This is a genomic window from Micromonospora sp. NPDC023956, from assembly GCF_040639195.1.
In the GTDB taxonomy this organism is placed as follows: domain Bacteria; phylum Actinomycetota; class Actinomycetes; order Mycobacteriales; family Micromonosporaceae; genus Micromonospora.
Genome location: NZ_JBEZZN010000014.1, coordinates 57,672 through 115,342, shown reverse-complemented (window position 1 = coordinate 115,342; position 57,671 = coordinate 57,672). Strand labels below are relative to the sequence as shown.

Annotated in this window: 49 protein-coding genes and 2 pseudogenes (2 of these 51 cut by a window edge); 24 read left to right on the top strand and 27 right to left on the bottom strand. The window is 72.7% G+C overall.

Going from position 1 to position 57,671, the window contains the following annotated elements:
- Positions 1-377, bottom strand: partial view of a deoxyribose-phosphate aldolase gene (gene deoC, locus AB0F58_RS24170; protein WP_357147035.1) — the beginning only. It extends 583 nt beyond the left edge of the window; the window shows 377 of its 960 coding nt (coding positions 1-377); it begins with the start codon at positions 375-377; the stop codon falls past the left edge of the window.
- A gap of 154 nt (positions 378-531) precedes the next feature.
- Here deoC and upp point away from each other — a divergent pair, with 154 nt between their 5' ends.
- On the top strand, positions 532-1,164 hold the full coding sequence (upp, locus tag AB0F58_RS24165) for a uracil phosphoribosyltransferase (RefSeq protein WP_357147033.1): 633 nt from the start codon (positions 532-534) through the stop codon (positions 1,162-1,164).
- A gap of 92 nt (positions 1,165-1,256) precedes the next feature.
- Positions 1,257-1,937, top strand: a complete 681-nt coding sequence (locus AB0F58_RS24160; RefSeq protein ID WP_357147030.1) for a GPP34 family phosphoprotein — start codon at positions 1,257-1,259, stop codon at positions 1,935-1,937.
- A gap of 88 nt (positions 1,938-2,025) precedes the next feature.
- On the opposite strand, the gene AB0F58_RS24155 is transcribed toward AB0F58_RS24160, so the two are convergent.
- Together AB0F58_RS24155 and AB0F58_RS24150 are read right to left on the bottom strand one after the other, a co-directional pair.
- On the bottom strand, positions 2,026-3,699 hold the full coding sequence (locus AB0F58_RS24155) for a phospho-sugar mutase (protein WP_357147028.1): 1,674 nt from the start codon (positions 3,697-3,699) through the stop codon (positions 2,026-2,028).
- Positions 3,700-3,746: 47 nt separating this feature from the next.
- Complete coding sequence (locus AB0F58_RS24150) at positions 3,747-5,942, bottom strand: protein kinase (protein ID WP_357147025.1); 2,196 nt, start codon at positions 5,940-5,942, stop codon at positions 3,747-3,749.
- Positions 5,943-6,148: 206 nt separating this feature from the next.
- Here AB0F58_RS24150 and AB0F58_RS24145 point away from each other — a divergent pair, with 206 nt between their 5' ends.
- Positions 6,149-7,732, top strand: a complete 1,584-nt coding sequence (locus AB0F58_RS24145; RefSeq protein ID WP_357147022.1) for a methylmalonyl-CoA mutase family protein — start codon at positions 6,149-6,151, stop codon at positions 7,730-7,732.
- A gap of 457 nt (positions 7,733-8,189) precedes the next feature.
- Positions 8,190-9,449, top strand: a complete 1,260-nt coding sequence (locus AB0F58_RS24140) for an amidohydrolase (protein WP_357147020.1) — start codon at positions 8,190-8,192, stop codon at positions 9,447-9,449.
- 298 nt (positions 9,450-9,747) lie between these two features.
- On the opposite strand, the pseudogene AB0F58_RS24135 reads toward AB0F58_RS24140, so the two are convergent.
- Positions 9,748-10,611: pseudogene (locus AB0F58_RS24135) on the bottom strand (DUF4349 domain-containing protein); the annotation flags it as partial.
- 150 nt (positions 10,612-10,761) lie between these two features.
- Between AB0F58_RS24135 and AB0F58_RS24130 the strand changes: the two are divergent.
- Genes AB0F58_RS24130 through AB0F58_RS24120 form a run of 3 tightly spaced genes read left to right on the top strand, consistent with a single transcriptional unit; the run spans position 10,762 to position 13,253 of the window.
- Positions 10,762-11,394, top strand: coding sequence for an MBL fold metallo-hydrolase (locus AB0F58_RS24130; protein ID WP_357147017.1), 633 nt, complete (start codon positions 10,762-10,764; stop codon positions 11,392-11,394).
- A gap of 4 nt (positions 11,395-11,398) precedes the next feature.
- Positions 11,399-12,445 carry a hypothetical protein gene (locus tag AB0F58_RS24125; protein ID WP_357147014.1) on the top strand — a complete coding sequence of 349 codons (1,047 nt, stop codon included), beginning with the start codon at positions 11,399-11,401 and terminating at the stop codon, positions 12,443-12,445.
- Between the two features lie 43 nt (positions 12,446-12,488).
- Positions 12,489-13,253 carry a hypothetical protein gene (locus AB0F58_RS24120; RefSeq protein ID WP_357147011.1) on the top strand — a complete coding sequence of 255 codons (765 nt, stop codon included), beginning with the start codon at positions 12,489-12,491 and terminating at the stop codon, positions 13,251-13,253.
- 202 nt (positions 13,254-13,455) lie between these two features.
- Here the strand turns inward: AB0F58_RS24120 and AB0F58_RS24115 are convergent, their stop codons facing one another.
- Positions 13,456-13,911 (bottom strand): gamma-glutamylcyclotransferase, encoded by a 456-nt coding sequence (locus AB0F58_RS24115; RefSeq protein WP_357147009.1) that lies wholly within the window; start codon positions 13,909-13,911, stop codon positions 13,456-13,458.
- Positions 13,912-14,018: 107 nt separating this feature from the next.
- Here AB0F58_RS24115 and AB0F58_RS24110 point away from each other — a divergent pair, with 107 nt between their 5' ends.
- Positions 14,019-15,422: an NAD(P)H-quinone dehydrogenase gene (locus AB0F58_RS24110; protein ID WP_357147006.1), complete on the top strand. Its 1,404-nt coding sequence runs from the start codon at positions 14,019-14,021 to the stop codon at positions 15,420-15,422.
- 18 nt (positions 15,423-15,440) lie between these two features.
- On the opposite strand, the gene AB0F58_RS24105 is transcribed toward AB0F58_RS24110, so the two are convergent.
- Both AB0F58_RS24105 and AB0F58_RS24100 read right to left on the bottom strand, forming a co-directional pair.
- Positions 15,441-16,277 carry an NAD(P)H-binding protein gene (locus AB0F58_RS24105; RefSeq protein WP_357147003.1) on the bottom strand — a complete coding sequence of 279 codons (837 nt, stop codon included), beginning with the start codon at positions 16,275-16,277 and terminating at the stop codon, positions 15,441-15,443.
- A 58-nt stretch (positions 16,278-16,335) separates the two neighbouring features.
- Entirely contained in the window at positions 16,336-16,950 is a 615-nt protein-coding gene (locus AB0F58_RS24100) for a DedA family protein (RefSeq protein WP_357147000.1), read from the bottom strand.
- Positions 16,951-17,579: 629 nt separating this feature from the next.
- On the opposite strand from AB0F58_RS24100, the gene thrS reads away from it, so the two are divergent.
- On the top strand, positions 17,580-18,782 hold the full coding sequence (gene thrS / locus AB0F58_RS24095; RefSeq protein WP_357147118.1) for a threonine--tRNA ligase: 1,203 nt from the start codon (positions 17,580-17,582) through the stop codon (positions 18,780-18,782).
- Positions 18,783-18,824: 42 nt separating this feature from the next.
- Here the strand turns inward: thrS and AB0F58_RS24090 are convergent, their stop codons facing one another.
- The 5 genes from AB0F58_RS24090 to AB0F58_RS24070 all read right to left on the bottom strand — a co-directional run bounded on the left by AB0F58_RS24090 (position 18,825) and on the right by AB0F58_RS24070 (position 25,330).
- Entirely contained in the window at positions 18,825-20,873 is a 2,049-nt protein-coding gene (locus AB0F58_RS24090) for an ABC transporter ATP-binding protein (protein ID WP_357147115.1), read from the bottom strand.
- A 38-nt stretch (positions 20,874-20,911) separates the two neighbouring features.
- Positions 20,912-22,642, bottom strand: coding sequence for an ABC transporter ATP-binding protein (locus tag AB0F58_RS24085; protein WP_357146997.1), 1,731 nt, complete (start codon positions 22,640-22,642; stop codon positions 20,912-20,914).
- Positions 22,636-23,127: a MarR family transcriptional regulator gene (locus AB0F58_RS24080; protein ID WP_357146995.1), complete on the bottom strand. Its 492-nt coding sequence runs from the start codon at positions 23,125-23,127 to the stop codon at positions 22,636-22,638. The genes AB0F58_RS24085 and AB0F58_RS24080 overlap by 7 nt, the downstream gene beginning before the upstream one ends.
- Positions 23,128-23,187: 60 nt before the next feature.
- Entirely contained in the window at positions 23,188-24,627 is a 1,440-nt protein-coding gene (locus AB0F58_RS24075) for a GuaB1 family IMP dehydrogenase-related protein (RefSeq protein ID WP_357146992.1), read from the bottom strand.
- Between the two features lie 106 nt (positions 24,628-24,733).
- Complete coding sequence (locus AB0F58_RS24070) at positions 24,734-25,330, bottom strand: LysE/ArgO family amino acid transporter (RefSeq protein ID WP_357147113.1); 597 nt, start codon at positions 25,328-25,330, stop codon at positions 24,734-24,736.
- A gap of 79 nt (positions 25,331-25,409) precedes the next feature.
- On the opposite strand from AB0F58_RS24070, the gene AB0F58_RS24065 reads away from it, so the two are divergent.
- Entirely contained in the window at positions 25,410-26,306 is an 897-nt protein-coding gene (locus AB0F58_RS24065; protein ID WP_357146989.1) for a LysR family transcriptional regulator ArgP, read from the top strand.
- Positions 26,307-26,407: 101 nt separating this feature from the next.
- Here the strand turns inward: AB0F58_RS24065 and AB0F58_RS24060 are convergent, their stop codons facing one another.
- Positions 26,408-28,159, bottom strand: coding sequence for a biotin carboxylase N-terminal domain-containing protein (locus tag AB0F58_RS24060; RefSeq protein WP_357146986.1), 1,752 nt, complete (start codon positions 28,157-28,159; stop codon positions 26,408-26,410).
- Positions 28,160-28,360: 201 nt separating this feature from the next.
- On the opposite strand from AB0F58_RS24060, the gene AB0F58_RS24055 reads away from it, so the two are divergent.
- Both AB0F58_RS24055 and AB0F58_RS24050 read left to right on the top strand, forming a co-directional pair.
- Complete coding sequence (locus AB0F58_RS24055; protein ID WP_357146984.1) at positions 28,361-29,320, top strand: ATP-binding cassette domain-containing protein; 960 nt, start codon at positions 28,361-28,363, stop codon at positions 29,318-29,320.
- 24 nt (positions 29,321-29,344) lie between these two features.
- Positions 29,345-30,100: an ABC transporter permease gene (locus AB0F58_RS24050; protein ID WP_357146981.1), complete on the top strand. Its 756-nt coding sequence runs from the start codon at positions 29,345-29,347 to the stop codon at positions 30,098-30,100.
- Positions 30,101-30,190: 90 nt separating this feature from the next.
- Here AB0F58_RS24050 and AB0F58_RS24045 read toward each other — a convergent pair whose 3' ends face one another.
- The 5 genes from AB0F58_RS24045 to AB0F58_RS24025 form a co-directional block, all read right to left on the bottom strand.
- Positions 30,191-30,844 carry an O-methyltransferase gene (locus AB0F58_RS24045; RefSeq protein ID WP_357146979.1) on the bottom strand — a complete coding sequence of 218 codons (654 nt, stop codon included), beginning with the start codon at positions 30,842-30,844 and terminating at the stop codon, positions 30,191-30,193.
- Between the two features lie 52 nt (positions 30,845-30,896).
- A complete protein-coding gene (locus AB0F58_RS24040; RefSeq protein ID WP_357146976.1) occupies positions 30,897-31,550 on the bottom strand; it encodes a Maf family protein in 654 nt (217 codons plus the stop codon).
- A gap of 62 nt (positions 31,551-31,612) precedes the next feature.
- Positions 31,613-32,623 (bottom strand): S8 family serine peptidase, encoded by a 1,011-nt coding sequence (locus tag AB0F58_RS24035; protein WP_357147110.1) that lies wholly within the window; start codon positions 32,621-32,623, stop codon positions 31,613-31,615.
- 1,471 nt (positions 32,624-34,094) lie between these two features.
- Entirely contained in the window at positions 34,095-34,559 is a 465-nt protein-coding gene (locus AB0F58_RS24030) for a hypothetical protein (RefSeq protein WP_357146973.1), read from the bottom strand.
- A 121-nt stretch (positions 34,560-34,680) separates the two neighbouring features.
- Positions 34,681-34,893 carry an acyl-CoA carboxylase subunit epsilon gene (locus AB0F58_RS24025; protein WP_357146970.1) on the bottom strand — a complete coding sequence of 71 codons (213 nt, stop codon included), beginning with the start codon at positions 34,891-34,893 and terminating at the stop codon, positions 34,681-34,683.
- A gap of 92 nt (positions 34,894-34,985) precedes the next feature.
- On the opposite strand from AB0F58_RS24025, the gene AB0F58_RS24020 reads away from it, so the two are divergent.
- The 3 genes from AB0F58_RS24020 (at position 34,986) to AB0F58_RS24010 (ending at position 38,102) form a co-directional block, all read left to right on the top strand.
- Positions 34,986-36,932, top strand: a complete 1,947-nt coding sequence (locus AB0F58_RS24020) for a protein kinase (RefSeq protein ID WP_357146967.1) — start codon at positions 34,986-34,988, stop codon at positions 36,930-36,932.
- 104 nt (positions 36,933-37,036) lie between these two features.
- Positions 37,037-37,282 carry a hypothetical protein gene (locus AB0F58_RS24015; protein WP_357146964.1) on the top strand — a complete coding sequence of 82 codons (246 nt, stop codon included), beginning with the start codon at positions 37,037-37,039 and terminating at the stop codon, positions 37,280-37,282.
- 76 nt (positions 37,283-37,358) lie between these two features.
- Entirely contained in the window at positions 37,359-38,102 is a 744-nt protein-coding gene (locus AB0F58_RS24010) for a M50 family metallopeptidase (RefSeq protein ID WP_357146962.1), read from the top strand.
- Positions 38,103-38,150: 48 nt separating this feature from the next.
- Here the strand turns inward: AB0F58_RS24010 and AB0F58_RS24005 are convergent, their stop codons facing one another.
- Positions 38,151-38,630, bottom strand: a complete 480-nt coding sequence (locus tag AB0F58_RS24005) for a GNAT family N-acetyltransferase (RefSeq protein WP_357146959.1) — start codon at positions 38,628-38,630, stop codon at positions 38,151-38,153.
- Positions 38,631-38,736: 106 nt separating this feature from the next.
- Here AB0F58_RS24005 and AB0F58_RS24000 point away from each other — a divergent pair, with 106 nt between their 5' ends.
- Entirely contained in the window at positions 38,737-39,237 is a 501-nt protein-coding gene (locus AB0F58_RS24000) for a SigE family RNA polymerase sigma factor (RefSeq protein ID WP_357146956.1), read from the top strand.
- Positions 39,230-40,114, top strand: a complete 885-nt coding sequence (locus AB0F58_RS23995) for a hypothetical protein (RefSeq protein WP_357146953.1) — start codon at positions 39,230-39,232, stop codon at positions 40,112-40,114. Before AB0F58_RS24000 ends, AB0F58_RS23995 begins: the two co-directional genes overlap by 8 nt.
- A gap of 69 nt (positions 40,115-40,183) precedes the next feature.
- On the opposite strand, the gene AB0F58_RS23990 is transcribed toward AB0F58_RS23995, so the two are convergent.
- Positions 40,184-41,767: an acyl-CoA carboxylase subunit beta gene (locus AB0F58_RS23990; protein ID WP_357146950.1), complete on the bottom strand. Its 1,584-nt coding sequence runs from the start codon at positions 41,765-41,767 to the stop codon at positions 40,184-40,186.
- Between the two features lie 150 nt (positions 41,768-41,917).
- Here AB0F58_RS23990 and AB0F58_RS23985 point away from each other — a divergent pair, with 150 nt between their 5' ends.
- Both AB0F58_RS23985 and AB0F58_RS23980 read left to right on the top strand, forming a co-directional pair.
- Positions 41,918-42,793 carry a biotin--[acetyl-CoA-carboxylase] ligase gene (locus AB0F58_RS23985; protein WP_357146947.1) on the top strand — a complete coding sequence of 292 codons (876 nt, stop codon included), beginning with the start codon at positions 41,918-41,920 and terminating at the stop codon, positions 42,791-42,793.
- 173 nt (positions 42,794-42,966) lie between these two features.
- Positions 42,967-43,539 (top strand): PH domain-containing protein, encoded by a 573-nt coding sequence (locus AB0F58_RS23980; protein WP_357146945.1) that lies wholly within the window; start codon positions 42,967-42,969, stop codon positions 43,537-43,539.
- A gap of 34 nt (positions 43,540-43,573) precedes the next feature.
- Here the strand turns inward: AB0F58_RS23980 and AB0F58_RS23975 are convergent, their stop codons facing one another.
- The 4 genes and pseudogenes from AB0F58_RS23975 to AB0F58_RS23960 form a co-directional block, all read right to left on the bottom strand.
- Complete coding sequence (locus tag AB0F58_RS23975; RefSeq protein WP_357146942.1) at positions 43,574-44,170, bottom strand: signal peptidase II; 597 nt, start codon at positions 44,168-44,170, stop codon at positions 43,574-43,576.
- Between the two features lie 223 nt (positions 44,171-44,393).
- Positions 44,394-45,569 carry a MaoC/PaaZ C-terminal domain-containing protein gene (locus AB0F58_RS23970; RefSeq protein ID WP_357146940.1) on the bottom strand — a complete coding sequence of 392 codons (1,176 nt, stop codon included), beginning with the start codon at positions 45,567-45,569 and terminating at the stop codon, positions 44,394-44,396.
- A 254-nt stretch (positions 45,570-45,823) separates the two neighbouring features.
- Positions 45,824-46,390 (bottom strand): annotated as a pseudogene (locus AB0F58_RS23965) (GtrA family protein); the annotation flags it as partial.
- Between the two features lie 63 nt (positions 46,391-46,453).
- Positions 46,454-47,041 (bottom strand): GtrA family protein, encoded by a 588-nt coding sequence (locus tag AB0F58_RS23960; RefSeq protein WP_357146937.1) that lies wholly within the window; start codon positions 47,039-47,041, stop codon positions 46,454-46,456.
- Between the two features lie 374 nt (positions 47,042-47,415).
- On the opposite strand from AB0F58_RS23960, the gene AB0F58_RS23955 reads away from it, so the two are divergent.
- From AB0F58_RS23955 to AB0F58_RS23935, 5 genes are all read left to right on the top strand, one after another.
- The gene (locus AB0F58_RS23955) at positions 47,416-49,257 is read left to right on the top strand and encodes a phosphoenolpyruvate carboxykinase (GTP) (protein ID WP_357146935.1); all 1,842 of its coding nucleotides are present in this window, start codon (positions 47,416-47,418) and stop codon (positions 49,255-49,257) included.
- Between the two features lie 153 nt (positions 49,258-49,410).
- On the top strand, positions 49,411-50,271 hold the full coding sequence (locus tag AB0F58_RS23950) for a hypothetical protein (RefSeq protein ID WP_357146932.1): 861 nt from the start codon (positions 49,411-49,413) through the stop codon (positions 50,269-50,271).
- Positions 50,272-50,325: 54 nt separating this feature from the next.
- The gene (locus AB0F58_RS23945) at positions 50,326-51,453 is read left to right on the top strand and encodes a geranylgeranyl reductase family protein (protein ID WP_357146930.1); all 1,128 of its coding nucleotides are present in this window, start codon (positions 50,326-50,328) and stop codon (positions 51,451-51,453) included.
- 46 nt (positions 51,454-51,499) lie between these two features.
- Positions 51,500-52,270, top strand: a complete 771-nt coding sequence (locus tag AB0F58_RS23940) for an isoprenyl transferase (protein WP_357146927.1) — start codon at positions 51,500-51,502, stop codon at positions 52,268-52,270.
- 246 nt (positions 52,271-52,516) lie between these two features.
- Positions 52,517-55,975: a ricin-type beta-trefoil lectin domain protein gene (locus tag AB0F58_RS23935; protein ID WP_357146924.1), complete on the top strand. Its 3,459-nt coding sequence runs from the start codon at positions 52,517-52,519 to the stop codon at positions 55,973-55,975.
- A 105-nt stretch (positions 55,976-56,080) separates the two neighbouring features.
- Here AB0F58_RS23935 and otsB read toward each other — a convergent pair whose 3' ends face one another.
- From otsB to AB0F58_RS23920, 3 genes are all read right to left on the bottom strand, one after another.
- On the bottom strand, positions 56,081-56,905 hold the full coding sequence (gene otsB, locus AB0F58_RS23930) for a trehalose-phosphatase (protein WP_357146922.1): 825 nt from the start codon (positions 56,903-56,905) through the stop codon (positions 56,081-56,083).
- Positions 56,906-56,979: 74 nt separating this feature from the next.
- Positions 56,980-57,333, bottom strand: a complete 354-nt coding sequence (locus AB0F58_RS23925) for a hypothetical protein (RefSeq protein WP_357146920.1) — start codon at positions 57,331-57,333, stop codon at positions 56,980-56,982.
- A 159-nt stretch (positions 57,334-57,492) separates the two neighbouring features.
- On the bottom strand, positions 57,493-57,671 hold the 3' end of the coding sequence (locus AB0F58_RS23920) for an XRE family transcriptional regulator (RefSeq protein WP_357146917.1). 262 nt of this gene lie beyond the right edge of the window; the window shows 179 of its 441 coding nt (coding positions 263-441); its start codon lies beyond the right edge, outside the window — the gene reads right to left on this strand; the stop codon is at positions 57,493-57,495.

Genomic DNA, 57,671 nt, shown 5'->3' with positions numbered 1-57,671 from the left:
ACGCTGGCCAGGTGCACGTCGCTGCCGCGCAGCACCTCGGCCACGTACGGGACCATCGCCGGGTAGACGCAGACCGCGCCGACGTGCGGGCAGGACGGGTCGGCCGGGTCGGGACGCAGCGCCTTGGCGGCCAGCGCCCGCACCTTGCCCGGGGTGTCCGCCCCCTCGAGGGTGGTCAGGTCGACCATCCGGATGGCCAGGTCGATCGCCTGGGCCTTGGCCGTGGTCTTGATGGAGCGGGTGCCGAGCTGGGCCGCCCGCTGCTCCGCGCCGACCTGGTCCACGCCCGGTAGGCCGTGCAGGAAGGTCCGCAGAGCGGTCTCGGATCGTCCCAGCTCGGAGAGGTCCGATTGGGCCGACGTCGCTGTCGCCGTCATGCCGGGAAGTCTACGCACCCGGGACATCGGTGATCCTCATCACGCACCCGGGCTCGGCCGGACCGCCGGAGCGGGCGGGGCAGGGCGGCGAAAGCGCTGGTCGGCTCCGCCGGGCCGGTGCCCGCCCGAGGGGCGTTCGGTAGGTTGGACGACCGTGGACGTACACGTGATCGACCATCCGCTCGCCCAGTCGCGACTCACCGCGATGCGCGACGCCCGCACCGACTCCGCCGGGTTCCGGGCGGCCCTGCACGAACTCACCACCATGCTGGTGTACGAGGCCGCGCGCTCCTTCCCGGTGGAGAAGTACCCGGTGAGCACGCCGGTCACCGACACCGAGGGCACCCGGCTGGCCAACCCGCCGTTGCTGGTGCCGGTACTCCGGGCCGGTCTGGGGATGGCCGACGCCGCGCTCGGCCTGTTGCCGGAGTCCTCGATGGGCTTCGTCGGTCTGGCCCGCGACGAGGAGACGTACGAGCCCCGCGCGTACATGGAGTCGCTCCCGCGTGACCTGGCCGGGCTGCCCGTCCTGGTGCTCGACCCGATGCTCGCCACCGGGGGCTCGCTGGAGCACTGCTGCCGGCTGCTCGCCGACCGGGGCTGCACCGACATCACCGTGCTCTGCGTGCTGGCCGCGCCGGCCGGCATCGAGCGGCTGGAGCGGTCCGGCCTGCCGCTGCGTCTGGTCACCGCCTCCATCGACGAGGGGCTGAACGACAAGATGTTCATCGTGCCCGGTCTCGGCGACGCCGGCGACCGGCAGTTCGGCGGCATGCCCCGCTTCTGACCAGCGGTTCCGTCGCCCGGTGTGGACATCCGGGCGACGGCTCGCGCCAGACGGGTGCGGGAGGCGGTGTGCACCCGCTACCGTCTCCGGCCATGACTGGTGTTGCGCTTGCCGAAGAGCTGCTGCTCCTCGCCTACGACGACGAAACCGGCAAGGCGACGATGCCGCGGATCAGCCTGGACCTCGGCATGGCCGCCGCGGTCCTGGTGGAACTCGCCCTCGCCGGCCGGATCGCCTACTCCACCGGGACCCTGGTGGCGACCGACCCGTCGCCGACCGGTGAGCCGATCATCGACGACGTGCTCGCCCGGATCGCCGCCGACGACAGCCCCCGCAGCCCCTCCTCCTGGGTGCAGCGGCTGCGCCACGGTCTGCGTGACCGGATCCTCGGTGATCTCTGCGGACGCGGTGTCGTGCGGGACGTCGACGAGACCGAGCTGGGCTTCATCCACATCCACCGCTACCCGATGGTCGACCCGTCGGTGGAGCAGGACACCCGCCGTCGACTCACCGAGGCGCTCACCGGCGGTCCGGTGCCGGACGAGCGGACCGCCGCCCTGGCCACCCTGGTCTGCGCGGTGCGGATGGAGTCCGTCCTCGGGCTGACCGGGGACGCCGCCGCCGACGCCCACCGCCGGCTGGAGGAGATCGCCGGTGGAGCCGGCTTCTCCGGCACCGTCGGCCTGGACGACTCCGTCGTCCGTCCCTCGGTGGCACTGGTCATCGCCGCCCTCGGTCAGGCGGTCGACCAGGCGCTCGGCAAGCGCGCCTGACCCGGGCCGACCGTCCGGTCCGGCCGCCCTGCTCCGACCCGCTCGCCCGACCCGGCGGGATCGGGCGACCGGCCACCGCCGGCCGGGCCTACAGGCCGAGCGCGGCGGCGACCTCGGTGCGCAGGGCGGCGACGGCCGTCCCGGCCCGCTCCCGGGCCGCGGCGACGTCGCCGTCCGCGACCGGCTCCACGACCTCCAGGTACGCCTTGAGCTTCGGCTCGGTGCCGGAGGGCCGGATCACCACCCGGACGGTGTCGGTCCGCAGGATCACCACGTCGGCCCCGGGGAGCAGGTCCTGGGTTTCGGTGACCGGCCGGCCGAGCAGCGTGGTCGGGGTGGCGGCCCGGACCCGGGCCATCGCGTCGGCGATCAGCCGCAGGTCGGTCACCCGGACGGAGTACTGGTCGGTGTGGTGCACGCCGAACTCGGCGGCCAACTCGTCGAGCCGGTCGGTGAGGGTGCGACCCCGGGCCTTCAGGTCGGCGGCCAGTTCGGCGACGGTCAGCGCGGCGGTGATGCCGTCCTTGTCCCGGACGTGCTCCGGTGCGACGCAGTAGCCGAGCGCCTCCTCGTACCCGAAGACCAGCGGCTCGCTGCCGTCGCCGGCCCGGACGATCCACTTGAACCCGGTCAGCGTCTCGCCGTACGGCAGGTCGCGCGCGGCGCACATGGCCCGCAGCAGCGCGGACGACACGATGGTTGTGGCGTACAGGCCACGGACGCCCCGCCGCATGAGGTGGTCGGCGAGGAGCACGCCGACCTCGTCGCCGCGCAGCATCCGCCACCCGCCGGCCACCGGGTCGGGGACGACCACGGCGCACCGGTCGGCGTCCGGGTCGTTGGCGATGGCGAGGTCCGCCCGGATCGACCCGGCGAGCGCGACCAGCCGGTCCACCGCGCCCGGCTCCTCCGGGTTGGGGAAGGAGACGGTCGGGAAGGAGCCGTCCGGCTCGGCCTGCTCGGGCACCACGCCGGGCATGCCGAACCCGGCCCGGCTGAAGGTGGCGGTGAGCACCGCCGCGCCCACCCCGTGCAGGGGCGTGTACGCGACCTTCAGGCCCCGGGGACCGTCCGGCTCGACCACCTCCACCGCCCGCCTGACGTACGCGACGACGAGGTCGTCACCGAGCACCTCGCCGGGCGGCCCGAGCGGCACCTCGGCGAGCGGGCCGACCGCGCGGATCGCCGCCTCGATGCCCCGGTCGGCGGGGGGCACGATCTGCGCGCCCGCGCCGGTCCCGCCACCGAGCTGCGCCCCGAGGTAGACCTTGTAGCCGTTGTCCTCGGGCGGGTTGTGGCTGGCGGTCACCATCACTCCGGCCGCCGCCTCGAGATGGCGCACCGCGTACGCGAGCACGGGGGTGGGCAGCGGCCGGGGCAGGAGCATCGCCGCGCGACCCGCCCCGGTGGCGACCTCGGCGGTGCGCTCGGCGAACTCCTTCGAGCCGCGTCGGGCGTCGTACCCGATCACCAACGGACCGGTGGCGCCCTCGGCGGCGAGCCAGGCGACCAGCCCGGCCGCTGCCTGGGTGACCACCGCGAGGTTCATGCCGTTCGGACCGGCCCGCAGCGGGCCACGCAGGCCGGCGGTGCCGAAGGTCAGCGGCCCGGCGAACCGGTCGGCCAGCTCCGGGGCGCTCTCCGGGAGCTGGTCGAGCACGCCCTGGAGTTCCTCCCGGCTGACCGGGTCGGGGTCGTCGTCGAGCCAGCGCCGGGCGCGCTCGCGAAGGTCGTCGATGGTGTCAGTGGGGTCCGCCGCCATGCCTCTTGATAGCACGGCGGCGGATCACCACGTCCCGGCGGCCCGACTCAGCCGGCGTCGCTGAGTCGGAACGACTTCACCATCTCGTCGAAGATCGGCTTGCTCTCCGCGAAGCGGGAGTCGTTGGAGGTGAGGTAGAAGGAGTACGCCTTGCCGTCGTGCACGACGCCGCGCCACACCCCGTGCCGCATGCCGTCGCCCTCACCGCAGGTGTACTCGAGCTGGGCGGCCGGCTTGCCGGCCAGCTCCTGCTCGTCCAGGGCGAGCTGCTGGTACGGCTTGGCGCAGGAGTCCCGGGTGCGCAGGCCGTTCGCGGCGACCTCCGCCCACCGGGTCGAGGTGGTGCGGAACGGCTCGGTGATGATGCGGACCCGTCGGCCGCTGTCCTCCGGATCGGTGTAGTCGGTGTAGCTGCCGCCGCTGGTCCGCTTCCAGCCCTTGGGCACCAGCATGGTGATCCCGCGGGCGGAGTGTTCCTGCATCTCCAGGGCGGGCGCGGCCGGCGCGGAGGCACTCGGCTGGGCCTGCGGGGTGGTCGGCGACTCCTGGTCGTCGCCACCGAACAGGAAGACCAGGCCGATCAGCAGCACCACGGCCAACCCACCGGCGGCGGCGAGCTGCACCTTGCGCGGCCAGCGGCGGACCTGCTCCAGCACCCGTCCGGCGCCACCACCCCGGCCGGCGTCGCCGGCGGGGCCGGAGGTCGGCCCCGCGGGCGTCGCCACGGCCCACGGCTGGCCGGTGCCCGGCACCGACCACTGGTTGCCGGCCGGGGCGCCGTAGGTGGCCCCGTACGGCGAGCCCAGGCGCTGGGTGGTCGCCGCGCCGCCGGCGGGAACCTGCTGGGTGGCATCCGCCGCCCGGCCGTAGGTCACCGGGCGGGGCGTCTCCGTCTGCCGGCCGAGGGCGATCGTCGGATCGGCCCCGAAGCCGCCCTTGGCTCCGGGAGCCCGCCCGAGGTTGACCGTGGGGGCGGTGTCCTCCCGGACCGCCGGCGACGGGCTGTCGGTGCTCGCCGCAGCGGCGTCGGTGCGGGCGCCGTAGGTGGTGCCCGGACGCTCGACGCGGGCACTGGGTGGGGGCATCGCGCCGGTCGGGGTGTGCAGCGGGCCGGCGAGCGCGTCCGCGCTGGTGTCGTCCAGCGCGGCGGCCGGCCTCGGGGTGATCGCCTTCGGCTCCTCGCCCCGCCGCAGCGCGGCGAGCCGGTCGGTCAGCGACTCCCCGGGCGCGAGCATCGCCCGGCCGCCGATCTGGCCGGTCGGCTTCGGCTCCTCGGCCTCGACCGGCACCGGGGGCGGGGTGGCGGGCCGCTGCACCGGCACCACCGCGTACGGGTCGGTGACCGAGTTGACCGCCGCCGCGTTGCTCGCCAGCGGGCCGGCGAGCAGCTCCCGCAGCATCGCCCGGGAGGTGTGCACGTCGAAGCGGCGGGCCGGGTCCTTCTCCAGCAGGCCCATCAGCACCCGGGTCAGCGGCCCGCTGCGGACCGGCGTGGCCGGCTCGTCCTCGACCACCGAGTGCATCGTCTCGATCGGGTCGCCCTTGTCGAAGGGGGGCCGTCCCTCGACCGCGGTGTAGAGCGTCACGCCCAGCGAGAACAGGTCACTCGGCGGACCGAAGTCCTGCCCCATGGCCCGCTCGGGGGAGATGAAGTGCGGTGAGCCGAGCACCATCCCCGGGGTGGTGAGCTGGACGTCGGTGGGCATCCGGGCGACGCCGAAGTCGGTGAGCACGCAGCGACCGTCGGTGCAGATCAGCACGTTGGCCGGCTTCACGTCCCGGTGCAGCACGCTCATCGCGTGCGCCACCTCCAGCGCCCCGAGCAGCGCGATCCCGATCTTGGCGACCGCGCGGGCGGCGAGCGGCCCGTCCTCGATGACCATGTCGGCCAGGCTGCGGGCGTCGAGCAGCTCCATCACGATCCACGGCCGGCCGCCCTCGGTGACCACGTCGTAGACCTGCACCACGGCCGGGTGCTGGATGGCCGCCGCGGCACGTGCCTCCCGGAGGGTGCGTTCGTACATCGCGTCGCGGTCGCTGGGCGCCAGGCCCGGCGGGAGGACGACCTCCTTGACCGCCACGTCACGTCGGAGAAGTGTGTCTGCGGCCCGCCAGACCGTGCCCATGCCGCCATTGCCCACCGGGGAACGCAGCTCGTAGCGACCACCGATGGTGGTGCCGGGGGCTGCACGCCCGTTGGGGGGACTGGCCGGTCCGCCGCTCCACGTCGGGATCTGAGTCACAGAAAAGCCACCGGAGTAATTCGAGGGGGCTGGGACACAACCCCCCTATCTTGCGGGTCCGACACCCGATGCGAAAGCCGACGCGGCGGGCGTTCTTTCAGTGACGACCATACGTGCTGGTCACGGCGTCGTCCGTTTGGCCTCGTCCGGCAAGGTGTGCGCTATGCCTCACCCCCGGCTCGAGCTGCGCGTCCTACCATCCGGGGATGAGCGAACGGCGGTCGAGCGAGTCGGGTTTCCCGATCAAGGACGTCTACACGGCGGCGGACCTTCCCGAGGACCTGGCCGCCCGCCTCGGCGGGCCGGGTGAGTTCCCGTACACCCGGGGCGTGTATCCGACGATGTACACGTCGCGCCCGTGGACGATGCGGCAGTACGCCGGCTTCGGCACCGCCGCCGAGTCCAACGCCCGCTACCACCAGCTCCTGCGGGCCGGCACGATGGGCCTCTCGGTCGCCTTCGACCTGCCCACCCAGATGGGCTACGACTCCGACGACCCCATCGCGCACGGTGAGGTCGGCAAGGTGGGCGTGGCGATCGACTCGATCGAGGACATGCGGACGCTCTTCGACGGCATCCCGCTGGACAAGGTCTCCACCTCGATGACGATCAACGCGCCGGGCTCGGTGCTGCTCCTGCTCTACCAGCTCGTCGCGGAGGAGAACGGGGTCGCCGGGGCGGCGCTCAACGGCACCATCCAGAACGACATCCTCAAGGAGTACATCGCCCGGGGCACGTACATCTTCCCGCCGAAGCCCTCGCTCCGGCTGGTGGCCGACACCTTCGCGTACTGCCGCAGCGAGGTGCCGAAGTGGAACACCATCTCCATCTCCGGCTACCACATGGCCGAGGCCGGCGCGACGCCCGTGCAGGAGATCGCGTTCACGCTGGCCAACGGGGTGGAGTACGTGCGTGCCGCGCTCGCCGCCGGGCTGGCCGTGGACGACTTCGCCCCCCGGCTGTCGTTCTTCTTCGTGGCCCGGACGACCCTGCTGGAGGAGGTCGCCAAGTTCCGGGCCGCCCGACGGATCTGGGCCCGGCTGATGCGGGACAACTTCGGGGCCACCAACCCGAAGTCGTTGATGCTGCGCTTCCACACCCAGACCGCCGGGGTCCAGCTCACCGCCCAGCAGCCCGAGGTGAACCTGGTCCGGGTGGCGGTCCAGGGGCTCGGCGCGGTGCTCGGCGGCACCCAGTCGCTGCACACCAACAGCTTCGACGAGGCGATCGCGCTGCCCACCGAGAAGGCCGCCCGGCTCGCCCTGCGCACCCAGCAGGTGCTGGCGTACGAGACCGACCTGACCGCCACCGTCGACCCCTTCGCCGGGTCGTACGTGGTGGAGGCGATGACCGACGAGATCGAGGCGGCGGTCGACGAGCTGATGGCCCGGGTCGCCGATCACGGCTCGGTGGTGGACGCGATCGAGACCGGCTTCCAGAAGCGCGAGATCGAGCAGTCCGCGTACCGGATGGCCCAGGAGATCGACTCCGGGGAGCGGGTGGTGGTCGGTCTCAACCGGTTCGCCATCGACGAGGAGGAGCCGTACGAGCCGCTGCGGGTGGACCCGACGATCGAGGCGGCCCAGGCCGAGCGGCTGGCGACGCTGCGGCGCTCGCGGGACGCGTCCGCGGTCGAGCGGGCCCTCGCCGAGCTGCGCGCCGCCGCCGAGGGCAAGGAGAACGTGCTCTATCCGATGCGCGAGGCGCTGCGGGCGCGGGCCACGGTCGGCGAGGTCTGCGGGACGCTGCGCGAGGTGTGGGGGACGTACCGGCCCACCGACCGGTTCTGACCCCGCGCGGCGGGACGGGTGACTGTCCCGGACGGGCCGGGTAATCCTCGTCCGGCCACCGGAACGGACAGGTTGTGCGGTGGGTCGTCGTACGGTGGTGGGACCGTCGGGATCCGCCTCCCGTCCGAACTTCCCGGATGCCGGGACGCCCCGGTGTCGGGTCCCTGTCGGAGTCGTCCGCCCTCCGGGCGCACGAATGCGACAATCCGGGACAGATGAGCTTGTGCCGACGTGATGTGGTTGGTTCGCAGGCGGTCACGCGGTGTAGGAGGGTATGGGGCGGATGGAGGCTTCCGACGGCGATCTACCTGCTGTCCCGCAGGTCCGTGAGCGCTCCCACCAGGGTTTTCGTGACGCTCTGCGCTCTGACGATCACCAGAACGAAGTTGCGCAGCGTCACCGTCGAAGGTCTAGGCTGTCCGAGTCCCATCCCATCCACAGTGATCGAGAAATCGACGTGACGAGTGCGTTGACGCTGCCCAACGGCAGCCATCTGGCGTCGTCCTGGCACGAGGCACCGCCGGGATCCCAGCCCCTGCCGTTCGAGCTCGACCATCTGCTGGCGCTCCGGACACCCGGCCTCATCGCCACCCGTCGGCACCTCCACTCACATCCGGAACTCTCCGGCGAGGAGTTCGAGACGGCCGCGCTGATCGCCCGGGAACTCTCCCTGGCCGGGCTGCAACCCCGCATGCTGGCCAAGGGCAACGGGGTGATCTGCGACATCGACGGCCGCCCGGACGGTCCGGTGGTCGCGCTGCGCGCCGACATCGACGCGCTGCCGCTGACCGACGTGAAGGACGTGCCGTACCGCTCCACGGTCGACGGGGTCTGCCACGCCTGCGGACACGACGTGCACACCACCGTCCTGCTCGGGGTCGGCATGCTCCTCGCCCAACTCGCCGACCTCGGCGAACTGCCCGGCCGGGTCCGGCTGATCTTCCAGCCGGCCGAGGAGATCCTGCCCTGCGGCTCGCTGGAGGTCATCGAGGCCGGTGGGCTGGAGGACGTGACCCGGATCTTCGCCCTGCACTGCGACCCCAACCTGCCGGTCGGCAAGATCGGCCTTCGGGTCGGTCCGATCACCGCCGCCGCCGACAACGTCACCGTCCGGCTGAGCGGGCCGGGCGGTCACACCGCCCGGCCCCACCTCACCGTCGACATGGTCGACGCCCTCGGCCGGCTGGTCACCGAGGTTCCGGCGCTGGTCAGCCGGCGGGTGCCGGCCAACAGTGGCCTGCTGCTGGTGTTCGGGCAGGCCTCGGCCGGCACCCGCTACAACATCATCCCGTCCGAGGCGGTCGCCTCCGGCACCCTGCGGGCCATGACCCGGGAGGCCTGGGAGGAGGCGCCGAAGATCGTGGGCCAGGTGGTCCGGGACGTCCTCGCCCCCACCGGCGCCACCGTCGACCTGGAGTACCTGCGGGGCCGCCCGCCGGTGAGCAACGACGCGCGGGCGATCCAGGTGCTCACCGCCGCCACGGTCACCGCGCTCGGTGCCGACGCGGTCGCCGAGACCCCGCAGAGCATGGGCGGCGAGGACTTCTCCTGGTACCTGGAGTACGTCCCCGGCGCGCTGGCCCGGCTCGGGGTCGGCCGGTCCGGGCCCAGCCTCGACCTGCACCGTCCCTCGTTCGACGTGGACGAGCACGCGATCGCGGTCGGCGTCCGGCTCATGGTGCAGACCGCGCTCACGGCGCTGGCGGAGACTCGCTGACCCCACCCGACGACGGCGGCGTACCGCCTCCGGCCGGCGGCGTACCGCTCCCGGCCGAGGGTGGGGCGGACGTCGCCGGCCGCGTCCCGGAACCGGGGGCACCCGGCGCGTCGACGCGGGCGTCGCCCCCGAACTGGGCGGCGTCGGGGCGCGCCGACCGCTGAGCGGGTGCCGCCGGCCGCGACACCCCACCGATCCCGGCGGGCACCGGAGCAGGTGCCGTCGGGTGCGCGGGAGCGGGTGCCATCGGGTGCGCCGGAGCGCCGGGGAGGACGACCTGCCTGGCCCGCTGCCGACGCCGTCGGCGCACCAGCCGCCAGACCAGCACCACCGGTACGGCGAGCACGACCAGCCACGGCAACAGCGCGCCGAGCACGGTGACCAGGACGGTCACCGAGTCCAGGAAGGTCCGCCAACCGTCGGCGAGCCCGGCCAGGAAACCGGTTTCGTTCTCGTCGCCGCTGCGGACCTTCTCGGTCACCAGCGAGACGTTGATCGTGGAGAGCGCGGTGAGGTCGGCCAGCCGCCGCTTCTTCGCCTCCAGCGAGGCGAGGTCGGCCTCCCGCCGACCCAGTTCGTTCTCCAGCGAGACGAGGTCGCTGATCGAGGAGGCGCGGGCCAGCAGCCGGCGGGCGCTCTCCACGCGGGCCCGCTGCGTGACGATCCGGGCATCGAGGTCGACCGTCTGCTCGGTGACGTCCTCGGTCCGGATCTCCCGCCACTGCTGCTCGCCCAGCTTGGCGATCCCGTCGACCACCCCGGTGAACCGCTCCGCCGGCACCCGCAGCTCCAACTGGGCGCGGGCGTCCTCGTCGACCCCGCGTCGCTCGTCCCCGCCGACGAAGCCGCCGGCCGCGGTGACCAGTGCGACGGTGTCCTGGGCGGCCCGGTCCACGTCCTCGACCTGCACCCGCACCGATCCGGTGTAGACGATCGCCCGCTGGTCCACCCGCAGGTCCACGCCCCCGGCCCCGCCGGGCGCGGTGTCCGACCCGGCGTCGCCCCGGCCCGCCTCCGGCGCGGCGGGTGCCGGCGCCCCTCCGCCGGCGTTGTCCGAGGCGGCCCGCTCGCTGGTGTCGCTGCCGGCGGAGCATCCGCCGACCGCGACCAGTGCCGCCAGGCCGAGGGTCACCAGCGGCACGGCCCACCGCCGTCGTCCCATATCCACCATGTCTTCTCCGATCTCCTGACCCCGGTCGTCGCATCCGCTGACCCGGTTCGCCGAGGCGATCGATCAGACGAGGCGCGGTGCCGCCTCCGTTCCGGCAAACTGCGCTGAAGAGATCACGATTTGGTTGTCGAGGAGTCACGAATGCGCCTGACCAAGTACGGCCACTCCTGCGTGCGGGTCGAGCACGACGGAGGAGTTCTCGTCATCGACCCGGGGACGTTCAGCGAGAGCGCCGAGGCGCTCGACGGGGTGGACGCGGTGCTGGTCACCCACCAGCACCCGGACCACGTGGACGTGCCGGCGCTGACCCGTCAGCTGGACCGGCGCCCCTTCACCCTGTACGGGCCGGCATCGCTGGCCACCACCGTGGACGGGTTGCCCGACGTGCTGACCCCGGTGGAACCGGGGCAGTCGTTCACCGCCGCCGGTATCCCGGTCCGCGCCCACGGCGGGCGGCACGCGGTGATCCACCCGGACATCCCGGTGGTCGACAACCTCGGTTACCTGGTCGGCGAGACGGTCTACCACCCCGGCGACGCCCTGGTGGCCCCGGACGACGTGACCATCGAACTCCTCTTCCTGCCGATCCACGCACCCTGGGCGAAGTTCTCCGAGTCCCTGGACTTCCTCCGGGCGGTCGCTCCGCGCCGGGCGTACGCCCTGCACGACGGGCTGCTCAACGACAACGGTCTCGCCGTGCTGGAGGCGAACTTCCGGCGGCTCTCCCCGGTCGACTACCAGCGGTTGACGCCGGGTACCCGGATCGACGCCTGAGTCGATGCCCGGCCCCTCCCACGACCTGATCGAGCGCCTCTACGGCACGTCACCGGACCAATTCGTGGCCACCCGGGACGCCGCCGTGGCCGAGGCCCGCCGGGCCGGCGACCCGGCGACCGCCCGGGAGATCGCGAAACTGCGCCGGCCCACCGTCGCGGCCTGGTTGGTCAACCTGCTCGCGATCCGTCGTCCCGAGCTGGTGGCCGGCCTGGTGGAGCTGGCCGAGGCGCTCCGGGCGGCCCAGCGGGATCTGCGCGGGCCCCGGCTGCGGGAACTCTCCGCCCAGCGGCGCGCGGTGGTCGCCGCCCTGGTCGCCGAGGCCCGGACGCTGGCCGCCGGCACCGAGGGCGCACCGTCGGCCAACCGGCTGCCCCTGGCCGAGGTCGAGGCGACCCTCAACGCCGCGCTCGCCGACCCGCAGGTGGCCGCCCAGGTCCGCGCGGGCCGGCTGCTCAGGGCCGCCAGCTATGCCGGGTTCGGCGAGGTGCCCCGGCCGCAGCTCCGGCTGGTCACCGGCGGGGCCGGGGAACCCTCGGGCGACGGTCGTCCGGACCGGGGCCCGACGGCGGAGCGGAGCCACCGGGGCGGCCGGACCCGGGAGGACGACCGGCCGGCACGCGCCGGGCAGGACGACCGGTCCGCGTCGACCCCGGACACGGACCGGGCCGTCCGGGCCAGGGCGGCCGAACGGGCGGACCGGGCCGAACGGGCCGAACGCGCGGAACGGGCGAAGCGGCGACGGGCGCTGGAACGGGAGCTGGCGAAGGCACGTACCGTCCAGGAACGGGCCGAGGCGGAGCTGACCGGCGCGACGGCGGCCGAACGCGACGCCGCCGACACGCTGGCCTCGGTCGAGGCCGAGCTGGTCGAGGTGGAGCGCCGACGGGCCGACGCCGAGCAGGAGGTGAGCCGGCGCAGGCTGGCCCGGCGAGCCGCCGAACGGGGCGTCACCGCCGCCCGGCGGCACGCCGGCGAGGTCGAGGGGGCGTGGGAGGGGCTGATCGCCCAGGAGGGGACTGCCGGGACGGGCGACGACACGGCACACTAAACCGGATGGACGTACGGCTGGCGACCCGTGATGGACGGGCCGGATGACACCGGAACAGGCCGCCGCGGCGGGCAGATCGATCGTGGTGGACCTGGGCGAGGCGTACGCCCGGTGCCCCGTCACCCGCCGCCGGGCGCGACTGCTCGGCATCTCCGGCTGGGCCTTCTACGTCGTCGCCCGGGGCGGCGCGCTCGGTGACGTCGGCTCGGCGACCGCCGCCGCCTGCCTGGGCTTCATCGCCCCGGACGCGGTCGCCGAGGGCTGGGACGCCGCGGCCCGGGTGGTCGCCCCGCGCGAGGTGGCCGCGGCCGGTCTCGCCGAGTGCTGCCGTTGGGGCCGTGAACACCTGGACGAGGCCCCGAGGGCGGCCCGTCTCGCCGACCTGCTGCACCGGGCGGTGGCCGCCGCCGAGGCGCACGGCCTGCCGCTCTTCGCGGCCTGGCGGGCGATGCCGGTGCCGGACGACGCGCCGGGCGCGCGCGCCGCGGTGGGGCTGCACCTGCTGCGGGAGTTGTACCTCGACGCGTACCTGCTCACCGTCCGGGTCAGCGGGATGACGCCGCTGGAGGCGGTGCTCGCCGGATCGGAGGGGGAGGCGGGGGCGATGGCCGGCGGCTGGCCCCGGCCGTACCCGCCGGTGGGTCCGCTGGTGCGACGGCGACTCTGGGCGGAGGCCGCGACCGACCGGCTGGTCTCCTCCGCCCTCCGGGCGCTGAACCCGGCGGAACGGGTCGAACTGGTCGACCTGCTCACCGCCACCCACCGGCGGGTACGCCCCGCCGACGGACGCCCGTCCACCGGTCACTGACGCCCCGGCCGACCGGCGCCGTGTCGCCGGCCCGGGGGCGTCGGGACGTTCCGAAAGACCCACCTCGCCGAGACGGAGTTGATCACCAGGCGTCGGTTCCCGCACCCTGCGGGTGGTTTTCCCGGTGTGCCGGCCGACCCGGGGTGGGGCCGGTCGGTCGGGCCGGTGACGGCCGGCGCAGACTGGAGGGGTGTCAGACGTGCTACGCGGACGCGGTGCCGGTGGGACGGGACCGCAGCTCCTTGACGTAGTCGTCGGGCGCACCCGCCTTCTCGGCGGCGGTGGCGATCTCCGACAGGTACCACGCGGTGGGCAGCCCGCCCTCGTACCCGGCGAAGACGTAGATCCAGGCGGTCACGTCGCCCTCCAGGGTCGAGATCCGGACATGCAACTTCCGGTAGGTGTCGGCGGTCACCCCCTCGATCTCGTCGAGATGGGCGGCGTCGTACGGGTGGATGTCGTAGAGCGCCACGAACACCCGGTCGCCGGGGGACTCGACGACGGTGCTGACCGCGCCCTCCCAGCCGATGACGCCCTCACCGGCGAAGGTGAGTCGCCAGCCCTCCAGCCAGCCGACGCCGACCATGGGCGAGTGCGGGCAGTAGGCGCGCATCCGGGCGGGGTCCAGGTTTGAGCCGTAGGCGGCGTAATGACGCACAGCGATGACGATAGCCCGGCGGACGGGTGGGGGAGAATACGAACAGTGCGTGTCGGGCAGTCTGAGGTGAGGAAAACCATCATGGGAAGCGACGGAGGGCGAGCACTGTGAGCCGGATCGTGATCATCGGCGGTGGACCGGCGGGGTACGAAGCGGCGCTGGTCGCCGCCCAGCTCGACGCCGACGTCACCGTGGTGGAGGCCGAGGGGGCCGGCGGTGCCTGCGTGCTCTGGGACTGCGTCCCCTCGAAGACCTTCATCGCCAGTTCGGAGGTGGTCACCGGCTACCGGGACACCGAGGAGTTCGGCGTGGACTCCGACGGCCTGGAGGCGGTCACCGTCGACGCGCGGGCCGTGCACGAGCGGGTCAAGCGGCTGGCGCTGGCCCAGTCCTCCGACATCCACGCCAAGCTGGTCAAGGCGGGCGTGAACGTCGTCACCGGCCGGGCCCGGCTCGGTGAGGACACGCTCGGGCACACCCACCGGGTGGTGGTCACCCCGGCCGACGGCGACCCGGAGTACTCGATCGCCGCGTCGACCGTGCTGATCGCCACCGGGGCCACTCCGCGCCAGCTCCCCACCGCCCTGCCCGACGGCGAGCGCATCCTCACCTGGCGGCAGGTGTACGACCTGCCCGAGCTGCCCGAGCACCTGGTCGTGATCGGTTCCGGCGTGACCGGTGCCGAGTTCGCCAGCGCGTACCTGGCGATGGGCGTCGAGGTCACCCTGGTCTCCAGCCGGGACCGGGTCATGCCGCACGAGGACGCCGACGCGGCCATGGCCATCGAGCGGGTGTTCCGTTCCCGGGGCATGACCATCCTCAACAACTCCCGGGCCGACGCGGTCCGCCGGACCGACGACGGGGTCGAGGTCCAGCTCTCCGACGGGCGCGTGGTGGCCGGCTCGCACGCGCTGATCGCGGTCGGCTCGGTGCCGAACACCGCCGGCCTCGGCCTGGCCGAGTACGGCGTCCAGCTCGCCCAGGGCGGCTACGTCACCGTCGACCGGGTCTCCCGCACCACCGTGCCCGGCATCTACGCCGCCGGCGACTGCACCGGGCTGCTCCCGCTGGCCAGCGTCGCCGCCATGCAGGGGCGGATCGCGATGTGGCACGCGCTCGGTGAGGCGGTCCGGCCGCTGCGGCTGCGGACCGTCTCGGCGAACGTCTTCACCGACCCGGAGCTGGCCACCGTCGGGGTGTCGCAGGACGAGGTGGCCGCCGGAAAGGTGCCGGCCCGCCAGGTCATGCTGCCGCTGTCCGGCAACCCACGGGCCAAGATGGCCGGTCTGGAGGACGGGTTCGTCAAGCTCTTCTGCCGGCCCGCCAGCGGCCAGGTGGTCGGCGGGGTGGTCGTCGCGCCGAAGGCCAGCGAGCTGATCCTGCCGATCACCATGGCGGTGGAGAACAACCTCACCGTCAACGAGTTGGCGCAGACCTTCACCATCTACCCGTCGCTGTCCGGCTCGATCGCCGAGGCGGCCCGGCAGCTGATGCTGCACGAGCTGGAGTGACGCCGGTACGGCCGGCGGTCAGCGGAACCGGTCGCGGTGGTCGACGGCCCACTCGGCGTACGAGCGGGCCGGCCGACCGGTGATCTCCCGGACGGTGTCGGTGACCGTTTCGGGCCGGGCGGCGAACCCGGCCCACCCGTCCAGGACGGCCAGGGCGTAGACCGGATCGGAGAGCGCCTCGGTGAGGATCGTCAGGGCGGCCGGCCGGGGCAGCTCGGTCCAGCTCAGCTCCCGGCCGATCGCCCGGCCGATCGCCTCGACCTGCTCCCGCTGGGTCGACGTGGCCGGCCCGGTCAGCACGTACCGGGCTCCGCCGTGGCCGTCCCGGGTCAGGGCGAGCACCGCCACCTCGGCCAGGTCCCGCTCGTGCACCAGGGACCGGGCGGCCTCGCCGTACGGCCAGCGCACCACGTCACCGGACCGGATCTGATCAGCCCACATCAGGGTGTTGGCGGCGAAACCGGTCGGTCGCAGGATGGTCCAGACCGCCCCGGACGTCTCCACCGCCTCTTCGACGATCGCCCAGGCCGAGCCCGCGCCGGACTCGACGGCCTGCGCCGACAGGTACACGATGCGGGGCACCCGGTCGGCGAGCAGCTTCACCAGCGTGGGCACGGTCGCGGCGGTCACCGCCGGGTCGGCGGACGGCCAGACCAGGAAGACCGCCTCCACCCCGTCGAGGTGCGGGGTCAGCGAGGCGGGATCGGTCAGGTCGGCCGCTACCACCTCGACGCCGGTCGGCAGCCCGGCCGCGCCGGGGTCGCGGGTCACCGCGCGTACCCCGACACCCCGTTCGACCAGCTCGGTCAGGACCGCTCGGCCGACTGTCCCGGTCGCGCCGGTCACCAGAATCATCCGTCCACCCCCGTGCCTGGCGGGGCGACCGCCGCCCCGCCAGCAACACGCTAGGACCTCAACCCGAGTTGACGTCAACGGTGGTGTCGGCGGTCGGCCCCGCGGTGCGGGCCTGACGGGCGGCGACCCGGTTCAACGCCCAGCCGGCCGCCGCGAACCCGGCTGCCGCCCCGGCCGCGATCAGCGCCAACAGCCAGCCCGACCGGGCCAGCGCCGCGCCGCCGAGGTGGCCGACGAGCCCGCCGTACCCGGCCCAGCCCAGCGCGGCGACCGCCTCGTAGCAGAGGAAGAGCCGGTACGGGTAGCGGCTGCGGCCGGCGGAGAAACAGGCGGCCATCCGCCCGCCGGGCACGAACCGGCAGAGCAGGATCACCAGCGGTCCCGGTCGGCGCAGCCCCCGGGTGACCCGCCCTGCGGCCCGCCGGGCCCGGCCCGGTTTCCGCTGGCGGGGTACCACCCGCTCCGGGGTCCGCCGACCCAGCAGATAGCAGGCCAGGTCGCCGACGAACACCCCGGTCGCGCCGATCCCGATGGTCAGCGGCAGGTTCAACTCGCCGTACACGGTGAGCGCACCACCGGTGATCATGACAACCTGCGTCGGGATCACCGGCACGAAGGCGTCCAGCGCCAGGAGTCCGAGCAGGATCAGGTACGCCCACGCGGGTGACGCCACGTCGGTGAGTAGGTCGGGCGCCAATGCCACCTCGCGGTTCGGCCGATCGGGGTGTACCGAGCCTGACGGCGTGTGCCGCGTCACCACGGACAGCCCTGGCCGGTGGTGACGCCCACCACGGGTGGAGCCACCTGGGTACAACGACGAGCTACCGCAGAGGGTACGGAAGACGGCGCCGTCGCGGGGGGCCGGCGGCGCGGTCGGCGGATCGGTCGCCGCGCGCGTACCGTTGACCGCGCGACCCGATCGCGTCGGGTCCCCCGTTCCCGACGAGCGGATCGCTCGCGGACCGCCGGCAGGTCCCGGCCGGCGGTCCGCCCTGCTGGCCCGGCCTCCTCGTCGGCCCTGCTGGCCCGGGTCCTCGTCCGGCCACCTGCCCGGCCCGGACCCGCCCCGCCCTCCCCGGGCGGCACACCTGTCCGGCCCGTCAGCCGGCGCGCAAATCGGGTGCGTCCCGCCCGGTGGGCGGCGTACCGTCGTGGCATGCGCAGTGCGGTGGTGACGACGACGCCGGGAGACCCCGGCACGCCGCGCTGACCTGATCCGTCGACGAGGCCCCGGGCGATCCGCCCGGGGCCTTCGTCGTGCTCCGACCGGTCGCTGCGGGGTCGTACCCGAACCGGGAGACCCTGATGAACGACCACCGCAGGCTCGGCCGCGACCTGGACCTCTTCGCCTCCGACCCGCTCAGTGGCGCCGGACTGCCGTTCTGGCTGCCGGCCGGCGCCGCCGCCCGGCACGCGGTCGAGGAGTACCTCCGGGAGCTGGAGCGCCGGGCCGGCTACCAGCACGTCCACACCCCGCCGCTGGGCCGGCGGGACCTGTTCGACCGCTCCGGGCACCTCGGCTACTTCGCCGGCGACATGTTCCCGCCGATGCGGCTGGGCGCGGACGACGAGTTCGTGCTCCGGCCGGCGCTCTGCCCGCACCACGCGCTGGTCTACCGGTCCCGGGGCCGTTCCTACCGGGACCTGCCGCTGCGCGTCGCCGAACTGGGCGGCATGTACCGGGCGGAACGCTCCGGGGTGCTCGGCGGGCTCTCCCGGGTACGCGCCATCTCGCTCAACGACGCGCACAACTTCTGCGCCCCGGAGCAGGTCGGCGCGGAGGTCGCGGAGATCCTCGGACTGATCCGCGCGGCGCACGCCGCGCTGGGCGTACGGGTCGCCGGGTTCCGGCTGTCGCTGCGCGGGCCGGGGGAGAAGTACGTCGGCGACGAGGAGCAGTGGCGGCGGGCCGAGGAGCTGCTGCGGGCCGCCCTGGCCGGGATCGACCACACCGAGGCCCCCGGGGAGGCCGCCTTCTACGGCCCGAAGATCGACATCCAGGTCCGGGACGCGGCGGGGCGCGAGTCCACCCTCTCCACCGTGCAGCTCGACTTCGACAAACCGGAACGCTTCGACCTGTCGTACGTCGACGCGGGCGGGGCGCGACGTCGACCGGTGATGGTGCACCGGAGTCTGGTCGGCAGCATGGAACGTCTCTTCGCGTACCTCATCGAGGAGCACGCCGGAGCGTTCCCGGCCTGGTACGCCCCGGTGCAGGTGGTGGTGCTCCCGCTCGACGACCGGCAGGCCGGGCCGGCGGCGGGGTTCAGCCGGGAGTGCGTCCACGCCGGGCTGCGGGCCGAGGTGGACGCCACCGGCTCCCTCGGCGCCCGGATCCGCGACGCCGCCCGCCGTCGGATCCCGTTCGTCGCCGTGGTCGGCCCCCGGGAGGCGGCCGAGGGGCGGGTCAGCCTCCGCCAGCGTGACGGCCGGGTCCTCGACCCGCTGCCCACCTCCGAGGCGCTCGACCTGGTCACCGCCGCCGCCCGGCCGCCGCTGGGGTGACCCCGGGGGGGCGTCGGGCGGTCCCGACGCACCCCCCGGTCGTCACCGCGCCGGTGACGGGTCGTCCTGGATCGGGGCGGAGAACTGGGCGTGGTGCAGGCGGTGGTAGGCGCCCCGCGCGGCGAGCAGCTCCTCGTGGGTGCCCTGCTCGACGATCCGGCCCTGCTCCATCATCAGGATCAGGTCGGCGTCCCGGATGGTGGAGAGCCGGTGGGCGATGACGAAACTGGTCCGGTCCGACCGCAGCGCCGCCATCGCGTGCTGCACCAGCACCTCCGTACGGGTGTCCACCGAGCTGGTCGCCTCGTCCAGGATGAGCAGGGACGGCTCGGCGAGGAAGGCCCGCGCGATGGTGATCAGCTGCTTCTCGCCGGCGCTGACGTTGCCGCCCTCGGAGTCGATGACCGTGTCGTAGCCGTCCGGCAGGCTCCGGACGAACCGGTCCACGAAGGTCGCCCGAGCCGCCGCCAGGATCTCCTCCTCGGTGGCGTCCGGCCGGCCGTAGGCGATGTTCTCCCGGATGGTCCCGCCGAAGAGCCAGGTGTCCTGGAGCACCATGCCGATCCGGCCGCGCAGCTCGTCCCGGCGCATCGCGGTGACGTCCACCCCGTCCAGGGTGATCCGCCCGGAGTCCAGCTCGTAGAAGCGCAGGATCAGGTTGACCAGGGTGGTCTTGCCCGCGCCGGTCGGCCCGACGATCGCCACCGTGTGTCCGGGTTCGGCCACCAGCGACAGCTCCTCGATCAGCGGCCGGTCCGGGTCGTACCGGAAGGAGACCCGCTCGAACTCGACCCGGCCGGTGGCGACGCGTCCGCCCGGTCGGCCGGTGCGCTGGGCCACCACCGCCCCGAGCGGGCCCGGGGTCCGGTCGGTGGCCGGCAGCTCCGGGGTCCGTGCCGCCGGGTCCGGCGTCTGTTCGGCCGCGTCGAGGACGGCGAAGACCCGTTCGGCCGAGGCCACCCCGGACTGGAGCAGGTTGATCATCGAGGCGAACTGGGTCAGCGGCTGGGTGAACTGCCGCGAGTAGTGGATGAACGCCTGCACCTCGCCCAGGCTCATCGCTCCCGCGGTCACCCGCAGACCGCCGACCACCGCGACGAGCACGTAACCGAGGTTCCCGATGAACATCAGCGCCGGCATGATGATCCCGGAGACGAAGTAGGCACCGAAGCCGGCCCGGTACAGCTCCTCGTTCTTCGCGGCGAAGGTCGCCTCGACCTCGCGTTGCCGGCCGAAGACCCGGACCAGCTCGTGCCCGGTGTACACCTCCTCCACCAGACCGTTGAGCTGCCCGGTGTGCGTCCACTGGGCGACGAACTGCCGCTGCGAGCGCTTCGCCACCTGCCGGGTGACCAGCACCGACGCCGGCACCGCCAGCAGGGTGAGCGCGGTCAGCAGCGGGGAGACCACGACCATCATCACCACCACCCCGAGCACGGTGAGCACCGAGGTGAGCAACTGGCTCAGGGTCTGTTGCAGGCTCTGCGCGACGTTGTCGATGTCGTTGGTGACCCGGCTGAGCAGCTCGCCCCGGGGCTGCCGGTCGAAGTAGGGCAGCGGCAGCCGGTGCAGCTTCGCCGCCACGTCGGCGCGCAGCTGCTGCACCGTCCGCTGCACCACGCCGGTGAGCACGTACCCCTGCACCCAGGTCAGCAGGCTGGCCAGCAGGAACAGCCCGAGGGCCAGCAGCAGCACCCGCCCGAGGCGGCCGGTGTCGATGCCCGCGCCGGGCACCACGTCCATCCGGGCGAGCATGCCGGCGAGGGTGTCGTCACCGGCGTCCCGGGCCCGCGCGACGGCCTCCTCGGTGGTCAGCCCGGCCGGGAACTGCCGGCCGAGCACCCCGCCGAAGATCAGGTCGGTGGCGTGCCCGAGGATCAGCGGCCCGACCACGGTGAGCCCCACGCCGGCCACGGCGAGGGCGACCACCGTGGCGAGCCGTCCCCGGTGCGGCCGGAGCAGGCCGAGCAGCCGGCGGGCCGAGGGCCCGAAGTTCAGCGGCTTCTCCGCCGGCACGCCGACGCCGGTCACCGGCCCGCCGCGCCGGGCACCCGACGGCAGGCGCCGGGGCGTCCGCTCCTCCCCGCTCATCTGTTCCTTCCGCTTCCCCTCGGGTACGGCCCGCGCGCTCACGCCGTCGCTCCCGTGGTCTGCTGGGAGGAGACGATCTCCGCGTACGTCGGGCAGGTGTCGAGGAGGTCGGCGTGGCGGCCGATCCCGACCACGGCCCCGTCCTCCAGGACGACGATCTGGTCGGCGTCGACGACCGTGGAGACCCGCTGCGCCACGATCAGCACGGCGGCGTCCCGGGTGGCCGGGCGCAGGGCGGCGCGCAGCCGTGCGTCGGTGCCCAGGTCGAGCGCGGAGAACGAGTCGTCGAAGAGGTAGATCCCCGGGCGGCGGACCAGCGCGCGGGCGATGGCGAGCCGTTGCCGCTGGCCGCCGGAGACGTTCGTGCCGCCCTGCGCGATCTCGGCGGCCAGCCCACCCGGCATCGCCGCGACGAACTCCCGGGCCTGGGCGATCTCCAGTGCCGCCCACAGCTCCTCGTCGCCCGCGTCCGGGTTGCCGTACCGCAGGTTGCTGGCCACCGTGCCGGTGAACAGGTACGGCCGCTGCGGCACCAGCCCGATCCGTCCCCAGAGCGTCTCCGGGTCGAGGTCGCGGACGTCGGTCCCGTCGACCAGCACCGTGCCGGCGGTCACGTCGACCAGCCGGGGGATCAGCGACAGCAGGGTGGTCTTGCCCGCGCCGGTGCTGCCGACGATCGCGGTGGTGGTGCCGGCGGTGACCCGGAAGGAGACCTCCCGCAGCACCGGGGCCGCCGCGCCCGGGTACTGGAACCGCACGGCGCGCAGTTCCACGCCGTTCGGCCCGGTGCGGGGGACCGGTTGCCGGGGCGGGAGCACCGACGGCTCGGTGTCGAGAACCTCGGTGATCCGCTCGGCGCAGGCCGCCGCCCGGGGCACCATCATCAGGGTGAGCGTGGCCATCATGACCGCCATCAGCATCTGGGTGAGGTAGGCGACGAACGCGGTGAGCGCGCCGACCTGGATCTGGCCGGTCTCGACCCGCAGCGCCCCGAACCAGAGCACCGCGACGCTGGAGACGTTGAGCACCAGCAGGACGACCGGATAGATCAACGCGAGCAGCCGGCCGGCGCGGAGCGCGGTGTCGGTCAGGTCGGCGTTCGCGACGGCGAAGCGCTCCGTCTCGTACGGCTCGCGGACGAACGCCCGGACGACCCGGATGCCGCTGATCTGCTCCCGCAGCACCCGGTTGACCGCGTCGATCCGGGTCTGCTGCCGGCGGAACAGCGGGACCAGTCGCCGGGTGATCAGGCTGATCGCCACGGTCACCGCCGGGATGCTGACCACCACCAGCCAGGAGAGGCCGACGTCCTCGCGCAGCGCCATCACCAGCCCGCCGACGCTCATGATCGGCGCGGTGACCAGCATCGAGCCGGCCACCAGCACGAGCATCTGCACCTGCTGCACGTCGTTGGTGTTCCGGGTGATCAGGGACGGCGCGCCGAACCGCGCCACCTCGCGGGCGGAGAAGCGGTTGACGTGCCGGAAGACGGCGGCCCGTACGTCCCGGCCGAGCCCCATCGCGGCGAGCGCGCTGTACCGGACCGCCACGATCGCGCAGCCGACCTGGACCGCGCTCACCAGCAGCATCCACCCGCCGAGCCGGACGATCAGGTCGGTGTCGCCCCGTGCGATGCCCCGGTCGATGAGGTCGGCGTTGAGGCGCGGCAGGTAGAGCGAGGCCATCGTGCCGACGAACTGGAGCACGACCACCGCCAACAGCGGTCGGGCGTACGGGCGCAGGTGCCGCCGCAGGAGTCGGATCAGCACGGCGCGCCCCCCGGCCGCCGGTCGGCCAACGGCTCGCCGCCGCAGGACTGCGGCTCGCCGCTACCGATCACCTCGAGCAGGAACTCCCGGATCACGGCGGCCCGGCCCGGATCGGCGTCGACCGAGGTCAGCGGCGGATTGGTGGCGACCAGCCCGGCGGGCCCGGCGAGCTTCTCCCGACCGGCCGGGGTGATGGCGAGGCGCACCGCCCGACGGTCGGTCTCGTCCCGCTGCCGGCTGACGAGCCCGTCCCGTTCCAGGGTGTCGACGATGCCGGTCAGGGTGGCGGGGCGGACGAAGCACCGGTCGGCGACGGCGCGGTGGGTCAGCTCGCCGTGCTGGTCGAGGGTCATCAGGGTGGCCAGGCCGGCCTGGGTCAGGCCGTAGTCCTCGGTGAGCCTGCGGTTCCACCGCTGGGCCACCAGGTGCCCGGCCACCACGAGCAGCCGGCCGAGCGGCGCGTCCCGTAGGTCGTCAGGGTCCATGCGGGACAGGTTAGCCCCCTGACAGTCAGGGCCCGAACAGAAAGGTCGTCGCCGCGCCGGTCACCAGCTCGTCGGCAGCGGCATCCCCTCGGTGTAACCGGCCGCGCTCTGCACCCCGACCACCGCCCGTTCGTGGAACTCCGCCAGGTTCCGCGCGCCCGCGTACGTGAACGCGCTGCGCACCCCGGCGATGATCTCGTCGATCAGATCCTCCACGCCGGGGCGGGTCGGGTCCAGGTACATCCGGGCCGAGGAGATGCCCTCCTCGAAGACCGCCTTGCGGGCCCGGTCGAAGGGGCTGTCGTCGGCCGTCCGCGCGCTGACCGCGCGCGCCGAGGCCATCCCGAAGCTCTCCTTGTACCGCCGGCCGTCGGCGTCGGTGTAGAGGTCACCGGGGGACTCGTAGGTGCCGGCGAACCAGGAGCCGACCATGACGTTCGACGCCCCGGCCGCCAGCGCCAGCGCCACGTCCCGGGGGTGCCGCACCCCGCCGTCCGCCCAGACGTGCCGCCCCAGCTCCCGCGCCGCCGCCGCGCAGTCCAGCACGGCGGAGAACTGCGGACGCCCGACCCCGGTCATCATCCGGGTGGTGCACATCGCCCCCGGGCCGACCCCGACCTTGACGATGTCCGCGCCGGCCTCGACCAGGTCGCGTACCCCCGCCGCGGTGACCACGTTGCCGGCCGCCACCGGCACCGCCGGGTCCACCGCGCGGACCGCCCGCAGCGCGGTGATCATCCGCTCCTGGTGCCCGTGCGCGGTGTCCACCACCAGCGTGTCCACCCCCGCCTCCAGCAGCGCGGCGGCCTTGCCCCGGACGTCACCGTTGATGCCGACGGCGGCGGCGATCCGCAGCCGCCCCCGGTCGTCCACCGCCGGACGGTAGAGGGTGGCGCGCAGCGCGCCCTGCCGGGTCAGCACCCCGACCAGGCGGCCCCCGTCGTCCACCACCGGAGCGAGCCGGCGGCGGCCCGCCGAGAGCCGGTCGAAGCCGGTACGCGGGTCGGCGTCCGCCGGCACGGTGTGCAACTCGGTCGACATGACGTGCCGGAGCTGGGCGAACCGGTCCACGCCGACGGTGTCCGCCTCGGTCACCACGCCGACCGGCCGGCCGTCGGCGTCGACCACGACCACCGCTCCGTGCGCCCGCTTCGGCAGCAGGTGGATGGCGTCGCCGACGGTGTCGGTGGGGCCGAGCGTGATCGCCGTGTCGTGCACCAGGTGCCGTTGTTTCACCCAGGCGACGACGTTCGCCACCACCTCGATCGGGATGTCCTGCGGGATCACCGCGATGGCGCCCCGCCGGGCCACCGTCTCGGCCATCCGCCGTCCCGCCACCGCCGTCATGTTCGACACCACCAGCGGGATGGTGGTGCCGGTGCCGTCGGCGGTGGCCAGGTCGACGTCGAGCCGGGAGGCGAGGTCGGAACGGACCGGCGCCATGAAGACGTCGTTGTAGGTCAGGTCGTGCGCGGGAGCCGCGCCATGAAGGAACCGCACCCGGCCATCATTCCTGCTCGCCGCCGGTCCCGCCCGGGTAGCGGCACCCCGGCGACGGTCATCCGGTGGAGGCACGGGCGGCGCGTGCCCCGTACGGGGGGACGCCTCACCCCAGCAGCAGCGCCACCGCCACCGCCACCATCACCACCGCGATCACGCCGTCCAGCACCCGCCAGGCGGCGGGCCGGGCGAGCAGCGGCGCGAGCCGGTGCGCTCCGACGCCGAGCGTGGTGAACCAGACGACGCTGGCCGACGTCGCCCCGATCCCGAACAGCCACCGGTGCTCGTGCTGCTGGGCGATCCCGCCGAGCAGCAGCACGGTGTCCAGGTAGACGTGCGGGTTCAGGTAGGTGAAGGCCAGGCAGGCCAGCACGGTAGCCCGGAGGGTGGCCGGCGGCCGCGCGGTGGGGACGAGCCGGCCCGGACGCACCGCCCGGCGGGCGGCCAGGGCGGCGTAGCAGAGCAGGAACGCCGCTCCGCCCCAGCGGATCACGCCGAGCAGCACCGGTCGACCGGCCACCGCCGTACCCAGGCCGGCGATGCCGGCGACGATCAGCAGGGCGTCGGACACGGCGCAGGTCACCACCACCGGTACGACGTGCTCCCGCCGCAGCCCCTGGCGGAGGACGAACGCGTTCTGCGCGCCGATCGCGACGATCAGCGCGATGGAGATGGAGAATCCGGCGATGGTCGAGCTGAGCACGGTGGACACGTCAGCGAGGCTAGAATCTGGCCCCCGCTTAAGTCCAGTTAACCTTTCTGCGCGCCGTTAAGATTCTCTCATGACCGGTCTCGACTCGACCCAGCTCCGCACCTTCGCCGCCGTGGTCGGCGAGGGCAGTTTCGAGGCCGCCGCCGCACTCCTGCACGTCACCCCGTCGGCGGTGAGCCAACGGATCAAGGCGTTGGAGGAGGCGGTCGGGCAGGTCCTGGTCCGGCGGGCCAAGCCGTGCCGGGCCACCTCGGCCGGGCAGCCGCTGCTGCGCCTCGCCGGGCAGGTCGCCCTCCTCGAACAGGAGGCGCTGGCCGAGGCGCGCGCACCGCTGGCCGGTGGGCGCAACCGGGTCCGGGTCGCCGTGGTGGTCAACGCCGACTCGCTCGCCACCTGGTTCCCCGCCGCCCTGGCCCGACTCCCCCCGGACCTGGCCTGCTCGTTCGACCTGCGCCAGGACGACCAGGAACACACCGCGCGGCTGCTCCGCGACGGGACGGTGACGGCGGCGGTGACCGCCGAGCGCGAACCGGTGCAGGGCTGCCGGTCCCAACCGCTCGGCGCGATGCGCTACCTCGCCCTGGCCGCCCCCGCGCTCGCCGCCCGGTACCTCGCCGACGGACCCACCCCGGCGGCCCTGGCGGAGGCGCCGGTGGTCGTCTTCGACCGCAAGGACCGGATCCAGCACCGCTTCGTCGAGACGCTCACCGGGCAGCGGCTCGACCCACCGGTGCACTACGTCCCGTCGGTGCCGGCCTTCGGGGCGGCGATCCGGCTCGGGCTCGGCTGGGGCCTGGTGCCCGAACAACTCGCCCGGGACGACCTGGCGGCCGGCCGCTGTGTCGACCTCGCCCCCGGCCGGCACCTGGACGTGCCGCTCTACTGGCAGCACTGGCGGCTGGAGGCGACCGTGCTGGGCGCGCTCACCACCGCCGTGCACGCCGTGGCCGCCGAGTCCCTCCGCTGACGCCGCCCGCCGTGGCGGGGGTGGTGCCGGCAGGAGGCGTACCGCCCGGGTCTGGCGGGAGCAGAGGCTCCTGCTCCCGCGCGACGGGGTTGGCGCGCCGGTCAGGCGATCGTGCAGATGGCGGCACCGGCCGTGAGCACCGCGCCGACGTCGGCGGAGAGCCCGCTGACCGTACCGGCCCGGTGCGCGTGGATCGGCTGCTCCATCTTCATCGCCTCGAGGACGACCACCAGGTCACCCTCGGCGACCGTGTCTCCGTCGGCGACGGCGATCTTGACGATGGTGCCCTGCATGGGGGAGGCGAGCGTGTCGCCGCTGACCGCCGCGCCGGGCTTCGCCCCACCGCCCCGGCGGGTCGACCTGCGCGCGGCCGGTGACGCGGTGGTCGTACCCGCGCCGAGGCCGGCGGGGAGGGTGACCTCGAACCGCTTGCCGCCCACCTCGACCACGACGGTCTCGCGCTCGGCCGGGCCCTCGGCGGGGCCGGCGGTGGCGGTGAACGGCGGCACGGTGTTGTCGAACTCGGTTTCGATCCACCGGGTGTGCACGGTGAACGGCTCGGCGGTGAACGCCGGGTCCCGGACGACGAGGCGGTGGAACGGCAGCGCGGTGGCCATCCCCTCGACGACCATCTCGTCCAGCGCCCGCCGGGCCCGCTCCAGCGCCTCGGTCCGCGTCTCGCCCGTGATGATCACCTTGGCCAGCAGCGAGTCGAAGTTGCCGCCGATCACGTCACCGGCCGAGATGCCGGTGTCCACCCGCACACCGGGGCCACTCGGCAGCCGCAGCGCGGTCACCGTGCCCGGAGCGGGCAGGAAGGAGCGTCCCGGATCCTCGCCGTTGATCCGGAACTCGATCGAGTGGCCGCGCGGCGTCGGGTCCCCGGTGAACCGCAACGGCTCGCCGTCGGCGATCCGGAACTGCTCGCGGACCAGGTCGATGCCGGCGGTCTCCTCGGTCACCGGGTGCTCCACCTGGAGCCGGGTGTTGACCTCCAGGAAGGAGATGGTGCCGTCCGCGCCGACCAGGTACTCCACCGTGCCCGCGCCGTGGTAGCCGGCCTCCCGGCAGATCGCCTTGGCCGAGTCGTGGATCTGGGCGCGCTGCGCGTCGGTGAGGAACGGCGCGGGCGCCTCCTCGACCAGCTTCTGGTGCCGGCGCTGGAGGGAACAGTCCCGGGTGCCCACCACGACCACGTTGCCGTGCTGGTCGGCGAGGACCTGCGCCTCGACGTGGCGGGGCCGGTCCAGGTACCGCTCGACGAAGCACTCGCCCCGACCGAACGCGGCGACCGCCTCCCGGGTGGCCGACTCGAAGAGCTGCGGGATCTCCTCCATGGTGCGGGCCACCTTCAGGCCGCGCCCGCCGCCGCCGAAGGCGGCCTTGATCGCCACCGGCAGGCCGTGGTCGACCGCGAAGGCGATCACCTCGTCGGGGCCGCCCACCGGGTCCGGGGTGCCCGGCACGAGCGGAGCGCCGGCCCGCTGGGCGATGTGCCGGGCGGTGACCTTGTCGCCGAGGTCGCGGATCGCCTGCGGGGTCGGGCCGATCCAGGTCAGACCCGCGTCGATCACCGCCTGGGCGAAGTCGGCGTTCTCCGAGAGGAAGCCGTACCCGGGGTGGACCGCGTCCGCCCCGGCCCGCGCGGCGACGTCGATCAGTTTCTCCGTGCGCAGGTACGTCTCGGCGGCGGTGTCACCGCCCAGGGCGTACGCCTCGTCCGCGAGCGTGGCGTGCAGGGCGTCCCGGTCGGAGTCGGCGTAGACGGCGACGCTGCCCAGCCCGGCGTCGCGGCAGGCCCGGATGACGCGGACGGCGATCTCGCCTCGGTTGGCGATGAGTACCTTGCGCACCTTCGGTGACTCCTCCCGGGAGGCTACTGCCGGGGAGTGTATCGGTCACTGCGGCGGCCCTAACGATCGCTAAGTGTGGTATGCCGCACTGTTCCGGTACGTCGCCACACCCCGATCCCGGTCACCCCGCCCGAGCCGGTCTGCTGAACTGGACCGAACCGGTTTCCGAACCACGAAACCGACGAACGGGTGGGAGCAGGCATGATCAGGACCAGAGGACTGCGCAAGTCGTACCGGTCCCGGGCGGGCCGCAAGGCCGGGACGGTCGACGCGGTCCGGGGGGTGGACCTCGACGTCGCCGAGGGGGAGATCTTCGGGTTCCTCGGCCCGAACGGAGCCGGCAAGACCACCACACTGCGGATGCTCGCCACCCTCATCGAACCGGACGGCGGCGAGGCCACCATCGCCGGCGTCGACCTGCGTTCCGACCCCGCCGGCGTGCGCCGCCGCATCGGGTACGTCCCCCAGGGCGGCAGCAGTTGGGACGAGTCGACGGCCCGGGAGGAACTCGTCCTCCAGGCCCGGATGTACGGCATCGCCAAGGCCGAGGCGCAGCGTCGTACCGACCGCGCCCTGGCCGCGTTCCAGCTCTCCGAGTACGCCGACCGTAAGTGCAAGACCTACTCCGGCGGCCAGCGGCGGCGCGTCGAGATCGCCCTCGGCATCATCCACGAACCCAGCATCGTCTTCCTCGACGAGCCCACCACCGGCCTCGACCCGCAGAGCCGGGCCCACATGTGGGACGAGATCAGGCGGCTGCGTGGCGACGGGATGACCGTCTTCATCACCACCCACTACCTCGACGAGGCCGACGCCCTCTGCGACCGGATCGCGATCATGGATCACGGCGAGATCGTCGCGGAGGGCACCCCGGCCGAACTCAAACGGGAGATCTCCGGGGACGTGGTGGTCGTCGGTCTCGACGCGACCAGCACGCCGGCCGCGTACCGGCTCTTCGACGACGAGATCTACGTCAACCGGCTGGAGCGCCTCGACGAGGGTGGCCTGCGGCTCTGGGTCGGCGAGGGCGCCACCACCATCCCGCAGATCCTCCGCCGGATCGACGGCGCCGGGCTCGACCTGCGCTCGATCGAGCTGCACCGCCCCAGCCTCGACGACGTCTTCCTCACCAAGACCGGCCGCTCGCTGCGCGAGTCCTGATCAGTACGACCCGAAAGGCTGCTCATGAAACTCGCCCGCGACACCTGGCTGGTCTTCCAGCGCCAGTTCCTGTTGCTGCTCCGCAACCCGGTCTGGGTCCTCGTCGGCATCTTCCAGCCGGTGATGTACCTGCTGCTCTTCGCCCCGCTGCTCAAGCCGGCCCTGAACGCGCCCACCCAGGCCGAGGCGTACAAGATCTTCGTGCCCGGCCTGCTCGTGCTGCTCGCCATCTTCGGCGGACTGTTCCAGGGCTTCGGCCTCCTCGCCGAACTGCGCGCCGGGGTCATCGAACGCTCCCGGGTCACCCCGGTCAGCCGTCTCGCCCTGCTGCTCGGCCGCTCCCTGCGGGACGTCGTCTCGCTGCTCGCGCAGGCCGTCATCATCACCCTGCTGGCGCTGGCCTTCGGACTCCGAGTGATCATCGGCGACCTGCTCCTGGCGTACCTGCTGCTCGCCCTGATCGCGCTGATGACCTCGGCCGTCTCCTACGGCGTGGCGCTGCTGGTGCGCAGCGAGGAGGCCCTCGCCCCGCTGATGAACACGGTCGCCCAGCCGGTGCTGCTGCTCTCCGGGATCCTGCTGCCGCTCACCTTCGCCCCCGGCTGGTTGCAGGGCATCGCCAAGTGGAACCCGTTCTCCTGGGCGGTCGAGGGCACCCGGGCGCTCTTCGCCGGTGACCTCGGCAACGACCGGGTCTGGCAGGGCCTCGGCATCATCACCGTGCTGACCCTGCTCGCCGTCACCTGGGCGGCCCGCGCCTTCGCCCGCAGCGTCCGCTGACCGTCGCCGTGGGGTGGCAGGGGACCCCGGTCTCTGCACAGCAGGGGTTCCCTGCCGACACCCGACGGAAGCCGGTGACCCGGCCGAAGCTCAGCGCACCCGGGCGAGGGTGAGGCCGTCGGCGACCGGCAGCATCACCAGGTCCACCCGCACGTCCGCCAGCACCTCGTCGTTGAACGCGGCGATCGCCCGGTCCGCCTCGTCCTGCGGGGCGAGCACCCGGCCGCCGCGCAGCACGTTGTCCACCGCGATCAACCCGCCCGGACGCATCCGGGGCACCAACTCCGACCAGTACACCGGGTACCCGACCTTGTCCGCGTCGATGAACGCGAAGTCCAGGTAGCGCTCGTGCGGCAGGTCGTGCAGCCCCTCGGCGGCCGGGCCGATACGCAGCTCGATCCGGTCGTCCATCCCGGCCCGCGCCCAGTACCGCCGGGCCACCGAGGTGAACTCGTCCGAGATGTCGAAGCAGGTCAACCGCCCGCCGTCGGCCAGCCCCCGGGCGATGGCCAGCGAGGAGAGGCCGGTGAAGGTACCCACCTCCACCGCCTGCCGCGCGCCCACCAGCCGGGTCAGGAAGGTCAGCAGGGCGGCCTGTTCCGGGGCGACCTGCATCTGCGCCTCGGCCGGCAGCGCGGCCCGGGTCTCCTCGACCAGATCGCGGACGATCTCGTCCGGCGGGGCGCCGTGCGCGACCAGGTACTCGTGCAACTCGTCAGTCAGGGGCAGCGACTTCACACTCATGACCGGACGCTAGCCGACCTGCGCAGGTCAACCCGCGCCGACCCGCTGCCGGTCAGGACAGCGACTCCACCGCCTGCCCGCCGGGCGCCGGCTGCGTCCACAGATCCGTGACGCTCAGTTCCAGCTCGATCAACAGGTTGCGCAGCAGCGGCATGGAGAGCCCCACCACCGTCCCCGGGTCGCCCTCAATCCGCTCGACGAACGCCCCGCCCAGACCGTCGATGGTGAACGAACCGGCCACCGCCAGCGGCTCTCCCGTCGCCACGTACGCGGCGATCTCCTCGTCGCTGATCTCGGCGAAGTGCACGGTCGTCGCACCGACCGCCTCCACCCGGCTCTCCATCGTCAGGTCCACCAGGCAGTGACCGGTGTACAGCACACCGCTGTTGCCCCGCATCCGCTCCAGCCGGCGGGTGGCGTCGGCCGCGTCGTCCGGCTTGCCGAGGATCTCGCCGTCGAAGGCGAGCACCGAGTCGCAGCCCAGCACCAACGGCCGGTCGCCGACACCGGGACGTAGCCGCTCGGCCACCGCCACGGCCTTGAGCCGGGCCAGCGTCAGGCACAGCTCCTCCGGCTGGTCGGTCTTGACCTGGGACTCGTCGACCCCACTGACCAGGACTTCCGGCTCGATACCGGCGGCCTGGAGGAGCTTGCGACGAGCAGGGCTCGCCGAGGCGAGCACGAGGCGGATTGTCTGGTTCGGCACGCCGGGGAGGGTACCGACCGACACGGGCCCCCCGATCACCGGCACGCCGAAAGCCACGCCGGTCAGACTGCCGTCGGTGGGGACGCTGCGTCGCCCCGCCGACGTCGCCGGACGGCCAACGCCCATGCCACACCACCGCCGAGCGCCGCCAGGCCGCCCGTCGCGAGCAGCCACCCGACCGCGCCGCCACCGTCCTGCGCCGGCCCGGCCGCCGTCGTGGTCGACGCGGCGTCGGCCGAGGCGCTCGCCGTCGACGGTTGCGCAGCCAACGGTGGTACGTCTGCCGTGAGCGCCGCGACCAGGTCGATCACGCCGTACCCGTACTGGTCGTCCCGGCCCGGCGCGCCCTTGTCGACGGCGGTGGCGGTGAGTCGGTGCACCACTTCCGTCGCCGGCAGTTCCGGGTACCGAGCCCGGATCAGCGCCACCGCTCCAGCCACGATCGCCGTGGCGCTCGAAGTGCCGTTTCCTCTGGTGTACTTGTTGTCATAACTCGTGCTGTAGATGTCGGTGGCTGGTGCGACCACATCGATCTCTCGATCGGTTAACGACAAGGCAGCATGGTGCCCGTCTCGGTCGACCCCGCCAACCGCAATTACGTCGGGATGGCGTGCCGGGTAACCGACGGTGAAGTCGTCGGGTTGGTTGCCAGCAGCGGCAACAATGATCACGTTCGCCCGCAGAGCTGCGCTGACTGCATCTTGGAGGCGAGTGCTCGATCCACCAACGGACGAGATGCTGATTACATCGGCACCTTGTTGCAAGGCGTACTCTACGCCTGCAGCGAGATCATCTGCCGTGCCCTGCTTGTCAGGAGAGGAGATGATCGGCAAGATTTTTGCTGCAGGAGCAATCCCGAGAGCACCTGACGAGCCTCTACCGTGTGCGGCGATTAAGCCGGCCATTGCAGTGCCATGGCTGTTGCGGTCTTGACGGCCGTCGCTTGAGCCGCCGGCGACAATGTTCGTCCCGGCTAGCAAGTTGTTGCGAAGGTCAGGGTGTGGGTCTACCCCCGTGTCTGGGACGGCGACAACTACGCCCTCGCCCTGGGTGATCTGGTGCGCTTCAGCCACCTTGAGAAACCGCAGGTGCCACTGGTCTTCGCGGATGCGATCTGGCTGAGCAGGGGTGGCTGGCAGGGCGACGGTGGTAGTCACAATCAGCGCAGCCAGGGTGGCATTTAACCTCACCGATCGAACCCGATTGCCGGACCTGGATCGATCGGGCCGTCCTCGTCTGGCGGTCGGACCACCGGATCCACCCCTTGAGCGGTCTCCCACGGATTGTTGGGATCCCAACGTAGCGGGTCCGCATCGTCCCGCTCCACTTGACCAGGTCGGACGGCTGGCGCGGCAAAGCCAGGCGGTGCGCCAAAAGGGCTCATCCCGTGTAGTCCACCTGACGATGGGCCGCGACCGGAACCAGGCCGGGATCCTGCACCACCACTCGGAGCAGTGCCCGCACCGCCTCCGCCGATTACGCCACCGATCGGGTTTACCCGACGTGGGGCGGGCGTGCCGGGAGCAGGCTGACCGAGCCCCAAGCCCGGAGAGCCACCGATTAATCCACCTGGCGGCATCGGCCGAGGCCCGGCTGGAACGCCCTGAGGCTTGCCGACGGGGGTGGCTGCACCGCCCCTAACCGGCCCGTCCTGCGGGCCTCTCAGCGGAGGACCGGACAACGGGGGAAGTGGCGGCACACCCGGATTAAGACTCGGATGGGCCGGTGGAACCGGAGGCATCGTCGGGTTCACCTGAGGTGGTGAAACCCTAGGGGCGGCGGCCCCACCAAGAATCGGGCCCAAACCGGGAGTGGCCGGCGTGGGCACAGGCCGTTTCACCGCCGTAGGCGTGTTGACCGAGCGGGTCGAATTGGAGCCAGATAGCGGCATCGGCACAATGGGTGGGATCGCTGGCGCTGAACCAGCCCCATACACGTCTGGATTGCCGTCCTGGCGGATGGGCCGTGCTGGTGCTGGAGGGGGTGGTTTTAGCATGGTTTGGGCTTGCTGGAGTTCACCGCTGAGGCCGTACATCAGGGAGCGGGCCTGACCGTTCAACTGCTCCAGCTCGGTATCGGTGACCGGTGGCCGGGCGGGAGTGGAGCGTCCAGCCCGGTGCAGTGGACGCTGGTCGAGGGTCGCCTCGTACGCCTGCTTGATCCGCACCTTCTCGGCGTACCGGTCGTGGAGCTTTTTCAACTCGGCGCGCGTGCTGCCGATCGCGGTGGTGGCGGCGGAGAGAGCGGTGTAGTTGGCCACCGCGGCGTCGTACGTCTGCTGGACGGTGTCGATGAGCTGGTCCAGTTCGGCGAGGTAGGCCCGTGCGGCGGCGCTCTTCTCCGGCGGCCATGCCTGGGCGAGCCCTCGCCGGTACTCCCGGAGGCGGCTCAGGTGGGTCAGCGCCAGCTCACTGGTCTTACGCCAGCCGGCGACCTGCCGCCAGTGGTTGTCCGTCTGATGGTCCTGAAGGGTGGCCCACATGGTTGCCACGTCCATGTTGTGCCAGTTGGTCAGGCCGGCCGTCGGGCCGCCGCCAGCGTCGATCACGGCAGCACCTCCGGCGTGGTGGGTGCACCGGCCGGATCAGGCTCGGGGCGTGGGGGCGAGGGCTGGTCACCCGGTACCGGTGTCTGCACCCCGCGCAGGGCCCGCTCGACGTCCTGGACCCGTGCCCTGGCGAACGCGTCGCTGCCCTCGTACCGCTGGCTGATCGTGCCGGCCGCGTTGGCGAGGCCGCCGGTGTAGCTGGCGACGTCGTAGACCCGGTTCGTGGAGTCCTGTTGGACCTGCTGGTGTGCGGTGAGGAAGTGGACCAGCTCGATGAAGGCGTCGCACGGGTCGGGCAGCTTCACTGTCATGTCGTCCGCGATGTACGCCAGGTGGGGTGCGTAGTTGCGGCGCACCTCGGCTTCCAGCCGGGTGGCGAACTCCCGCAGCTGGCGGATGTCGGCCTCGATGTCGCCGTAGTCGCGCAGCCATCTCGGCCCGAGGTCTTCCTCAGGGATCATCGGCCCTCCTGCCCGTCACAGCCCGGTGCCCCTGAGTGAGGTTAATCGGTCGGTGTGACGGCGGGCAGCCCCGCGCCCGGGTGGCTCACGTCACTGTATGTGAGTGTGTCGATACGTATGGTCAGCGGGGTAGGCCGGAGGTGCGCCAGGCGCCAGGGCCGGCGGCGAGGGGAGTGGTGCCGGGCCGACCACTGCGTGCCCAGGTGGACGGAGCGACGGGGGTGGGTGCGGAGGCCGGGCGCGACCGGACGAGGACGGCACCCACCAGGGCGGCCAACTCCTCGGCGGTGGGAACTCCCCGGACCACCCGGAACAGCGGCTCGTCGGCAGACATGCTGTCAAGGGTACGCGGCGTCGAGTTGACCCATCCCGCATAGTGGCGTGCCGGCGGTGTAACGGTCCGCCGCTCCGGGTACCGTCTCGGCAATGTCGAATGCGCTTCCCCAACTCGTCGCCAACCGATACCGGCTCCTCTCGCCGCTCGGTCAGGGCGGTATGGGTCGGGTCTGGAAGGCGCGCGACGAGGTGCTGCACCGTGATGTGGCGATCAAGGAACTGGTCCCGCCGCCCAGTCTCACCGACGAGGAACGTCGGGAGATGCGCGAACGTTCGCTGCGGGAGGCGCGGGCCATCGCCCGACTGAACCACATCAACGTCGTGCGCATCTTCGACGTGCTGCGTACCGACGGCGACCCGTGGATCGTCATGGAGTACGTCGCCTCCAAGTCGCTTCAGGACACCCTCGCCGAGGACGGTCCGGTGTCGCCGGCCCGCGCCGTCGAGATCGGTCTCGGGGTGCTCGGTGCGCTCAACGCGGCGCACAAGGCCGGCGTGATGCACCGGGACGTGAAGCCCGGCAACGTGCTGCTCGGCGACGACGGCCGGGTGGTCCTGACGGACTTCGGGTTGGCCACCATCCCCGGGGACCCGAACGTGACCCGGACGGGCATGGTCCTCGGCTCGCCCGCGTACATCGCGCCGGAGCGTGCCCGGGACGGCACCGCCGGCCCGGAGGCCGACCTGTGGTCGTTGGGCGCGACGCTGTACGCCGCCGTGGAGGGCAAGTCCCCGTACGCCCGGCCGTCGGCGATCGCCACCCTGGCGGCGCTGGCCACCGAGCCGATGCCGCCGCCGAAGAACGCCGGTCCGCTGAAGCCGGTCCTGAACGGACTGCTCCGGAAGGACCCGGCCGAACGGATCGACGCCGAGGTGGCCGAGCGCCTGCTGCGCCGTGCCGGCGGCAAGCGTGCTCGGGGCATCTCACTGCTCGACGGGGTACGCCGGCCCGGCCCGAACGGCCCCCGGGAGCCGCGACCCCCGGTGGTGCCCGGCCCGCGAACCGGGGAGCAGAACAGCGACCGTTCCGTGTCCCCGACCGCAGTGGCCGCCACCGGTGTCGCCGCCGTGGGAGCCACCGACAGCGATGCCACGGTCAAGGCCGCCAACTCGTCCGACGGGACCGGCTCCGGGGGCGACGCGACGGCGCGGGTCGCCGCGGAGGAGGGCACCGCGTCCACCTCGGACGCCGCACCCACCGCCGTGGTGCCGGCCGACCGGGGCGCGGACGAGAAGCCGCTGACCCAGGCGGCCCCGACCGCGCAGAACCCCACCGCGGTGATGTCGGCCCCGGTGAGTCCGCCGCCGATGTCCGGACGGGCCGCCGTGCCGCCGTCCACCGCCCCGAAGCCGGACAACCGCCGCCGCAACCTGCTGATCGGCGTGCTGGTGGCGGTGCTGCTGCTCGCGGTGGTGCTCGTCGTGCCACTGCTCACCGACGATTCCGACGACCCCGGGCCGGGTCCGCAGACCGGGGGCACGACGGGCGCCACCGGTCAGCCCTCCGCCGCGCCGAGCAGCGCATCGGCCCCGGCGTCGCCGACCACGCCCCCGGCCAGTCCCACGCCCAGCCCGAGCGCCTCGGCGGCGACGCTGCCGGCCGGCTGGAAGATGCGCAAGGACCCGGCCGGCTTCGAGCTGCCGTTGCCGCAGAACTGGGTACGCCGCAACGTCGACAGCAGCACAGTCGTCTTCGACGAACCGAACGGCGTAGGTGAGCTGCTCGTCCAGTGGACGTCCAGCCCGAAGGCCGACGCGTACGCGGACTGGAAGAGCATCGAGCCGGACCGGAAGAACAAAGTCCGGGACTACCAGTACCTCAGCATCGAGCGGTGCGACTTCTGGAAGACCTGCGCGGACTGGGAGTGGCTGGAGACGCGGGACGGCACCCGGATCCACGTCCGCAACCGGGGCTTCGTGACGGCCAGCAACCGGGGGTACGCCATCCGCTGGGAGGTCGCCGCCAGCGAGTGGGAGCAGAACCTCGACGAGTTCGACCTGATCGCGAAGGGTTTCAAGCCCGACCGGGCTGACTGATCAGGCCACCCAGCCCTGGGAATCGTGCCGGCGCGACATTCGTTCGCATGACTTTCCGTCGATCGGGGTACCTCATCCGTGACGACGGAAGGGAGGTACGACCGATGGGTTACCGACAGAAGACCACGAAGTCCTCGGTGGCGCTGTGGATGCTCGTCGCCCTCGGCGACGCCGTCCTGCTCCTCGCGAGTGTCGGCGTCTCGGCGCTGGTCGCCCTGATCAGCGTCGCGGCCATCGCCGCCGCCGTGGTGGGCGGCCGGATGCTACTGCGGCGTGGCGCGTCCGTGCCGGACAGCGTGTCCGCCGCCGACGGTGTCACCGTGCCGGTCACCCGGCGTCGGCAGGCCTGACGCGGTACGGGCAGCCGGTCCTGGCGATCTCGCACCCACGTCGACCGGGTGCGCCGGGACGGTAGGCTGCCGGCCCATGACGCCGATCGACGGACTGGGCAGCCTCTGGGACCGGCTCCTCGGCGCGCAACCCGACCCACCACCGTGGCTCGTCCTCGCCACCGCCGCCGTCGCGCTGGTCGTGGTGTCGACCCGGCTGCCCTGGCGGATCGCCCGTAACGCGATCACCATCGCCCACGAGGGCGGTCACGCGCTGGCCGCGCTGCTGACCGGCCGCCGGCTGCACGGTATCCGCCTGCACTCGGACACCTCCGGGCTCACCCTCTCGGCCGGGCGGCCCACCGGCCCCGGGATGATCCTCACCCTGCTCGCCGGGTACGTCGCCCCGCCCCTGATCGGGCTCGCCGGGGCGTGGCTGCTCGGCGGCAACCGGATCACCCTGCTGCTCTGGGTGGCGGTGGCGCTGCTGCTGGCCATGCTGGTGATGGTGCGCAACGCCTTCGGCGTGGTGTCGCTGGTGGTCACCGGCGGCCTGGTGCTCGGCGTCTCCTGGTACGCGTCGCCGCAGGTACAGGCGGCGTTCGCGTACACCGGGGTCTGGTTCCTGCTGCTCGGCGGGGTACGCCCGGTGGTGGAGCTGCAACGGCTGCGCGGCCGGGGCCGGATGCCCGCGTCCGACGCCGACCAGCTCGCCGGCCTGACCCCGTTCCCGGCGTTCCTCTGGGTGACGTTCTTCGCCCTGGCCAACCTGGCCACCCTCCTGGTCGGGGCGGTGCTGCTCGGCGGCCCGTTGCTCGCCGGAGCCAACCTGATCCCCTGAGCGGTGGGCCGGTGCGGGCCCGGCCGGGTCGCGTCCGGCTGGCCGGGGTCAGGCCGGGCCCGGCCGCACCATGATGTGTCCGGTGGCGGGGAACGCCTCGTTGCCCGCCAGCCGCCCGGTCTTCGTCTGCTCGATCCGGAACCCCTCGGCGAGGTAGAGCGCGAGCGCGCCGTCGTTGCCGACCAGGACGGTCAGCTCGACCGGCCGGTCGCCCGCCGCCGCCAGCGCGTGCCGCAGCAACGCCCGGCCGTGCCCCTGCCGGTACCGGGCCGGGTCCACGTACAGCCAGGTGACCTCGTCGTCGGCGAAGGCCGCGAAGCCGACGACCTCGCCGGCCTGTTCGGCCACCCAGACGTCCCCGTCGAAGAGCCCCTCGCCCTCGGCGATGTCGGCCAGCGGAAGGAAGGCGGCCACCTCGGCACCGTCGCGGAGTTCGTCCAGCCGGGCGGCGTCGTGGATCCGGGCTACCGCCGCCCAGTCGTCCGGACGGTACGGGCGGATGACGCGGTCGGTCGACATGACCGGCATCGTGCCGGTACGCCACCGCCGCGCGCAGGTCATTTTCCGGCGTGGGCGGCAACCTGGCCGGTACCCGGGCGCGTGTCAACTGGGAGTGGTCACGGGGAGGTAGCAGTTGCCCGACGCCGACGGGTTCGACGAGTTCTACCGGGGCAGCCGACAACGGCTGCTCGGATTCGTCTACGCGCTCACCGGTGATCTCGCCGAGGCACAGGACGCGGTCCAGGAGGCGTACGTGCGCGCGTGGCAGCGCTGGTCGACCGTGGGTCGGTACGACGACCCGGAAGCGTGGGTGCGGGTCGTCGCCAGCCGGATCGCGGTGAGCCGCTGGCGCAGCCTGCGCAGCCGCGCCCGGGCGTACCTGCGGCACGGGGCCACCGAGACCGTTCCCGCCCCGAACACCGACACCGTCGAGGTGGTGGCCGCACTGCGCCAGCTCCCCGAGGAGCAGCGCACCGCGCTCGCCCTGTACTACCTGCTCGGGATGCCGATCGCCGACGTCGCGCGGGAGACCAACGCCCCGGTCGGCACGGTCAAGGCCCGACTGTCCCGGGGGCGCACCGCGCTCGCCGGACTGCTCGCCGTCACGGAGTTGGAGGAGGCCGCCGATGCGTGAGCACGAGCCCACGTTCGCCGACCGGATCGCCGTCGACCTGGCCACCGTACGCTGGCCGGAGCCGGCGGAGATCCGGACCCGGGCCCGTCGGCGGGCCCGCCGGCAGATGGTCGGGGCGGCGGTCGCCCTGGTGCTGGTGGTGGGAGGTGTCGCCGCCGTGCTCCGGCCGACGGACCCCGTCGCACCGGCTCCGGTGGCCGTACCGCCCCTGGTGGCCACGCCGACGGCGGACCCGACAGCCGGCGGTGAGATCCCGCCGGAGGCGCTGCTGCAACCGGCCGACCTGCGGGAGAAATCCGACCCGCCGCTGACCGTGTCCGGTCTCGGCGAGGCGGTCCGCCTCGACGACCGGCTCGGACGCTGCCGGACGGCACAGGGCCTGCGGACCGACTGGGAGACCGCGCTCTGGTCCCGTTCCCAGTCGGTGCTGCGGGACCGCCCGGACGGCTACGAGCACCCTCCCAGTGACCTGCTGATCGGTCAGGACCTCTACCGGCTCACCCCCGTCGTGGCCGGACGCTTCTTCCGCACCCTGGAACAGCTCGTCGCCCCGTGCGCTGCCTGGCGCTCGGTCGGCCCGACGGAATGGCAGGGCCGGACGGTCTCCGCGGAGGCGGTGCACAGTTGGGTGCTGGTGGACCGCGACTTCGTCGGCGACGAGGCGGCCGTGCTGCGCCACTCGGTGTCCCAGCCTCGGGACCTGGCCACCGGTCAACGGCTCGGCGGAGTGCCCCGGCCGACGAGCCTGGCGGTCGTCCGGGTGGGCGACCTGCTGACCGTGATCATGCCGGGACGGTCCACCTCGGACGACGAGTTGCGCCGGCTCGCTCGGCTCGCCGCCACCCGGATGTGCCTCGCCGCGAACCCGTCCTGCTGACGCGGGACGGCACATCCCGGCAGGTCGACGGGCCCTTCTCCGGGCAACGCTGGCTACCCGGGGAGGAGGTCAGAGCGGGATGTTGCCGTGCTTCTTCGGCGGAAGGGTCTCCCGCTTGGTGCGCAGCGTCCGCAGCCCCCGGACGATCTGGGCGCGCGTCTCGCGCGGCGGGATCACCGCGTCCACGTAGCCCCGCTCGGCGGCGATGTACGGGTTGGCCAGGGTGTCCTCGTACTCGGCGATCTTCTCGGCGCGGACCGCGGCCGGGTCCTCGGCGGCGGCCAGTTCCGAGCGGTAGAGGATGTTCACCGCGCCCTGCGCCCCCATCACCGCGATCTGTGCGGTCGGCCAGGCGAAGTTCAGGTCCGCGCCGAGATGCTTGGAGCCCATCACGTCGTACGCCCCGCCGTACGCCTTGCGGGTGATCACGGTGAGCTTCGGTACGGTCGCCTCGGCGTACGCGTAGAGCAGTTTCGCGCCCCGGCGGATGATGCCGTCCCACTCCTGGCCGGTGCCGGGCAGGAAGCCGGGCACGTCCACGAACGTCAGCACCGGGATGTTGAACGCGTCGCAGGTGCGGACGAACCGGGCGGCCTTCTCGGAGGCGGCGATGTCCAGGCAGCCGGCGAAGTGCATCGGCTGGTTGGCGACGACGCCGACCGGACGGCCCTCGACCCGGCCGAAGCCGACCACGATGTTCTGCGCGTAGAGGGGCTGGACCTCCAGGAACTCCCCGTCGTCGAGGACGTGCTCGATCACCCGGTGCACGTCGTACGGCTGGTTCGCCGAGTCGGGGATCAGCGTGTCGAGTTCCCGGTCGGCATCGGTGACGGTCAGGTCGGCGTCGCCGGGCAGGGCCGGCGGCTCGTCCAGGTTGTTCGCCGGCAGGTACGACAGCAGCGCCTTGACGTAGTCGATCGCGTCGTCCTCGTCCGAGGCGAGATAGTGGGCGTTGCCGCTGCGCGTGTTGTGCGTCCGCGCGCCGCCCAGCTCCTCCATCGCCACGTCCTCGCCGGTCACCGTCTTGATCACGTCGGGGCCGGTGATGAACATGTGCGAGGTCTGGTCGACCATCACGGTGAAGTCGGTGAGCGCCGGAGAATAGACCGCGCCGCCCGCGCACGGCCCCATGACCAGCGAGATCTGTGGGATCACCCCGGACGCGCGGACGTTGCGGAAGAAGATGTCGGCGTAGAGGCCGAGGCTGACCACGCCCTCCTGGATCCGCGCGCCTCCGGAGTCGTTGATGCCGATGATCGGGCAGCCGATCTTCATGGCCAGTTCCATCACCTTGACGATCTTCTCGCCGAAGACCTCGCCGAGGGAGCCACCGAAGACCGTGAAGTCCTGGGCGAAGACGCAGACCTGCCGGCCGTCGACGGTGCCGTAACCGGTGATCACCCCGTCCCCGTACGGGCGGGTCCGCTCCAGACCGAAGTTGGTCGAGCGGTGCCGGGCCAACCCGTCCAGCTCGACGAAGGAGCCCTCGTCGAGCAGCAGCCCGATCCGCTCCCGGGCGGTCTTCTTGCCCCGCGCGTGCTGCTTCTCCACCGCGCGCGCGGAGCCGGCGTGCACCGACTCGTCGACCCGTCGCTCCAGGTCCGCCAGCTTGCCCGCGGTGGTGTGGATGTTGGTCCCGGTCTCGGTAGTCACCCTCGGAATATAACGATGGTTCAGGTCCGCGCCGGTGTGCATTTCGCCTCACGCACCGTCCTGCGCCCCGCCGACCGGCGATCGGGGGGCGTCGCCGGGCGGGCGCGTCCGTTCGCCGACGGTCCGAGGTCGGGGCCGTAGGCTGGCGGGATGCCGGGCTCCCCGTACACCGACCTGGACCGACCGCCGCTGAGCGCGGCCCGGCTGCGGCGCGCGCTGGTCGCCCCGCACGGGCCGTGGCGGCGGTTGGAGCTGCGCGCGGAGACCGGCTCCACCAACGCCGACGTGGCCGAGGCCGCGCGGGCCGGCGAGCCGGAGGGTCTGGTCGTGGTCGCCGAGCGGCAGACCACCGGACGGGGCCGGCGCGGGCGGACCTGGCAGTCGCCGCCCCGGGCGGGCATCGCGACCAGCGTCCTGCTCCGGCCCGGCGAGGCCGTTCCGGAGCGCGGCTGGTCACCGGTTCCCGCCGCCGGGTACGGCTGGCTGCCGTTGCTCGCCGGGGTCGCCCTGGTCGAGGCGGTGACCCGGCTGGCCGAGCTGGACGCCCGGCTGAAGTGGCCCAACGACCTGCTGCTCGACGACGCCAAGTGCGCCGGGGTGCTGGCCGAGACGGTGCCCGGCGGCACGCTCACCCAGCCGTCCGCGGTGGTGCTCGGTGTCGGCCTCAACGTGACGCTGCGCGCAGACGAGCTGCCGGAGAACCCGACCGGCCTGCCCGCCACCTCGCTGCAACTCGCCGGGGCCGCCGCCACCGACCGGGACCCGCTGCTGCGGGCCCTGCTCCGCGCCGTCGCCGACTGGTACGACCGCTGGCGATCCGCCGGGGGCGACGCGGTCGGCAGTGGACTGCGCGACGCGTACCTGGCCGCCTGCGGCACGATCGGTCGTCCGGTCCGGGTGCTCCTGCCCGGTGGTGACGAGCTGACCGGCACCGCCACCGGCATCGACGCCGACGGGCAGCTCCTGGTCGACACCGTGGCAGGCGAGCGGAGTCTCGCCGCCGGGGACGTCCTGCACCTGCGCTGACCCGCTCCGGTGGGGGCGGGCCCACGCCGCCGGTGCGTGGACAGCCCGGCCGTGCGGCGTGGACATCCCGCCCGTGCCGCGTGGACACTCGCGCGCGCCGTGCGCGGGGTCCGGCGGGTACGGGCGGCGGCAGGCTACCGTCAGCGCGTCGGTGTACCTGCGAGGAGGTTCGCGTGGCGTTTCCGGATGACGTCCTCACCGAGGACGAGGAGGTCGTGCTCCACCTGCACCCGCACGCGAAGGCCCTGGTCCGGCCCGTGCTGGTGCTGGTGCTGGGCGTGGCGGCGGTGCTGGCCGCCTGGATCCTCCTGCCGGACGGTCAGGCCGGCCGGACCGGCCTCTACCTGGTCGTCGGGCTGGCCGTCGTGCTGGCCCTGGTGTTCGCGCTCGTGCCGTACCTGACCTGGCGCAGCACCCACTACCTCTTCACCACCGAACGGGTCCTGCTCCAGCAGGGCATCCTCTCCCGGGACCGGCGGGACATCCCGCTGGGCCGGATCAACGACCACTCGATGAACCAGCGGTTCGTCGAGCGCCTCTTCGGCTGCGGCACGCTGACCATCGAGTCCGCCGGGGAGCGCGGTCAGTCCGTCCTGGTCGACGTGCCCCGGGTCGAGCAGGTGCAGACCCGGCTGTACGAGCTGGCCGAGGCGCACCACGACCGGCACTCGTTGGGCGACGGCGAGATGCGCGACATCCTGGCCGACATGCGGGACGACCGGCCACTGCGCGATCCCACCGCCTGACCGCGATCCGGTGAGGGTCGACCTCCCGGCCCGGTCAGCGCGCCTCGCCGGGCCCGGCAGTCTCCGTCACCTCGGTGGCCTCCGGGCGCATCGTGCTGCCCCGCACGGTGAGGAGGAAGAACATGCCCGCCCCGACGACGATCGCGATGTCGGCCACGTTCCCGATGAACCAGTCGAAGTACGCGATGAAGTCGACCACGTGGCCCTGCCCGAACGACGGCTCGCGCAGGAGCCGGTCGCCGAGGTGGGTGGTCGCCCCACCGAGGATCAGCCCGAGGGCGAGGGCCCAGGCGCGGGACCGTACCCGCCACGAGTACCAGAGGCCCGCGACCACGCCGACGGTCGTGGCGATCGTGAAGATCCACGTCGAGCCCGCACCGATCGACAGGGCCGCGCCGGGGTTGTAGATGAGCTGGATGCCCAGCGCGTCACCGAGCACCGGAATCCGCTCGCCCCGGGTGAGGCTGCGTTCGGCCCACAGCTTGGTCAGCTGGTCGGCGACGACCACGACGAGTGCCGTGCCGCCCGCCAGCCAGGGGGCACGACGTGTCCACCGCTGTACCGGGGGCGTGGCGGTCGGTGCGTCGCCGGCGACCGCTGGCGACCCGTCGGTCGCGGATTGCTCACTCATCCCGGCAAGTCTCTCACGCGATCGTGACCCCACCGCCGGGCCGCACACGGCCGGCGACCCGCAGGTGTCCTGCGGTGGGCAGGAGTCCCGGCCGGCGTCAGGACGGTCGTGCGCCGGGAGAGGTCGTGGGCGCGGCCCGCCCTCAGGTCCCTGAGGACGGGCCCGCGCCGAGGTGCCGGAGGCCGGCAGCCGCCTTCGTGAGCCTGCGGACGAGGAGAGCCCCTCAGGCGTCCTCGGGCGGGTGGTGCCGGTACGGCGGCTCGGACTGGTCGTGCGGGTCGCGGGCAGCCGGAATGAACGCGGTGGGGGCGTCGAGACCGTACGGGTTCATCGGGCCGACCGGTGCCGGTGACGTGGGTGCCGGTGGGGCGGAGACCACCGGACCGGGCAGGAAGGCGGTGGGCGCGTCCAGTGAGCTGACCGGCGCCACCACGGGGTGCGCCGCAGCGGCCTGGGCCGGCGGACGAGCCGGTGGCGCGGAGACGGGTGTGCCGGCGGGTGGTGCCGAGACAGGTGTACCGGCGGCCGGTGGCGCCGAGACGGGTGTACCGGCGGTCGGTGGCGCGGCGACGGGGACTACGGCCGGAGGACCGGATGGTCCGCCGTTGACCACCGGCAGCGGACCGGTGTCGGCCACCGGTACCGGTCTGGTCGTGACCACCGGCAGCGGTCCGGTGTCGGCCATCGGCACCGGTATCGGTCCGGTGGCGGGCGCCGGCACCGGCTCGGTGCGGCCGGCTGCGACGGTGGCCGGGTGCGGGCCCGGAGCCGGACCGGCATCGGATTCGGGATCGGTTCCGGGAGTCGGCCCGGAACCTGCGGGAACCTCGACCGGATCGGACCGCAGGGGCCCGTCCCCGCCGGCCGCGCGGTCGGGCTCGGTGACGTCCTCCGGCTCGTCCTGGACGCGGAGGGTGAACCAGCCCCGGAAACGGGTGCGGAGCACCTCGCACTCGGGGCGCCCCTCGGCGTCGAGGCGGAGCATGGTGCCGCTGAGGGTGACGGTGCCGAGCCCCGGACGGGCGGTGGAGGGCTTGCTGCCCATCACGTCGAGGCGTACCGCCAGGCGGTCGCCGGCCCGCACCGGGGCCAGCCACCGCAGCTCCTCCAGACCGGGGGAGGCGTCGGCCGCCGCGCGGGACAGCACGTGGTCGACGTACGCCCGCATGAAGAGGCTGACCGTGTAGAAGCCGCTGGCGATCAGGCCGCCGTGGTGGCTCTGCCGGGCCAGTTCCTCGTCGACGTGGTACCACTGCGGGTCGAACCGCCGGGCGAAGGCGACCATCTCGTTGCCGTCGACGGTCAGCACGCCCAGGTCGAACCAGCGACCCGGGGTGAGGTCCTCGAAGAACAGCTCGGCGTCGGCTCCGGTCCCCGAGCGGACCGGTTCGGCGTTCACCGGCGCGGAGCACGCCGGGAGGCGGCGTGCAGCTCGGCGGTGAGTTCGGCCTCCAGGTCGCGGTGGATCGCGACGAGACCCGGGTCGATCGGCTTGAGCCGCTCCAGTGGGGAGGGGCCGGGTCGGCTGTCCGCCCCGGCCGTCGTCCGGGGAGCGGTCGCGTCGCCGACGCCGGCCGGACGTGGGGTGACCGACCGTCCCCGGCCCGGTGCCGGGCTCGACGTGACCCGCGAGCGGGGTCTGACCGTCGGTCGTGCCCGGACCGTGGGGGGCGACGTCGGCGCCGGCTGGGCCCCCTCGAGTTCGGTGACCGACTCGGCCAGTTCGGCCACCGGGTCCATTCCGGCGACCTCGTGCTCGTCCCGTTCGGTGGCGGGACCGGTGACCGGCACGGGCTGGAAGACGAAGGTCCGGTACGACCAGAATCGGAACAGCGTGGCGAGGACGACACCACCGGTCTTCGCCACGTTGAGCGCGAGCAGGCTGGTCATGCCGAGGCCGTACTTGGCGGCGGCCAGGACGCCCAGTTCGATGAGCAGGCCGGTCGCGTTAAAAAGGAAGAAAAGGGCGTACTCCCGACGCATCGCCGATCTCGGGCGATCCCGGTACGTCCAGTGCCGATTCATCAGATATGACGTGATGGTGGCCACGATCGTCGCGGCGACCGCAGCTTTCAACTGGCCGTCGCTGAACACGGTGAGTGCCAGTGCATTGAACACCGCGTAATTGATGACGGTGTTGATGCCACCGACGATGCCGAATTTGAGCGCCTCGCGGATGAACTTCTGCCAGCGCTCGGGCAGGAGGCGGACAAGACGCATGCGGAACACCTTAAGGTCGGTCGTGGCTTCCCGGCCTGCCGGCCGGACGGGATGGGCCCCAGGTCACGCCTGGGAGTCTGGGTCGGGTTCTCGCGGAACCCGTCGGGTTCCCGCTTCGACGAAGACAAACCGTCGATACGACCAGAATCGGAAGAGGGTGCCGAGGCCCGTGCCGACGATGAAGCTGGCGATGTTGTCGGCCAGCGTGGTCTGGAAGACCTCCGGCCAGATGCTGCCCAGCCCGTAACGGCTGATGGCGAGGCAGGCGACCGCGATGCCCAGCCCCACCCCGTTGAAGAAGAAGAAGAGGGCGTACTCGCGCACCGGGTTGGAGCGCTCCCGGTGCCGCCAGGTCCAGAACCGGTTGCCGACGAAGGCGACCGTGGCCGCGAGGACGGTGGAGATCGTCTTCGCGGTGACCGGCTCGATGCCGCGACCGGTGGTGAGGACGTTGAAGAGAGCGAAGTCGATGACGAAGGCGATCCCGCCCACCGTGGCGAACTTGCTCAACTCGCGCAGGAGATGACCGAACCGGTCGAGCAGCGACCGGACCAGACCCGGACGGGTACGCGGGGCACCCGGTTGGTCCCCGGTCACTGTCGCAGCCACGGGGGAAGCGTACCGGCTGGCCGCTTCCCGGACGGGTAGCAACGTCGACAGCGGGTAAACGCGTCTCCGATGGTGACGGAGGGTGATGTCGACAGCGACCTGACGGATCGTGACCGGTGGAGGTGGTGCGATGGCGTGTTCCCACACCCGCGCGCCGCCGGGCCCGGCTTCCGGTGGTGCATTGAAGGTCAACCAGGGAATGTGCGTGAAACTGAGCGGGAAAGCGGGTATCAGCTCGTGAAGCCGCAGGTTAGCCGTACTTTGTGCAGTTCTTCACAACCAGTCCCGCTGCTACCCGGGGCCGCCCGGTTTACGCTGAGCGGAATCCCAGGTTTCCACGGAGGCGACGCGGTTCCCGCCCGCCACGACTCGTGCATCCCATAGATCGGTCAGCGTCGACCACAAGGAGATGTGTCATGGTTGCTCCGGCTGCTGTTCGAGGTATCGATCAGGCCCCGACGTCCCACGCCAAACTACTCACCTGGGTCCGGGAAGTCGCGGAACTGACCACTCCCGACCGGGTGGTCTGGGTGGACGGTTCCGACGAGGAGTGGCGCCGCCTCACCGACGAGCTGGTCGAGGCGGGCACGCTGATCCGCCTCAACCCGGAGAAGAAACCGAACTCCTTCTACGCCCGTACCGATCCCGGTGACGTCGCCCGGGTCGAGGAGCGCACCTTCATCTGCTCCGTCGACGAGGCGGACGCCGGCCCCACCAACAACTGGATGGCGCCGGCCGAGATGAAGCGGGTGATGACCGACCTGTACCGCGGGTGCATGCGCGGCCGGACGATGTACGTCATCCCGTTCTGCATGGGCCCGATCGAGGCCGAGCGCCCGATGTTCGGCGTGGAGATCACCGACAGTCCCTACGTGGTCGCCTCGATGCGGATCATGACCCGGATGGGCACCAGGGTCCTCGAGGCGATGGGGGACGACGCCGATTTCGTGCACGCGCTGCACTCGATCGGCGCGCCGCTCTCGCCCGGTCAGCAGGACACCGCGTGGCCGTGCAACGAGACCAAGTACATCTCGCACTTCCCGGAGAGCCGGGAGATCTGGTCCTTCGGCTCCGGCTACGGCGGCAACTCGCTGCTCGGCAAGAAGTGCTACTCGCTGCGGATCGCCAGCGTGATGGGGCGGGACGAGGGCTGGCTCGCCGAGCACATGCTGATTCTCAAGATCACCTCGCCGGAGGGGAAGGTCTACCACATCGCGGGCGCGTTCCCGTCCGCCTGCGGCAAGACCAACCTGGCCATGCTGGAGCCGACCATCCCCGGGTGGAAGGTCGAGACCATCGGGGACGACATCGCCTGGATGCGGTTCGGCCCGGACGGCCGCCTCTACGCGGTCAACCCCGAGTACGGTCTCTTCGGCGTCGCGCCGGGCACCGACTGGAAGACCAACGCCAACGCGATGCGCACCCTGGACCGGGGCAACTCCGTCTTCACCAACGTCGCGCTCACCGACGACGGGGACATCTGGTGGGAGGGGATGGGCGAGCCGCCGGCCCACCTGACCGACTGGAAGGGCAACGACTGGACGCCGCAGAGCGACACCCCGTCGTCCCACCCGAACAGCCGGTTCTGCACGCCGATCACGCAGTGCCCGATCCTCGCCGAGGACTACTACGACCCGAACGGCGTACCGATCGACGCGATCCTCTTCGGCGGCCGGCGCCGGGACACCATCCCGCTGGTGACCGAGGCGCGCGACTGGGTGCACGGCGTCTACCTGGGCGCCACCCTCTCCTCGGAGACCACCGCCGCCGCCTCCGGTGCGGTCGGTGTCGTCCGCCGCGACCCGATGGCGATGCTGCCCTTCATCGGCTACCACGCCGGCGACTACTTCCGGCACTGGATCGAGATGGGCAAGGGCACCGACGGCGACGCCTCGAAGCTGCCGAAGGTGTACTACGTCAACTGGTTCCGCAAGGACGCCGACGGCAACTTCCTCTGGCCCGGCTTCGGCGAGAACTCCCGGGTGCTCAAGTGGGTGGTCGAGCGGATCGAGGGGCGGGCCGACGCGGTCGAGACCCCGATCGGCATGGTCCCGGCCCGGGACGCGCTGGACGTCGACGGGCTCGACATGACCTCGGAGGACGTCCGGATCGCGCTGAAGGTCGACCCGGAGGAGTGGCGGGCCGAACTGCCGCTGATCAACGAGTGGTTCGAGAAGTTCGGTGACAAGCTGCCGGGCGTGCTCTGGTCCGAGCTGGACGCCCTGCGCGCCCGCCTGGACGCCGCACCGGGGCGGTGACCGTGCGACCCGGGCGGTCGCCCGGGTCCACTGCCACCGGACTCCGATGAGGAAGGGGTCCCCGCAACCACCGCGCCGGGCCCGGTCACGGGCCAGCGGCGAGCCGGCCGGGGCAGGTGTGAGAGTGGACCACCGAGGGCATCACCAGCAGTCATGAGGACGGCCGCCACGACCGAGGTCCGGCGGCCGTCCGCCGTCCGCGCGCTCATCGTCCTGCTGGCGGTGACCGCGGCGGCAACCGTCCTGGTCGACCTGCTCAACTGGTGGTACGCCCCGGAGCGGGGCTTCGGCCTGGCCGTGCGGACCGGCTGGGCGCTGCTGCGCGCGTTCGGCTTCGTCCTGCTGGTCGGGCACGTCCGCCGGGGCCGGACGCTGGCCCGGCCGCTCGGGCTGATCCTCGTCATCACCACCGTCTTCGCGGTCGGGCGGCTGATCGTGCCCCGGCAGGGAGTTCCCCCGCTGCCCGGGATCCTCGGCTTCGCCCTGCTCCTGCTGCTCTGCCTGGCCGTGCTCTGGTTGCTGTACCGCAGTCCGGCGGTCGCCGGGCACCTGGTCCGGCACCGGGGCCGCCTGGTCATCGACCGGCAGGGCATCTCCTGGCGGGAGACCCCGCCGCGCCGTCCGCCGGTCGCCGGCTGGCTGCTCACCACCCGGGTCGCCGCGTTCACGTACACCCCGCTGATGCTCGTCCCCTGTCTGGTCGCCGCCGGCACGATCCTGGACGGCCGGCTGGCCGCCGGACCGGCCGTGCTGTTCTGGTTCGTCTTCGCCCTCGTCACCAGCTACGCGGTGCTGTTCTGCACCTTCTTCCTGCTGCGGGGCCGGCGCTGGGCGGGCGGCCTGCTGGTGGTGGTGACCCTCGGGGTGCTCGCCGTCGACCTGCCGCTGTGCTGGTGGCTGCTCGGCCTGGACGGTCTGGTCCGGGACGGCGCGCCGTTGGTGACCGCCGGTGCCCTGGCCCTCTACGGTCTGTGGCGGAGTGGTCGGGCCGGGACCGCAGCCGGCGCCGGGTGAGCGAGGCGTACGACGCCGCGGCGCCGGTCGACCGGACGGGAGCGGAGGTGGCGCGTGAGCGAGGCGTACGACGTCGCCGTGGTGGGGGCGGGGCCGGCGGGGGCCGCCGCCGCGCTGGCGGCCCGCCGGGCCGGGGGGCGGGTGCTGCTGCTGGACCGGGCCGACTTCCCCCGGGACAAGGCGTGCGGGGACGGCATCACCGCCCACGCGCTGGACGTGCTCGCCCGTCTGGGGGTCAGCGACGCGGTGACCGGGTACCCGCCGCTGCCCGCGTTGCGTCTGGTCGCCCCGGGCGGCGACGCGGTGGCCCGGAAGCTGCCCCGGCCGGCGTACACGGTGCCCCGGACGGTCTTCGACGCCCGGCTGGTCGCGGCGGCCGTGGCGGCCGGGGTGGAACTGCGACGGCACACCGTGCGCCGGGTCGTCGAGCGGGGCGACCGGGTGCTGGTGGACGACACGTTCACCGCTCGGGCGGTGGTCGGCGCGGACGGGGCCGGTTCGGTGGTGCGCCGGGTCCTCGGCCATCCGATCAACCCGGAACGGCATCTCGCGCTCGCCATCCGGGGGTACGCCCCGGCCCGCTCCGGCCCGCCGGAGCAGTTCATCGTCACCTCGGCCGCGCGCTGGCCGGCGTACGCCTGGTCGTTCCCGATCGGTGACGGCCGGGCGAACGTCGGGTACGGGGAGGTGCTGCGGGCGGAGCCGCTGAGCCGGACGCACCTGCTCGACCGGCTCGCCGTGCTGCTGCCCGGCACCGATCCGGCCACGGTGACCGACCTGCGCGCCCACCACCTGCCGCTGTCGACACACCGACCGTCACCCGGGCGGGGCCGGGTGACGCTGGCCGGCGACGCGCTGTCACTGATCAACCCGTTCACCGGGGAGGGGATCTTCTACGCGCTGCTCTCCGGTGCGCTGGCCGGCGTGGCGGCGGTCCGCAGCCCGGAGCGGGCCGCCGACCGGTACGCGGCCACCCTGCGCCGTCGTCTCGGCACGCACCTGCGGCACAGTTCGGCGGCGGCCTGGCTGGCCCGGCGGCGCCGGGTGGTGGACGGGGCCGTGGCCGCGGCCCGCCGCGACGACCGGGTCTTCCGCACCGTGGTGGAGTTGGGGCTCGGTGACGGTCGGCTGGACGTGCGGACCCTGGCGATGATCGGCCGGGGACTGTCCGGGCGGGTTTGAGGTGGGACGTGCCCCTTCCCGGCCCGGGTCGCTACGCTGCATGGTGATGACTCTGCGGACCCTGCTCTATTCGGTGTACGAGCGTCGACTGACGGCGAGCCTCGCGGGCAAGCCGGTGCCCCGGCACGTCGGCGTGATGTGCGACGGTAACCGCAGGTGGGCCAAGGAGATGGGGTTCGTCGATCCCAACGACGGCCACCGGGTCGGCGCGGCCAAGATCAAGGACATGCTCGGCTGGTGCGACCAGGCCGGCATCGGTCACGTCACCCTCTACCTGCTCGCCACGGACAACCTGCGCCGTCCGGCCCGGGAACTCGACCCGCTGTTGCAGATCATCGAGGACCTGGTGGTCGAGTTGGCCGAGGAGGGCAACCCGTGGCGGTTGCGTATGGTCGGCGCGCTCGACCTGCTCCCGGCGCAGACCGCCACCGCGCTGAAGGCCGCCGAGGAGCGCACCCGGGAGCGCAGTGGTGGCGCCCAGGTCAACATCGCGGTCGGCTACGGCGGCCGGCGCGAGATCACCGACGCGGTCCGCTCGCTGCTGCTGGAACACGCGGCCACCGGGGGCACCCTGGAGGAACTGGCCGAGGTGCTGGATGTCGAGCACATCGCCGAGCACCTCTACACCCGGGGTCAGCCCGATCCGGACCTGGTCATCCGCACCAGCGGTGAGCAGCGCCTCTCCGGTTTCATGCTCTGGCAGTCGGCCCACTCGGAGTTCTACTTCTGCGAGCTGAACTGGCCCGACTTCCGGCGCGTGGACTTCCTCCGGGCGCTGCGCTCGTACGCCAGCCGGCAACGCCGCTACGGCATCTGACCCCTCGACCCGACCCGGGCATCGTCGTCGGGCGACTGCCGACGATCCCGCCGGGAACTGTCGGCGTTCCGATCGTGCCCGGCCACCTGGGACACCTGTCCCTTCCGGCCGGGACGACCCTCCGGTGAACCTCCCGGTGCCGTCCGACCGCGGACGGCACCGGGAGGAGAGGTCATGATCCGAAGAGGACCGACAACGAGACGGCGACGCGGATTCGCCGGTCGGTGGGGGAGGCTCTGCGCCGTCGTGGCGACCGTGCTGGTCGCCGCCGTGGGCAACGTCGTGGTGTCGCCGTCGGCGTACGCGTCGGGCGGGGTCGTCGTCATCGACGAGGACACCCAGCGCCGAGGGCTGTTCGCGGCCTACATGCGCTCGCGGGCGACCGGGCACGAGGGACTGCGGCAGATGTTCCTCAGCGCGGCGATGGTCGGCCACCGACAGCGGAACCCGCAGGCCACGTCGCAGCAGCTGGTGCAGTACACCGCGTCGATGAACCAGTGGTACACCAGCCAGCTCGGCGCCGAGGACCTGGCCCGGCCGACGTACCAGTTCATGGTGAAGTTGCTGGAACTGTCCGCACTGCACCCGTCCGGCGCGGTGGCCGCGCCGATCTTCAAGGAACTGGCCGAGTCGACCCTCGGCAAGGAGATCAAGGCGCTCGGCGAGACGCTGGACGACATCCACGCCGCGCAGCGGCACAACTCCGTGATCAACCAGGTCTTCGAGCACCAGAACAGGATCTGGGGCGAGGTGGCCGGTCGGGGCGCGGTCGACCCGGCCTTCACGGAGGCCTGGAACGGCTACTTCGGCGCGAAGTACAACATCGTCGCCAACGCCACCCAGGAACAGCTGATGGCGGATCCGCTGATCGGGACGTACGTCAACGTCGACGCGCTGCTCCAGCAGACCCAGAACCTCCAGAACTACCTGGCCGAGGGCAACCGGCAGATCACCGCACTGCTCAACGAGATCAACGAGCAGGCCGACGCCGCCAACCGGGACGTGGAGGCGGCGAACGCCACCCTGCCGGTGGACGGGCGACCGGCGACCCAGGCCGAGATCGACCAGGCCAAGGCGAAGGCCGAGGAGCGCCGCAGGTGGCTGGAGGGCGCCGCCGGTGCGGTCGACCTGCTGGGCAAGCTGATCGGCGTCGCCGACACCAAGGTGGGCGCGATCGTGACCGGCACCGGCCGGGCCGCCATCCAGATCGCCACCGCGGTCAGTGACTGGCTCCCGACGCTCGCCGCGAACGGTCTGAAGGCCGCGCTCTTCTCGGCCAGCGGGATCGGCATGGCCGGCGCGGTGCTCGGCGCGATCCAGTCGCTGGTGCCGCTCTTCGGTGGCACCGGTCCGACCGTCGACGAGCAGATCCTCACCGAACTCAAGGAACTCCGCGCGGAGCTGACCGAGTTCCGCGAGGAGATGAACACCCGGTTCGACCGGATCGAGCTGGCCCTGGTGCAGATGTTCGAGCAGATGGACCAGCAGTTCAACCGGCTGCTCACCGAGGTGTGGCTGACCCAGGACCAGCTGAAGCAGGTCGTCGCGCAGCTCGCCCTGGTGACCGAGCGGGTCGACTTCTGGGGCAGTTCGATCATGCGGTCCCTTCAGGAGACCCAGGTGACCCAGCTCGAAGGGCTGATCAACCAGCGGGTCAGCCACGCCGCCCGGTACCCCGAGACCCCGTTGACCTGGACCGAGTACAAGGCGACGGTGGAAGCGTTGAACACGGCGGCGATCCTGCAGAGCAGGGCGGCACCGTTCACCGCCGGGCTGGGCGACCCGAACCCGGAGAACAACCTGGGCGCGTTCGGCTACCACGGCTCGATCCGCTACCTGACGGACTACGCGGAGCGGAACCTGAACCTGCCGCAGGGCACCAGCAACGGCGTGCCGGTGCAGGCGCCGGCCGTGCCGGCGGTGGAGCACTGGATGCTGGCCGCCGAGGGCTACAAGCACATGGTGGCGCAGAACCCCCAGTACGCGGCGCAGGTGAACCTGACCACCGACGAGGTCCTCGCCGCCGGCCAGGCCATCCAGACCGCGGTCCGGCGGTTCAGCCAGCCGCAGGGCTGGGACAAGCCGGAGCAGTTGGGCCCGCTCTACGTCAAACTGCTCGACAGCTACCGGGCCACCGGCTTCGAGCTGGTCGGCAAGATGCAGGAGAAGCGGAACGCCCTCCAGCACAACCGGTTGGGCTACACCATGTTCGGCCTGCCCACCCAGGACGTCGAGGGCGCCAGCACGGCCGAGCCGACGACCATCTCCCCGTGCACCGGGACGGCCACCTACAAGCCGAGCCGGCCGAGCAACGTGGTCAGCAAGGGTCTCAAGGAGATGTGGCTCGCCGACTACGGCCGCCCGGACACCCCGGCGCAGACCTGCTACCAGGCGTCCTGGGTGAACATGTCCGAGCCGCCGGACCCGGGTGGGGACAAGCCGTACTCGGTGTCCGCCGACCTTGAGATCACCTTCAAGGTGCGGCAGAGCTGGGACGGTCAGTGGCTCACCGCGTACTCGTGGACCAAGGTCTACCCGTACGGCAAGATCCAGCAGTACTACCCGCCGAACGACCCCCGGCAGGGCTGGACGCGTTCCGCCACCCAGGGCATGTCGGAGAAGTGGGGGACGGTCAAGCCGGACTTCGAGCAGACCGTGGCGACCGCCCGGCCCGACGAGGCGGCGCTGAAGACCCGGGTGCGGGACTGGCTCTACGGCCAGGCCGGGCAGTACTACCACGAGATCGTTCGGGACCTGGACAAGCCAGGCACCGACCTGAACCGGTTGAACAACCAGCTCACCCGGACGGCGCTGCTGCTCCAGTCGTACACCAAGCTCGGCTTCGCCCGTTCGCTCGAGCACGACCAGACCATCGGCATCCACCTGCTCGGCCAGTCCCGGATCCCGTTCGACCAGGGGCAGCTGGAGGCCAACGTGGTCAACGGCCGGGAGGGGCTCTCGGGTGGCATCACCCCCGCGAAGCGGGTCAGCGACGGCTTCCGGCAGGCCCTCGCGAACTACTGCGTGAGGATCGTCGACGACCGGTGCGAGGTGAAGCAGCCGCAGCCGGGAGGGGCGGAGCCGAACCCGCGCGCCAACCAGAACGCACACGTGCTGCCCTGCACCTGGACGGAGCGCTGGGACCCGGTCGAGCGCTGTCTGAACTGGGCGTTGGACTACCGGTCGACGCAGCTGCGGCAGCGGCTGGAGGTGGCCAGCGAGCGGCTGCTCGACGAGCCGCCGGTACCCGAGGGCATCCCGGCGGTGGACGAGCTGATGCAGGGCATCCGGATCGCCGAGGTGGTGGCCAAGAACGGACCGACCGGCAGCACCGCCCGGATCGGCGCGGTCACCGGGCTGGGTGGGAAGTGCCTGGACGTCCGGACGCCGGCCACCGACGGCGCGCAGATCGAGGTCTCGACCTGCGACGCGTCCGACCCGCAGGGGTGGGCGCTGATGCCCAACCGGACCGTCATGTCCATGGGCCGGTGCCTGGACGTGCACAGCGGCGGATCGGCGGACGGCAACCAGATCATCCTCTGGCGCTGCCATGGCCTCGGTTCCCAGCAGTGGCAGCCGAACGGGGACGGCACGCTGCGCAACCCGCAGTCCGGCAAGTGCCTGACCGTCGCCCCCGACGGCGCGATCGTGCACCTGTGGACCTGCAACGGTGGCGCGAACCAGAAGTGGATCCTGCCGGCCTGACCGCCGGGCAGGACCAGTCGACCGGGATCCCCCGTCCGTCCGGGCGGGGGATCCCCTCGCGGGCGCTCGGATCGAGCCGGAGGAGTCGGCGCGAGGGCCGGTGGGTCAGCGGAGCCGGGCGGCGGCGTCGGTGAGGAAGTCGCCGAGGGCGGACGGGGAGTCGATGGTCAGGTCGGCGGCCAGCGCCACCTCCTGCCCGGTCTCCGGGTTGGCCACCGCGACGCAGACGCCGACGAAGTCGGGGTCGGCGGCGGACCGGGCGCGCAGCGCGGTGAACGCCTTGATGTCGGAGACGTCGTCGCCGAAGTACCAGGCGCCGGCGGCCGAGCGGACCACCTCGTCGATCACCATGCCCTTGTCCCGGTCGACCGGGGGCTTGAGTTCCAGCACCATCCGGCCCGCCTGCACCCGCAGCCCCAGCCGGCTGGCCTGCGCCCGGCCCCAGCTCTCCACCGCCTCGGCGAGGTGCGGCGCGGTGCGGTAGTGCAGGGCGACGGAGAGCCGCTTGAACTCCACCAGGGTGCCCGGCGGCAGTTCGGTGCGGGCCAGGTCGGCCAGCTCGGCCATGGTGGGCACCCAGGGCAGGGCGGCCGGCTCGGTGACCGTCTCGCCGCCGGAGCGGCGGTGCTCCAGCCCGTAGAGGCCGTAGAGGTCGATGCCGGAGAGCCCGTCGAAATGGTCCCGCAGGAACTCGACCGGCCGGGCGGAGACGATCGCGACCTGGCGGACGACGGGGGCGAGCGCCTCGAGGGCGGTGAGGACCTTCGGAGCCGGCTTGACCGCGGTGGGGTCGTCGTCGACCGGGGCGAGCGTGCCGTCGAAGTCGAAGAAGAGGACGTAGTCTCCCGCCCGCTCGGCGGTCGCGGCCCAGGCGTGGGCGGCGTCGAGTGGGGTCTTCGGCTCCTGGTTGCCCAGATTCAACGGCGGCACGCGCGTCAGCGTACCCCCAGGAGGGCCGGACATTCGCGGTCGCGAGAAGCTCTCTCGACGCGGCCGGCCGGTCCTCAGCGTCCGGCGGCCCCGCGACCCCGCCGTCCGAACGGCACCACCGTGGCCTCCCGGTCGTGGCTGAGCAGGTAGCCCTCGACGAAGCCGGCATTCCGGTCGCCGGTGCGCGCCTCGATGTCGTTGAGCCGGGCCACCAGGAACTCGGTGAGCGCGGTGAGCCGGTCGTTGAGCCGGTCGTAGAGGTCGGCCAGGACGGCCAGGACCACCGCCGTGCCGGCCGTGGTCAGCGCGAAGAGGTTGACGACCAGCGGAAGCTGCCCGCCGTCGATCGCGCCCACCACCACGTTGCCGGTCACCCACAGCGTCACGGACGCCGTCGCGACCAGGACTGCCAACCACTTCAGGGTCATGGACAGACCCCTCCTTCTGTCCCGCACGGGCTGGGTTCGGCCTTGTCCCGCCCCCGCCGACGACGAGCCCCAGCAGTTACCGGGACGCTAGCGCGCGAACCCGCCGTCCGATGCGGAACGTGGATTTCCCGTCCGCTGTTCTTTTCACCATCTGAGGAACTAGCCGGCGCGTTTGCCCATATTGTGGGCGTTCTCCGGGAGGGGTGGACGGTAGGCGAGGTACCGGACGGTTTCCCGGATGTGGAACTTCTCGAGATCCGAGACTTCGGGGTCGACCAGGCGGCGCAGCAGTGCCTCGACGTCGGGGTCCATCGGCGGGCTGTCCGGCCGGCAACGGG

Bases quoted from the DNA above. Each gene is read 5' to 3' on its own strand.
- AB0F58_RS24160 (WP_357147030.1), top strand. From the start codon at position 1,257: ATGACTGGTGTTGCGCTTGCCGAAGAGCTGCTGCTCCTCGCCTACGAC.
- AB0F58_RS24155 (WP_357147028.1), bottom strand. From the start codon at position 3,699: ATGGCGGCGGACCCCACTGACACCATCGACGACCTTCGCGAGCGCGCC.
- AB0F58_RS24145 (WP_357147022.1), top strand. From the start codon at position 6,149: ATGAGCGAACGGCGGTCGAGCGAGTCGGGTTTCCCGATCAAGGACGTC.
- AB0F58_RS24130 (WP_357147017.1), top strand. From the start codon at position 10,762: ATGCGCCTGACCAAGTACGGCCACTCCTGCGTGCGGGTCGAGCACGAC.
- AB0F58_RS24125 (WP_357147014.1), top strand. From the start codon at position 11,399: ATGCCCGGCCCCTCCCACGACCTGATCGAGCGCCTCTACGGCACGTCA.
- AB0F58_RS24120 (WP_357147011.1), top strand. From the start codon at position 12,489: ATGACACCGGAACAGGCCGCCGCGGCGGGCAGATCGATCGTGGTGGAC.
- AB0F58_RS24105 (WP_357147003.1), bottom strand. From the start codon at position 16,277: ATGATTCTGGTGACCGGCGCGACCGGGACAGTCGGCCGAGCGGTCCTG.
- AB0F58_RS24090 (WP_357147115.1), bottom strand. From the start codon at position 20,873: ATGAGCGGGGAGGAGCGGACGCCCCGGCGCCTGCCGTCGGGTGCCCGG.
- AB0F58_RS24080 (WP_357146995.1), bottom strand. From the start codon at position 23,127: ATGGACCCTGACGACCTACGGGACGCGCCGCTCGGCCGGCTGCTCGTG.
- AB0F58_RS24065 (WP_357146989.1), top strand. From the start codon at position 25,410: ATGACCGGTCTCGACTCGACCCAGCTCCGCACCTTCGCCGCCGTGGTC.
- AB0F58_RS24055 (WP_357146984.1), top strand. From the start codon at position 28,361: ATGATCAGGACCAGAGGACTGCGCAAGTCGTACCGGTCCCGGGCGGGC.
- AB0F58_RS24050 (WP_357146981.1), top strand. From the start codon at position 29,345: ATGAAACTCGCCCGCGACACCTGGCTGGTCTTCCAGCGCCAGTTCCTG.
- AB0F58_RS24045 (WP_357146979.1), bottom strand. From the start codon at position 30,844: ATGAGTGTGAAGTCGCTGCCCCTGACTGACGAGTTGCACGAGTACCTG.
- AB0F58_RS24030 (WP_357146973.1), bottom strand. From the start codon at position 34,559: ATGATCCCTGAGGAAGACCTCGGGCCGAGATGGCTGCGCGACTACGGC.
- AB0F58_RS24025 (WP_357146970.1), bottom strand. From the start codon at position 34,893: ATGTCTGCCGACGAGCCGCTGTTCCGGGTGGTCCGGGGAGTTCCCACC.
- AB0F58_RS24020 (WP_357146967.1), top strand. From the start codon at position 34,986: ATGTCGAATGCGCTTCCCCAACTCGTCGCCAACCGATACCGGCTCCTC.
- AB0F58_RS24015 (WP_357146964.1), top strand. From the start codon at position 37,037: ATGGGTTACCGACAGAAGACCACGAAGTCCTCGGTGGCGCTGTGGATG.
- AB0F58_RS24010 (WP_357146962.1), top strand. From the start codon at position 37,359: ATGACGCCGATCGACGGACTGGGCAGCCTCTGGGACCGGCTCCTCGGC.
- AB0F58_RS24005 (WP_357146959.1), bottom strand. From the start codon at position 38,630: ATGCCGGTCATGTCGACCGACCGCGTCATCCGCCCGTACCGTCCGGAC.
- AB0F58_RS23995 (WP_357146953.1), top strand. From the start codon at position 39,230: ATGCGTGAGCACGAGCCCACGTTCGCCGACCGGATCGCCGTCGACCTG.
- AB0F58_RS23985 (WP_357146947.1), top strand. From the start codon at position 41,918: ATGCCGGGCTCCCCGTACACCGACCTGGACCGACCGCCGCTGAGCGCG.
- AB0F58_RS23975 (WP_357146942.1), bottom strand. From the start codon at position 44,170: ATGAGTGAGCAATCCGCGACCGACGGGTCGCCAGCGGTCGCCGGCGAC.
- AB0F58_RS23955 (WP_357146935.1), top strand. From the start codon at position 47,416: ATGGTTGCTCCGGCTGCTGTTCGAGGTATCGATCAGGCCCCGACGTCC.
- AB0F58_RS23950 (WP_357146932.1), top strand. From the start codon at position 49,411: ATGAGGACGGCCGCCACGACCGAGGTCCGGCGGCCGTCCGCCGTCCGC.
- AB0F58_RS23940 (WP_357146927.1), top strand. From the start codon at position 51,500: ATGACTCTGCGGACCCTGCTCTATTCGGTGTACGAGCGTCGACTGACG.
- AB0F58_RS23925 (WP_357146920.1), bottom strand. From the start codon at position 57,333: ATGACCCTGAAGTGGTTGGCAGTCCTGGTCGCGACGGCGTCCGTGACG.